The 57,671-nt window shown below is 49.2% G+C and carries 54 protein-coding genes, 8 tRNA genes and 1 pseudogene (2 of these 63 only partly in view); 31 read left to right on the forward strand and 32 right to left on the reverse strand.

The genetic code is table 11. The features are described from left to right. The 3 genes and pseudogenes from M0415_RS08725 to M0415_RS08735 form a co-directional block, all read right to left on the reverse strand. Positions 1–125, reverse strand: a pseudogene (locus M0415_RS08725) (DUF4198 domain-containing protein) (it extends 693 nt beyond the left edge of the window). Between the two features lie 30 nt (positions 126–155). Further along, positions 156–668, reverse strand: coding sequence for a DUF2271 domain-containing protein (locus M0415_RS08730; protein ID WP_249556581.1), 513 nt, complete (start codon positions 666–668; stop codon positions 156–158). Between the two features lie 16 nt (positions 669–684). Continuing rightward, positions 685–1,281 carry a PepSY-associated TM helix domain-containing protein gene (locus M0415_RS08735; RefSeq protein ID WP_249554300.1) on the reverse strand — a complete coding sequence of 199 codons (597 nt, stop codon included), beginning with the start codon at positions 1,279–1,281 and terminating at the stop codon, positions 685–687. 405 nt (positions 1,282–1,686) lie between these two features. On the opposite strand from M0415_RS08735, the gene M0415_RS08740 reads away from it, so the two are divergent. Then, positions 1,687–2,322 carry a hypothetical protein gene (locus tag M0415_RS08740; protein WP_249556580.1) on the forward strand — a complete coding sequence of 212 codons (636 nt, stop codon included), beginning with the start codon at positions 1,687–1,689 and terminating at the stop codon, positions 2,320–2,322. Between the two features lie 277 nt (positions 2,323–2,599). Here the strand turns inward: M0415_RS08740 and M0415_RS08745 are convergent. The 10 genes from M0415_RS08745 to M0415_RS08790 all read right to left on the reverse strand — a co-directional run bounded on the left by M0415_RS08745 (position 2,600) and on the right by M0415_RS08790 (position 6,794). Continuing rightward, a tRNA-Gln gene (locus M0415_RS08745) sits at positions 2,600–2,674 on the reverse strand. A gap of 20 nt (positions 2,675–2,694) precedes the next feature. Beyond that, positions 2,695–2,779 (reverse strand) — tRNA-Leu (locus M0415_RS08750). A gap of 83 nt (positions 2,780–2,862) precedes the next feature. After that, positions 2,863–2,939 (reverse strand) — tRNA-Met (locus M0415_RS08755). Between the two features lies 1 nt (position 2,940). Further along, positions 2,941–3,015, reverse strand: a tRNA-Gln gene (locus M0415_RS08760). A 22-nt stretch (positions 3,016–3,037) separates the two neighbouring features. Then, positions 3,038–3,112: transfer RNA gene (locus M0415_RS08765), tRNA-Gln, on the reverse strand. Positions 3,113–3,159: 47 nt separating this feature from the next. Further along, positions 3,160–3,244: transfer RNA gene (locus M0415_RS08770), tRNA-Leu, on the reverse strand. 54 nt (positions 3,245–3,298) lie between these two features. Beyond that, a tRNA-Met gene (locus tag M0415_RS08775) sits at positions 3,299–3,375 on the reverse strand. 207 nt (positions 3,376–3,582) lie between these two features. Beyond that, positions 3,583–4,674 carry a redox-regulated ATPase YchF gene (gene ychF / locus M0415_RS08780; RefSeq protein WP_011621800.1) on the reverse strand — a complete coding sequence of 364 codons (1,092 nt, stop codon included), beginning with the start codon at positions 4,672–4,674 and terminating at the stop codon, positions 3,583–3,585. Positions 4,675–4,812: 138 nt separating this feature from the next. Then, entirely contained in the window at positions 4,813–5,400 is a 588-nt protein-coding gene (gene pth / locus M0415_RS08785) for an aminoacyl-tRNA hydrolase (RefSeq protein ID WP_011621799.1), read from the reverse strand. Between the two features lie 167 nt (positions 5,401–5,567). Further along, on the reverse strand, positions 5,568–6,794 hold the full coding sequence (locus tag M0415_RS08790; protein ID WP_249554298.1) for an FAD-dependent monooxygenase: 1,227 nt from the start codon (positions 6,792–6,794) through the stop codon (positions 5,568–5,570). A 348-nt stretch (positions 6,795–7,142) separates the two neighbouring features. Here M0415_RS08790 and M0415_RS08795 point away from each other — a divergent pair, with 348 nt between their 5' ends. The 7 genes from M0415_RS08795 (at position 7,143) to M0415_RS08825 (ending at position 13,834) form a co-directional block, all read left to right on the forward strand. After that, the gene (locus tag M0415_RS08795; RefSeq protein ID WP_249554293.1) at positions 7,143–7,475 is read left to right on the forward strand and encodes a hypothetical protein; all 333 of its coding nucleotides are present in this window, start codon (positions 7,143–7,145) and stop codon (positions 7,473–7,475) included. A gap of 139 nt (positions 7,476–7,614) precedes the next feature. Further along, positions 7,615–9,039, forward strand: coding sequence for a tRNA (N6-isopentenyl adenosine(37)-C2)-methylthiotransferase MiaB (miaB, locus tag M0415_RS08800; protein ID WP_089068288.1), 1,425 nt, complete (start codon positions 7,615–7,617; stop codon positions 9,037–9,039). Between the two features lie 262 nt (positions 9,040–9,301). Then, on the forward strand, positions 9,302–10,366 hold the full coding sequence (locus M0415_RS08805; protein ID WP_088210888.1) for a PhoH family protein: 1,065 nt from the start codon (positions 9,302–9,304) through the stop codon (positions 10,364–10,366). Further along, positions 10,356–10,817 (forward strand): rRNA maturation RNase YbeY, encoded by a 462-nt coding sequence (ybeY, locus tag M0415_RS08810; protein ID WP_023268295.1) that lies wholly within the window; start codon positions 10,356–10,358, stop codon positions 10,815–10,817. Before M0415_RS08805 ends, ybeY begins: the two co-directional genes overlap by 11 nt. A gap of 39 nt (positions 10,818–10,856) precedes the next feature. Next, on the forward strand, positions 10,857–11,732 hold the full coding sequence (corC, locus tag M0415_RS08815) for a CNNM family magnesium/cobalt transport protein CorC (protein WP_011716122.1): 876 nt from the start codon (positions 10,857–10,859) through the stop codon (positions 11,730–11,732). 42 nt (positions 11,733–11,774) lie between these two features. After that, entirely contained in the window at positions 11,775–13,331 is a 1,557-nt protein-coding gene (gene lnt / locus M0415_RS08820) for an apolipoprotein N-acyltransferase (RefSeq protein WP_249554291.1), read from the forward strand. Positions 13,332–13,339: 8 nt separating this feature from the next. Next, positions 13,340–13,834 (forward strand): type II secretion system protein, encoded by a 495-nt coding sequence (locus M0415_RS08825; RefSeq protein WP_249554289.1) that lies wholly within the window; start codon positions 13,340–13,342, stop codon positions 13,832–13,834. Between the two features lie 56 nt (positions 13,835–13,890). Here the strand turns inward: M0415_RS08825 and M0415_RS08830 are convergent, their stop codons facing one another. Beyond that, on the reverse strand, positions 13,891–14,391 hold the full coding sequence (locus tag M0415_RS08830; protein WP_011621790.1) for a zinc ribbon-containing protein: 501 nt from the start codon (positions 14,389–14,391) through the stop codon (positions 13,891–13,893). A 121-nt stretch (positions 14,392–14,512) separates the two neighbouring features. On the opposite strand from M0415_RS08830, the gene leuS reads away from it, so the two are divergent. The 14 genes from leuS to lipA all read left to right on the forward strand — a co-directional run bounded on the left by leuS (position 14,513) and on the right by lipA (position 28,630). Beyond that, positions 14,513–17,092: a leucine--tRNA ligase gene (gene leuS, locus M0415_RS08835; RefSeq protein WP_249554287.1), complete on the forward strand. Its 2,580-nt coding sequence runs from the start codon at positions 14,513–14,515 to the stop codon at positions 17,090–17,092. A gap of 59 nt (positions 17,093–17,151) precedes the next feature. Further along, positions 17,152–17,646: an LPS-assembly lipoprotein LptE gene (locus tag M0415_RS08840; RefSeq protein WP_011621788.1), complete on the forward strand. Its 495-nt coding sequence runs from the start codon at positions 17,152–17,154 to the stop codon at positions 17,644–17,646. 52 nt (positions 17,647–17,698) lie between these two features. Beyond that, a complete protein-coding gene (gene holA, locus M0415_RS08845; RefSeq protein ID WP_249554285.1) occupies positions 17,699–18,730 on the forward strand; it encodes a DNA polymerase III subunit delta in 1,032 nt (343 codons plus the stop codon). Positions 18,731–18,742: 12 nt separating this feature from the next. Next, complete coding sequence (nadD, locus tag M0415_RS08850) at positions 18,743–19,381, forward strand: nicotinate-nucleotide adenylyltransferase (protein WP_249554283.1); 639 nt, start codon at positions 18,743–18,745, stop codon at positions 19,379–19,381. A 108-nt stretch (positions 19,382–19,489) separates the two neighbouring features. Beyond that, on the forward strand, positions 19,490–19,819 hold the full coding sequence (rsfS, locus tag M0415_RS08855; RefSeq protein WP_037430791.1) for a ribosome silencing factor: 330 nt from the start codon (positions 19,490–19,492) through the stop codon (positions 19,817–19,819). Next, the gene (rlmH, locus tag M0415_RS08860; protein WP_011621784.1) at positions 19,819–20,289 is read left to right on the forward strand and encodes a 23S rRNA (pseudouridine(1915)-N(3))-methyltransferase RlmH; all 471 of its coding nucleotides are present in this window, start codon (positions 19,819–19,821) and stop codon (positions 20,287–20,289) included. Before rsfS ends, rlmH begins: the two co-directional genes overlap by 1 nt. A 60-nt stretch (positions 20,290–20,349) precedes the next feature. Beyond that, a complete protein-coding gene (gene mrdA, locus M0415_RS08865) occupies positions 20,350–22,206 on the forward strand; it encodes a penicillin-binding protein 2 (protein WP_086903351.1) in 1,857 nt (618 codons plus the stop codon). After that, a complete protein-coding gene (gene rodA / locus M0415_RS08870) occupies positions 22,203–23,306 on the forward strand; it encodes a rod shape-determining protein RodA (protein WP_011716116.1) in 1,104 nt (367 codons plus the stop codon). Before mrdA ends, rodA begins: the two co-directional genes overlap by 4 nt. A gap of 17 nt (positions 23,307–23,323) precedes the next feature. Then, the gene (gene mltB / locus M0415_RS08875; protein WP_249554282.1) at positions 23,324–24,388 is read left to right on the forward strand and encodes a lytic murein transglycosylase B; all 1,065 of its coding nucleotides are present in this window, start codon (positions 23,324–23,326) and stop codon (positions 24,386–24,388) included. After that, a complete protein-coding gene (locus M0415_RS08880) occupies positions 24,372–25,214 on the forward strand; it encodes a septal ring lytic transglycosylase RlpA family protein (protein WP_249554280.1) in 843 nt (280 codons plus the stop codon). The genes mltB and M0415_RS08880 overlap by 17 nt, the downstream gene beginning before the upstream one ends. Before the next feature lie 144 nt (positions 25,215–25,358). Further along, a complete protein-coding gene (locus tag M0415_RS08885) occupies positions 25,359–26,534 on the forward strand; it encodes a serine hydrolase (RefSeq protein ID WP_011621779.1) in 1,176 nt (391 codons plus the stop codon). Positions 26,535–26,655: 121 nt separating this feature from the next. Continuing rightward, the gene (ybeD, locus tag M0415_RS08890; protein WP_011621778.1) at positions 26,656–26,922 is read left to right on the forward strand and encodes a DUF493 family protein YbeD; all 267 of its coding nucleotides are present in this window, start codon (positions 26,656–26,658) and stop codon (positions 26,920–26,922) included. Between the two features lie 92 nt (positions 26,923–27,014). Then, the gene (gene lipB / locus M0415_RS08895) at positions 27,015–27,668 is read left to right on the forward strand and encodes a lipoyl(octanoyl) transferase LipB (protein WP_249554278.1); all 654 of its coding nucleotides are present in this window, start codon (positions 27,015–27,017) and stop codon (positions 27,666–27,668) included. Beyond that, a complete protein-coding gene (gene lipA, locus M0415_RS08900) occupies positions 27,665–28,630 on the forward strand; it encodes a lipoyl synthase (protein ID WP_249554276.1) in 966 nt (321 codons plus the stop codon). Before lipB ends, lipA begins: the two co-directional genes overlap by 4 nt. Before the next feature lie 67 nt (positions 28,631–28,697). Here lipA and rimI read toward each other — a convergent pair whose 3' ends face one another. Both rimI and M0415_RS08910 read right to left on the reverse strand, forming a co-directional pair. Then, positions 28,698–29,150 (reverse strand): ribosomal protein S18-alanine N-acetyltransferase, encoded by a 453-nt coding sequence (gene rimI, locus M0415_RS08905; RefSeq protein ID WP_220055556.1) that lies wholly within the window; start codon positions 29,148–29,150, stop codon positions 28,698–28,700. 95 nt (positions 29,151–29,245) lie between these two features. Beyond that, positions 29,246–29,596 carry a DNA polymerase III subunit psi gene (locus M0415_RS08910; RefSeq protein ID WP_249554274.1) on the reverse strand — a complete coding sequence of 117 codons (351 nt, stop codon included), beginning with the start codon at positions 29,594–29,596 and terminating at the stop codon, positions 29,246–29,248. Positions 29,597–29,824: 228 nt separating this feature from the next. Here M0415_RS08910 and dpsA point away from each other — a divergent pair, with 228 nt between their 5' ends. Continuing rightward, positions 29,825–30,292, forward strand: a complete 468-nt coding sequence (gene dpsA / locus M0415_RS08915; RefSeq protein WP_011621773.1) for a DNA starvation/stationary phase protection protein DpsA — start codon at positions 29,825–29,827, stop codon at positions 30,290–30,292. Between the two features lie 84 nt (positions 30,293–30,376). Here dpsA and M0415_RS08920 read toward each other — a convergent pair whose 3' ends face one another. The 7 genes from M0415_RS08920 to M0415_RS08950 all read right to left on the reverse strand — a co-directional run bounded on the left by M0415_RS08920 (position 30,377) and on the right by M0415_RS08950 (position 37,557). Further along, the gene (locus tag M0415_RS08920) at positions 30,377–31,582 is read right to left on the reverse strand and encodes an acetyltransferase domain-containing protein (protein WP_249554272.1); all 1,206 of its coding nucleotides are present in this window, start codon (positions 31,580–31,582) and stop codon (positions 30,377–30,379) included. Next, positions 31,572–33,719: a TonB-dependent siderophore receptor gene (locus M0415_RS08925; RefSeq protein WP_249554270.1), complete on the reverse strand. Its 2,148-nt coding sequence runs from the start codon at positions 33,717–33,719 to the stop codon at positions 31,572–31,574. The genes M0415_RS08920 and M0415_RS08925 overlap by 11 nt, the downstream gene beginning before the upstream one ends. A gap of 85 nt (positions 33,720–33,804) precedes the next feature. Beyond that, a complete protein-coding gene (locus M0415_RS08930) occupies positions 33,805–34,095 on the reverse strand; it encodes a DUF2946 domain-containing protein (protein ID WP_220057495.1) in 291 nt (96 codons plus the stop codon). A 158-nt stretch (positions 34,096–34,253) separates the two neighbouring features. Continuing rightward, positions 34,254–34,330, reverse strand: a tRNA-Trp gene (locus M0415_RS08935). A 307-nt stretch (positions 34,331–34,637) separates the two neighbouring features. Next, entirely contained in the window at positions 34,638–35,606 is a 969-nt protein-coding gene (locus M0415_RS08940; protein WP_249554268.1) for a hypothetical protein, read from the reverse strand. Between the two features lie 43 nt (positions 35,607–35,649). Then, positions 35,650–36,537, reverse strand: coding sequence for a 3'-5' exonuclease (locus M0415_RS08945; protein WP_249554266.1), 888 nt, complete (start codon positions 36,535–36,537; stop codon positions 35,650–35,652). 93 nt (positions 36,538–36,630) lie between these two features. Then, positions 36,631–37,557 carry a DUF808 domain-containing protein gene (locus M0415_RS08950; protein WP_126512578.1) on the reverse strand — a complete coding sequence of 309 codons (927 nt, stop codon included), beginning with the start codon at positions 37,555–37,557 and terminating at the stop codon, positions 36,631–36,633. A 295-nt stretch (positions 37,558–37,852) separates the two neighbouring features. Here M0415_RS08950 and rpiA point away from each other — a divergent pair, with 295 nt between their 5' ends. After that, a complete protein-coding gene (gene rpiA, locus M0415_RS08955; RefSeq protein WP_011621766.1) occupies positions 37,853–38,512 on the forward strand; it encodes a ribose-5-phosphate isomerase RpiA in 660 nt (219 codons plus the stop codon). A 91-nt stretch (positions 38,513–38,603) separates the two neighbouring features. Here the strand turns inward: rpiA and M0415_RS08960 are convergent, their stop codons facing one another. Further along, entirely contained in the window at positions 38,604–39,794 is a 1,191-nt protein-coding gene (locus M0415_RS08960) for a class I SAM-dependent rRNA methyltransferase (RefSeq protein ID WP_126512576.1), read from the reverse strand. Positions 39,795–40,262: 468 nt separating this feature from the next. On the opposite strand from M0415_RS08960, the gene bufA2 reads away from it, so the two are divergent. From bufA2 to M0415_RS08975, 3 genes are all read left to right on the forward strand, one after another. Then, positions 40,263–40,715, forward strand: coding sequence for a BufA2 family periplasmic bufferin-type metallophore (bufA2, locus tag M0415_RS08965; RefSeq protein ID WP_249554264.1), 453 nt, complete (start codon positions 40,263–40,265; stop codon positions 40,713–40,715). A gap of 83 nt (positions 40,716–40,798) precedes the next feature. After that, positions 40,799–41,680 (forward strand): MNIO family bufferin maturase, encoded by an 882-nt coding sequence (bufB, locus tag M0415_RS08970; protein WP_249554262.1) that lies wholly within the window; start codon positions 40,799–40,801, stop codon positions 41,678–41,680. Next, positions 41,677–42,492, forward strand: coding sequence for an HvfC/BufC N-terminal domain-containing protein (locus tag M0415_RS08975; protein WP_249554260.1), 816 nt, complete (start codon positions 41,677–41,679; stop codon positions 42,490–42,492). Before bufB ends, M0415_RS08975 begins: the two co-directional genes overlap by 4 nt. Before the next feature lie 37 nt (positions 42,493–42,529). Here the strand turns inward: M0415_RS08975 and M0415_RS08980 are convergent, their stop codons facing one another. Further along, complete coding sequence (locus M0415_RS08980; RefSeq protein ID WP_249556579.1) at positions 42,530–43,663, reverse strand: endonuclease/exonuclease/phosphatase family protein; 1,134 nt, start codon at positions 43,661–43,663, stop codon at positions 42,530–42,532. A 680-nt stretch (positions 43,664–44,343) separates the two neighbouring features. On the opposite strand from M0415_RS08980, the gene M0415_RS08985 reads away from it, so the two are divergent. From M0415_RS08985 to M0415_RS09000, 4 genes are all read left to right on the forward strand, one after another. After that, positions 44,344–45,066: a hypothetical protein gene (locus M0415_RS08985; RefSeq protein WP_249554258.1), complete on the forward strand. Its 723-nt coding sequence runs from the start codon at positions 44,344–44,346 to the stop codon at positions 45,064–45,066. Positions 45,067–45,088: 22 nt separating this feature from the next. Further along, the gene (gene mgtE, locus M0415_RS08990; protein ID WP_249554256.1) at positions 45,089–46,462 is read left to right on the forward strand and encodes a magnesium transporter; all 1,374 of its coding nucleotides are present in this window, start codon (positions 45,089–45,091) and stop codon (positions 46,460–46,462) included. Positions 46,463–46,779: 317 nt separating this feature from the next. After that, a complete protein-coding gene (locus M0415_RS08995) occupies positions 46,780–47,868 on the forward strand; it encodes a methyl-accepting chemotaxis protein (RefSeq protein WP_011621760.1) in 1,089 nt (362 codons plus the stop codon). Between the two features lie 248 nt (positions 47,869–48,116). Continuing rightward, positions 48,117–48,836, forward strand: a complete 720-nt coding sequence (locus tag M0415_RS09000; protein WP_249554246.1) for a substrate-binding periplasmic protein — start codon at positions 48,117–48,119, stop codon at positions 48,834–48,836. 129 nt (positions 48,837–48,965) lie between these two features. Here M0415_RS09000 and carB read toward each other — a convergent pair whose 3' ends face one another. The 7 genes from carB to M0415_RS09035 all read right to left on the reverse strand — a co-directional run. Beyond that, positions 48,966–52,190, reverse strand: a complete 3,225-nt coding sequence (carB, locus tag M0415_RS09005; RefSeq protein WP_086903370.1) for a carbamoyl-phosphate synthase large subunit — start codon at positions 52,188–52,190, stop codon at positions 48,966–48,968. Between the two features lie 27 nt (positions 52,191–52,217). Then, positions 52,218–53,378, reverse strand: coding sequence for a glutamine-hydrolyzing carbamoyl-phosphate synthase small subunit (carA, locus tag M0415_RS09010; RefSeq protein WP_088210913.1), 1,161 nt, complete (start codon positions 53,376–53,378; stop codon positions 52,218–52,220). A gap of 168 nt (positions 53,379–53,546) precedes the next feature. After that, on the reverse strand, positions 53,547–54,359 hold the full coding sequence (dapB, locus tag M0415_RS09015; RefSeq protein WP_011716092.1) for a 4-hydroxy-tetrahydrodipicolinate reductase: 813 nt from the start codon (positions 54,357–54,359) through the stop codon (positions 53,547–53,549). A 72-nt stretch (positions 54,360–54,431) separates the two neighbouring features. Then, positions 54,432–55,049 carry a BamJ family beta-barrel-assembly machinery protein gene (gene bamJ / locus M0415_RS09020; protein ID WP_011716091.1) on the reverse strand — a complete coding sequence of 206 codons (618 nt, stop codon included), beginning with the start codon at positions 55,047–55,049 and terminating at the stop codon, positions 54,432–54,434. Positions 55,050–55,241: 192 nt separating this feature from the next. Then, a complete protein-coding gene (locus M0415_RS09025) occupies positions 55,242–56,051 on the reverse strand; it encodes a M48 family metallopeptidase (protein WP_011716090.1) in 810 nt (269 codons plus the stop codon). 141 nt (positions 56,052–56,192) lie between these two features. Beyond that, complete coding sequence (locus M0415_RS09030; protein ID WP_249554244.1) at positions 56,193–56,786, reverse strand: GNAT family N-acetyltransferase; 594 nt, start codon at positions 56,784–56,786, stop codon at positions 56,193–56,195. Positions 56,787–56,931: 145 nt separating this feature from the next. After that, on the reverse strand, positions 56,932–57,671 hold the 3' portion of the coding sequence (locus M0415_RS09035) for a DEAD/DEAH box helicase (protein ID WP_249554242.1). It continues 592 nt past the right edge of the window; only the last 740 of its 1,332 coding nucleotides appear in the window; its start codon lies beyond the right edge, outside the window; the stop codon is at positions 56,932–56,934.

Genomic DNA, 57,671 nt, shown 5'->3' on the forward strand with positions numbered 1-57,671 from the left:
GATCCACACCGCCTCTTGGCTTTCGGCCGAGACGTTATAGTGGCTAGGTAAAATCCAGCGATCTGGCTGCTCGCCAATGGGCTGATGCATAGCGCGCTAACTAAGGCAAGTAAACGTAGTTTCATCTTCATATCCTTTTCAGTAAAGTGCAGGGCTTAGCGAGTCATACCGCTCAAGCGAATATCAATCACGCCAGTTTCAGTGGTTGCTGGTAGCTGGGCGGTAAAATCCCCCGCCGTTAAATCCAGATTTTGCCTCACGAGGTCACGCCCGCCGTGCTCACGCACCACTTCGATAAACACTGTGTAGGAGGCTGGCGTCAGCGGTTTACCCGCATCATCCGTTAAGTCCCAATCAATTTTGTAATGGCCTGCGGGCTTAGTCGCCGAGGCGATACCGTCAACAAAGCTCATGTCTTCGCGCCCAGCCTTTCGCCACCAACGACGAATATCCTTGAGCCATTTATGACCCTCGTCCCATACCCATAGGCTTATGGTTTTAACGGTTTGCCCCTTGCTATCCTCAACCCACACGGCCACATAGGGTCTGTGATACTGACCCTCAGTAATTTCTGGCAAGGTCAAATCAACGGTCATTTTCGGCGCGGCAAATACCGCTGAACTCACAAACAACGCACCGATGGCGCTGGTGCGAATAAGCTGACGCATCATTAATCGGTTCTCCCTATGGAACAAAATAGACATACACAAGTGCACAGCCTGAACTGACGAGCACCATATAAAACAAGGATTTTTTAAGTCGTTTCGTTTGAGGCAGCAGCAAATAAGCGCCGGTGAGCGAAAAGAGAATAATCAGCAAGGCGCAGATATCTAACACCCAAGCCCAGACAATCCCAGTATTGCGCCCCTTGTGCAGATCGTTCAGCACCGCAATAACGCCATAATCTAAAGTCTCAACATAGGCTTTACCGTCAAGCAGATCTAAGGTGACGGTGCGATAGGTGCCTGGGCCTTTATTCACTAGGCTTATCTCATCCTCATCGATATCGGCAGTGCCAATATCCATATCCCACTGGCTTTTTAACCAATACCCCGCCGCTAAACGCCACTCATGCTCCTGCGGTGCAGCAGGTATTAAATAATTAGGAATATCAAACTGTTCACGTCGCGGTTCTTGATCCGCTGAAGAAAACCAATTTGGATGGTTTAAGGTGATCCCGGTTACGGCAAAAAACAGCATTAACAGCAGCAATGCCATAGAGACATAAACATGAATAGTCCGAGCGAAGGAAAGCGATGATTTACTGACTTTTAATTTCAATGACTGACTCTCAAGAAGGGATATTAGGCGAGCGCCTAAATCGCCACCAACCTTTAGCTAATAGCCTGTATTAACGAAAGTTAATGGGATAGAGAGTAAATGATATTTATTATCAACAAAACCCAGCTTTACATTCTTTACATCACAAGTACGGTATAACGGCAACGTTGATGGAAAATATCGCAAACTCGTAGAGCGAGAAAAGCAGCGGAGAAAATAGAAATAATTGTAAAACCGATACAAATTCAACTAGATAAAACTTAACCTTTTACCCTCTAATCTCTGTAAAAATTTACTTATTCACCCCTCTCGTTTACAGAATCGCAATCGGCTACAATCCGCCGCCGGCGACTTGCTGGTACTTCCAAAGGAAATATCATCTTGAGTACAACTCTGCTCAAAAAAATGCGTTGCCTACACATTATCTGGCTCGCACTAATACTTAATGCCTGTGTTGCCCCACTGCTATTGATGTCACCCCAAGGCCAACTCATGTGGGCACTGCTAAAACCCCTTGTCGGATTAAATCCAAATGACGTGGGGCTATTCGAACAGCCGCTGATTAAAGATCGAATGAAGGCTCTGCTCGGAGACAACTACGAGACCACAGTATCGCTGCTGAAAACCGCCGATAAAATTCAACAGGAAGGCCCACTGTTTTATATGGTATCGACCTATACACCAGTGCCGGAAATGGCCGAAAAAGCAGGCTTTGTGTGGAACTCAGAAACCAACCAAATGGCGGTGATGTTGCTTACGGGTGGCTCGCCAAAAATTATCTCTGAGCAATTTACTGATCAGGCAGAGAAACTGGTACCAAGCTGGCCTAAAGAACTGGCTGACTACACAGATCCGCAAAAACTACAGCAAAAGGCGATAGATGCAGGCACGGAAAAGCTGCAAGAACAAATCCCAGCGGCTGCGCCCCTAAAAGCGGTTGCCACTGGAGATGTAAAAGCGACACAGGAAGCGGTGCTTGAAAAGGCGGTGAGTGAAGTCGCAGCTCCCGCAGCGGTTAAAGAAGTTAAACCCGTACAATAATCACTAATCAACGCTCTGCGAGCGTTTTAGTCGCATTTCACTTTTGTCGGTGTCAGCCACAGTGCTTATTAAGCACTGTGGCTTTTTTATCTCGGTGCCCCCCCATTCCCAAAGCGTCTCTTAGCCCTTAGTCATTCGCACATAGCCAAATAAAGCCATAACACGCGAGTAATAGAGCAGAAGATTGAAAGATAACGAAGTAATAAGGGAGTGACTCGAAAAGCACATACAAAAGACAGAAAGCAAAAAGCCCGTCGTAGGACGGGCTTTTTAACTATGGCTGGGGTACTAGGATTCGAACCTAGGTATGCCGGGATCAAAACCCGGTGCCTTACCGCTTGGCGATACCCCAATTAACTTTTTTCACTTTGATGGTACGGGAAGAGAGACTTGAACTCTCACACCTCGCGGCACCAGAACCTAAATCTGGCGTGTCTACCAATTTCACCATTCCCGCATCAAAATGTACCAGATTGGCAAACAAAGGCGTCTCTGGATTTTTACCAGATAAATCAAATTGATTTAACGTGGATTTAAATATGGTAGCAATGGCGGGACTTGAACCTGCGACCCCAGCATTATGAGTGCTGTGCTCTAACCAGCTGAGCTACATTGCCATGGCTGGGGTACTAGGATTCGAACCTAGGTATGCCGGGATCAAAACCCGGTGCCTTACCGCTTGGCGATACCCCAAAAACAGAGAAACATGAAATGATGGCTGGGGTACTAGGATTCGAACCTAGGTATGCCGGGATCAAAACCCGGTGCCTTACCGCTTGGCGATACCCCATCACTAACTTGTTTCATACATCCGCTTACGCCGATGTTTAAAAATAATGGTACGGGAAGAGAGACTTGAACTCTCACACCTTTCGGCACCAGAACCTAAATCTGGCGTGTCTACCAATTTCACCATTCCCGCACTGCTTCAAGTTGACATCCTGAATTGATGCTAGCAAACGCTAGGATAACGAAATGGTAGCAATGGCGGGACTTGAACCTGCGACCCCAGCATTATGAGTGCTGTGCTCTAACCAGCTGAGCTACATTGCCACTTCGTTATTGCGCGCCCCTCGTAGCGAGGAACGGGGCGTATTATGCTTATTCGAGGTATCGAGGTCAACAGCTTTTTTTCGCTATTTCCCTCGAGACAAACCGTTCGGCTATTACTTCACCAAACTGAGCAACAGATGCGCTAAATCGACCTCTGTTGCCCGTATTTTGCCTTACTTTCTAAAGCTTAGCCCTTTATCAAAGCTGTTAGACGTTAAACAGGAAGTGCATAACATCGCCGTCTTGAACAATGTATGTCTTGCCTTCTACACGTAACTTACCCGCTTCTTTGGCGCCCGCTTCACCTTTATAGGTAATAAAGTCGTCAAATGCCATCACTTGAGCACGAATAAAGCCACGTTCGAAGTCAGTGTGGATAACACCTGCCGCTTGTGGTGCAGTCGCGCCGACTGAAACGGTCCAAGCGCGCACTTCTTTCACACCTGCGGTGAAGTAAGTTTGCAGGCTCAGCAATTGGTAACCGGCGCGGATCACGCGGTCTAAACCTGGCTCTTCTAAACCGAGGTCAGCCATAAACTCATCACGCTCTTCGGCCTCCATTTCAGCCAGTTCTGACTCAATGGCGGCACACACAGACACAACAATGGCATTTTCTTTTTCAGCAATGGCACGCACTGCATCTAAGTGTGGGTTGTTTTCGAAACCATCTTCAGCCACGTTAGCGATATACATGGTTGGCTTTAAGGTTAAGAAGTTTAAGTAAGCAACCGCTTCTAATTCTTCCTTAGACAGCTCCATAGAACGCAGCATATGGCCTTCATCGAGGATGGGGCGCATCTTCTCGAGTACATCCACTTCAAATTTAGCGTCTTTATCGCCGCCCTTAGCGCGTTTTTGTTGGCGGATCACCGCACGCTCTAAGCTGTCTAAGTCGGCTAATGCCAATTCAGTGTTGATGACTTCGATATCGCGCGCAGGGTCAACACGGTTAGCTACGTGGACAATGTTGTCATCTTCAAAGCAGCGCACCACATGACCGATAGCATCGGTTTCACGGATGTTGGCAAGGAACTTGTTACCTAAACCTTCACCTTTAGACGCGCCCGCTACTAGACCTGCAATATCTACGAATTCCATGGTGGTTGGCAGTACACGTTGCGGATTTACAATCGCCGCCAGCGCGTCTAAACGTGGATCCGGCACAGGTACTACGCCAGTGTTTGGCTCGATGGTACAAAACGGGAAGTTTGCCGCTTCGATGCCAGCCTTAGTTAACGCATTAAAAAGCGTTGATTTACCTACGTTAGGAAGACCAACAATGCCGCATTTAAAACCCATATTCTTACCTTTCTCTCGATGATAGGCTGGCGAGTCACACTCACCAGCAAGTTTATAGTCAGCCTGCCCTTAGGCAGTACATTGATTAATTCTATTGTCCTGTGTTCGCCGTCCTTTCGCGGGCCGCGAGCACTGGGCTTACTCTGCTTTAAAGGAGTGTAAGCGAGTCATGGCTTTCACCATGTCCTCTTTAAATAGCACTTCTGTGGAACGTACGGCTTCATCCACGGCGGCGTTGATCAGCTCTTGTTCTTTGGCTGGCGCTTTACCCAGTACGTAACCACTTACTTTATTCTTATCGCCAGGATGGCCAATCCCAATCCGTAAACGGTAGAAGTTTTTATCATTAGCCAGTTTAGCAATAATGTCTTTTAAACCGTTATGGCCACCATGACCGCCACCGAGTTTAAATTTAGCCACACCTGGCGGCATATCCAACTCATCGTGGGCCACTAGAATTTCTTCAGGCGTAATACGGAAGAAATTCGCTAAGGCCCCCACGGCTTTGCCACTTAAGTTCATATAGGTGGTTGGGATCAGCAAACGCACATCTTTGCCATGCAATACGGCTCTGGCGGTGAGGCCAAAATACTTGCTATCCGGCACTAAGCTGACGCCACAGATGCGGGCCAATTCTTCCACATACCAAGCGCCCGCATTATGGCGAGTCTGCGCATATTCGGCGCCAGGATTGGCAAGACCTACGATTAATTTAATTTCGCTCATGACACTCACTAATGGCACTCAATACTGCGTTAATTGGTCGATGGCAAAGCGCACATGGACGACCATCTTGAGTTAATAATGCCGCTTATGCTCGTTAAAAACGCGGCATTTTAGCACTCAATGCGTAAGTCAACAAATGCCGAGTGAGTCAGCACTCACGATGTGGCCTAATTGAGCCCCATCGCATACTTCAGCACGGTTCGCTTGATGGGGGAGTTAATATTGGCCAGTTTTAACGCGCCGTTACGCAGTAATTTAAGTGGCAGAATGTCGTTACTAAAGCCTGCGTAAAACACATCCATGGTCGTCATCATCAATTGATTATCGCGATAACGTTTAGCTTGATAGGCTTTTAATACCTCGGTGGACCACCAAGGTTTATCCTCGGTTAATGCAGACCTGATGACCGCCAGTAAGGCCTCGACATCTTTAAAGCCGAGGTTAACCCCTTGGCCCGCCAACGGATTAATGGTGTGCGCCGCATCCCCTAAAATCACCACATTCGGCTTAAAATAGGCATTCGCGTGGCGGCGTGTCAGCGCAAAACTGCCTTTGGCTTCGACAGTAAAGTCACTGTCTAAGCGAGCGGGAAAATGCTGGCGGATTTGGTCGGCAAGCTGCTTATGATTCAGCTGCATTAACTGTTTAATGCGATTGGCATCATCATACCAGACTAACGACGCATGATTGCCGGGTAGAGGTAATAACGAGCGCGGGCCGTTAGGGGTAAATTGTTGCCAAGTGACATCTTGCTGGCCTTGGGCGGTTTGGATATTAATCAGCATCGCCGATTGGGCATAGTCCCACCCCGAAATGCCAATCCCCGCCCATTGGCGTACTTGAGAGTTCGCACCATCGGCCCCGATGAGCAGCTTTGCCTCAAGCTTGATACCGGATTGTAAGTGTACGCTCACCCCGCCTGAGAGGCGCGAAAATGTCGCCACTCGCTCGGGGCAAAACAATTTAATCGCATCCCATTGCTGCATTTGCTCCCACAGGGCAAGTTGCACCAAGCGGTTTTCTACAATATGCCCTAAATGGCTCGCACCAATTTGTGAGCTATGGAATTGAGTAATGCAGCCATCAAGCTCCCAGGTTTCTAAGCCCAGATAAGGCACATTACGCATTTTAAGCAGACTCTCGAGCGCGCCTAGCTGCTCGAGTAACTGTTCAGAGGCCACGCTTATCGCCGACACGCGCACATCTAATGGCTGCTCGGGGGAATAAGCCTCGGGGGCGAATGATTCAATCACCGCCACCTGTAACCCTTGCTTCGCCAGCCCGATAGCCGTTGCCGCGCCCACCATACCGCCACCGACAAGGATCACATCAAATTGTTGAGTATCTGTGGTTGTCTGGCTTGGTTGCTGTGTTTGGCTTATCGCTTGGCTCATCTTAGTTACCACTCTTTAGAATTCTTTCCATTTATCTGACGCACTTTACTCTTAGCAGAGCTCGAACTTAAGCCTCAAGCTTAAAGCGCATCACTCTGATCACGGGCATTGTATCAAAAGCATGTCAATTTCAGCTCAAAGGTGAGCAAATGTTGCTAGGGGCGCATTTGCTCACAGTTGCTTACAAAGGCAAGTTTTCAGCCTTGGCAAAGCCACTACACTCTAAGGCAACCCCGCGGGGATCTCAGGCGGTCTGCGGGATAAGCCGATTAGCTTCTCACTTAGCGAGCCCTAGCCGTTCGGGACGAGTTACCAGTGAATCCACTTAACAGAGTTAGTGAGGATGTCATGAAAACACTCATCCACTTGCAGATAGCCAGTAGTCTACTGATTTGCAGCGCAATCCCATTTAGTCATGCCTTGGCGGCAACACCCGTGATGGAAACCATCACAGTCAGTTACCGCGACCCGCTCGATTATGCCCTATATCTACATACCACGGAAATGTTGAGCGTATTTCGACTCGAAATCCGTGAAGACATTAGCATTCAAGCCCGTAATAGCTTGTTAGAAATGGCAAATGCGGCCCAATTTAGCCAACCATCCCTCGCACAAAACTCATCAGCTGGGATAAACCTAGCTTCTTTGTGGGTATCACAATCTCAAGGGATTAGCGAGTAAAAATGTGGACAAAGCTGGTCAGCGGCCATAACTGCGGGTAAAATGTCGCGCTATTTTTACTGGGCGGCCGGATTTGTCTGTAACAGGGCAAAGGCAGCTTGGGCACATATTTACTGGGCAGCGTAGGGCAACACAACTGATGAGCAAAAAACTCCATATTAAAACTTGGGGCTGTCAAATGAATGAGTATGACTCATCCAAGATGGCGGATCTTTTAGGCGAATACCAAGGTTACACCTTGACTGAAGAAGCAGAAGAAGCGGACATTCTACTGCTAAACACTTGTTCTATCCGCGAAAAAGCGCAGGAAAAAGTGTTCCATCAGTTAGGTCGTTGGAAAACCCTTAAAGATAAAAATCCCGATCTGATCATTGGTGTGGGTGGTTGTGTTGCATCGCAGGAAGGTAAGGCGATCAAAGACCGTGCTCAATGCGTCGACATCATTTTTGGACCACAGACACTGCACCGTCTGCCGGATATGATCGACCAAGTACGTCGTGGCGAAAAGGCCGTGATCGACGTGAGCTTCCCTGAAATCGAAAAATTTGACCGTCTACCAGAACCGCGCGCCGAAGGCCCAACGGCGTTTGTGTCTATCATGGAAGGTTGCAGCAAGTACTGTTCATTCTGCGTGGTGCCTTATACCCGTGGTGAAGAAGTCAGCCGTCCATCGGACGACATCATCCTCGAGATTGCCCAACTGGCAGAACAAGGTGTGCGCGAAGTCAACCTGCTCGGTCAAAACGTTAACGCCTACCGTGGTGCAACCCACGACGGCGGCATTTGTACCTTTGCCGAGCTATTACGCTATGTTGCCGCAATCGACGGTATCGACCGTATTCGCTTCACCACCAGTCACCCGATTGAATTTACGCAGGACATTATTGACGTTTACGAAGATACCCCTGAATTAGTCAGCTTCCTGCACTTACCTGTGCAATCCGGTTCTGACCGCATTCTGACTGCAATGAAGCGTGGCCATATGGCGATTGAGTACAAGTCAATCATCCGCCGTCTGCGCAAAGCCCGTCCTGATATCCAAATCAGCTCTGACTTTATCATTGGCTTCCCCGGCGAAACCAAAGAAGACTTCGCCGATACCATGAAGTTGATTGAAGATGTGGCGTTCGACCACAGCTTTAGCTTTATCTACAGTGCGCGCCCAGGTACTCCTGCGGCAGATTTACCCGATGACGTTGATATGGAAGAGAAAAAACAACGTCTGGCGATTCTGCAAGACCGTATCACTCAACAAGCCATGCGTTACAGCCGCCATATGATGGGCACAGTACAACGTATTCTGGTTGAAGGCCCATCGGTGAAAAATCCTATGGAGCTGCGCGGCCGCACCGAAAACAACCGTGTCGTCAACTTCGAAGGCCTGCCAAAGCACATTGGTAGCTTTGTGGATGTCGAAATTGTTGACGTTTACACTAACTCACTGCGCGGTAAATTTATCCGCGGTGAAGATGAAATGGATCTGCGCCGCAACCTGCGCCCATCGGATATTCTGGCGAAACACAAACAGGATGACGATCTCGGTGTGACACAATTTAAGCCTTAAGGGTTTAAAATTTAGCGAGTAGCACCTATATCAGGGCGACATGGTTAGTTAACCTCAGTGTCGCCCTTTTTGTTTTGTGTCCTTTTGCCTTCTATAGAGCAGCTATTCAAAACCCTTGGGCTTAACGATTTTCCGTTAGCAATTATCCGCTATGGCTCGTAAACTGAGATTATCTTCTGATTAGAGACTGCGATAGCAAACAGGCATCGCACTAGGCTTTTTACTCAGCACTTTGCTTGGTATTTGACAATAGGAGTACTATTTGTCCAGTAAATTAACCACAATGAATCTGTATCTCGAACCCGCAGAAACCCGCCGTTTGGCCTCGCTGTGCGGTCCCTTCGATGACAATATCAAACAGATTGAGCGTCGCGTTGGCGTTGAGATAGTCCGTAAAAACAACCATTTTCAAATTACCGGACTGCCACGTAACTGTTTAAGTGCTAATAACTTACTTAAGCAGCTCTATATCGAAACCCAAACGGTCAAGGGCAGCACGCCGGATCTCGATCCAGAACAAGTGCACTTGGCAATCCAAGAAGCCATCGCCTTAGAGCAGGACGACAGCGGTGACGATAAAGCCTTATTTATCAAAACCCGCCGTGGTGTGATTAAACCGCGTAACCCCAACCAAAGCACCTATGTGGCCAATATTGTTCGCCACGATATTACCTTTGGTATTGGCCCTGCGGGAACGGGTAAAACCTATTTAGCAGTGGCCGCCGCCGTTGATGCATTAGAGCGTCAAGAAGTGCGCCGGATTCTGCTCACCCGCCCCGCGGTTGAAGCAGGGGAAAAACTCGGCTTCTTACCCGGCGATTTAAGCCAGAAAGTCGACCCTTACCTGCGCCCACTTTATGATGCCTTGTTCGAAATGCTCGGCTTTGAAAAGGTGGAACGCTTAATAGAGAAAAACGTCATCGAAGTGGCGCCACTCGCCTATATGCGTGGTCGCACCCTAAACGATGCCTTTATTATTCTCGATGAGAGCCAAAACACCACGGTCGAACAGATGAAGATGTTCTTAACCCGTATTGGCTTTAACTCACGCGCGGTGATCACGGGCGACATCACCCAGACAGACTTACCCAAACATGTTAAGTCGGGTCTGCGCCACGCTATTGAAGTCCTGAGCCAAGTTGAGGAAATCAGCTTTAACTTCTTCGTGTCCCAAGACGTAGTGCGTCACCCAGTGGTTGCTCGGATTGTCGAAGCCTATGATGCTTACGATCGTAAAGAGCAGGCATTAAAGGCCGAAAAAGAGCGCCGCGACTATCAACAAGCGCACCCACAAACGCAACCGGAAGTTTTAAAGCATGAGTCTTGATTTAGCCTTAGATGTGCAATACGCCACGGCGAGTGACTATCTGCCGAGCGAAGAGCAGTTTGCCCTCTGGGTAAAAACCGCCATTGGTAACAGCATGGAACAGGCGGAGCTGACCATCCGCATCGTCGATGCCCGTGAAAGCCAAATGCTAAACAGCACCTACAGAGGCAAAGACAAACCCACCAATGTGTTGTCGTTTCCCTTTGAAGCACCGCCAGAAATTGAACTTCCACTGCTTGGAGATCTTGTCATTTGTGCCGCAGTCGTTGAAAATGAAGCGCGTGAACAAGATAAAACCCTAGAAGCCCATTGGGCACACATGGTTGTACATGGTTGCCTGCATCTGCTAGGTTATGATCACATTGAAGACGAAGAAGCCGAAGAGATGGAGTCGTTAGAGACTCAACTCATTGAAAGCTTAGGTTTTACTGACCCATATAAGGAACAATAATTAACCGCGGTGCCAAGCATCAAAGTTAATGAGAAAACTATGAGTGACGATATCCCCCCGAGTACGAGCGCCCAAAAGAAAGGCTGGTTTGACAGAGTAAGTCAGTTATTTCAGGGCGAACCTCAAAATCGCGAAGACTTAGTCGATGTGATTGATGGCGCAGAGCAGCGCGAGTTAATCACCGAAGACACCCGCGAAATGATCAAAGGTGTATTAGAAGTTTCTGATATGCGTGTTCGGGATATTATGATCCCACGAGCTCAAATTGTCGCGATTCAAATCGACAATACAGTCGAAGAATTGCTCGCAACGGTTATAGGTTCAGGCCATTCTCGCTTCCCTGTGGTAAACGAAGATAAGGACCATATCGAAGGCATTTTACTGGCTAAAGATTTGATCCCTTATGGTTTCTCAAACAGTGAAGAACCCTTCTCCCTTGAGCGCGTGATCCGCCCCGCCGTCGTTGTGCCTGAGAGCAAACGCGTCGACGTGCTACTCAAAGAATTCCGCTCCCAGCGTTACCATATGGCGATTGTCGTCGACGAATACGGCGGAGTATCGGGTCTGGTAACCATTGAAGATATTCTCGAAGAAATCGTCGGTGAGATTGAAGACGAATTCGACCACGATAGCCCTGAAGACACAGAGATCCGCAAGGTCGGTAACACTGTCTACATGGTGAAAGCGTTGACGCCTATCGAGGATTTTAACGAAGAGTTTAATACTCACTTCAGCGATGAAGAGTTTGATACCGTCGGTGGTTTAGTGTCCCATGCCTTTGGTCATCTGCCGGAGCGTAATGAGAGCATTATGATCGAAGGTATTGAATTTAAAGTCATCAATGCCGATACCAGACGCTTAATCCAACTCAGAGTTAAACTCCCCGACCCCAATGTCGGTGAAGACGTAGAATAACCCTCTGCGTAAGAATAACGCTCAGTGTAAGAAGAATTATCCGTGCTAACTAAGATTCGGGCTTTTGCCCAACAAAAGTCCCGACTGAGCGCGTTACGGCTCGTGCTGGCGTTTATTTTAGGCGCCAGTACGGCGCTTTCCTTTGCCCCCTATTCCTTGTGGATTATCTATCCCGTCGCCATGGCCTTAGCCCTGTGGCTGAGTGGCTCCTTGGGTCCTAAAGTCAGCTTCTTCCATTGGTTAAGCTTTGGTTTTGGCTGTTTTGCCGTTGGGATCAGTTGGGTGCATGTCAGTATGGACACCTTCGGTGGCCTCCCCTTAGCCGCCTCAGTGGGGCTAATGGCGCTGTTAGCCCTCTATTTAGCCCTCTATCCGGCCTTAACGGGCCTCGGTTTAGCGTGGTTGACTCGCACTAATACGCCCTCGTTATGGCGTAATCTATTACTCTTCCCCGCGCTTTGGGTCTTAACCGAATGGGCCAGAGGCTGGGTGATGACGGGATTTCCTTGGATCTGGGCCGGCTACTCCCAAACCCAAGGTCCATTAAAGGAACTCGCAAGTATCATTGGCGCCTTGGGACTCAGTTGCTTAATTGCGATGCTCGCTGGCGCCTTGGCTCTGTGTTTTAGCAAGCGCTACAAAAGCCTGTTGATTTTACTGCCGATCATCGCAGTCGCGGCCTGGGTTGCCCCAAAGCTAACGCAAATTAAGCCAACAGGCGAGTCAGTCAAAGTTGCCCTTGTTCAGGGTAATATCCCCCAGAGTATGAAATGGGAACCCGAGGCGCTCTGGCCAACCCTATTGAAATACATGGATTTATCCCGTGAGCACTTTGACGCCGACATTATCGTCTGGCCAGAAGCTGCGATCCCTGCACCAGACTACCAAGTGCAAGACTTTTTGGATAATGCCAACAAGGTCGCCAACCTTAATCACACTTCAATCATTACGGGGATTATTAGCCGTCAACAGGACGAGTTTTATAACTCTTTGATAGTGCTGGGTAACCATAATCAGAAGCAGCAAGACACGCCCGATTATGAGAGGGATGGCAGCAACCAGTTTAAGAAACACCATCTACTGCCTATCGGCGAATTTGTGCCCTTTCAAGCTTTACTGCGCCCGATTGCGCCTTTCTTCAATCTGCCCATGTCTTCCTTCGCGCGGGGCGATTATCAACAGCCTAATTTGAGCGCCGTAGGTCATAAAATTGCTCCAGCAATTTGTTATGAAATCGCCTTCCCAGAGCAACTGCGTGACAGTGTTAACCTCGGTACGGATCTGCTATTAACCGTATCGAATGATGCGTGGTTTGGTAGCTCAAATGGCCCGTTGCAGCATATGGAAATTGCCCAAATGCGCGCCATCGAATTGGGCCGTCCTCTAGTGCGCGCCACCAATAACGGCGTGACCGCGGTTGTCGATGAGAATGGCAATATCACAGCTGCACTGCCGCAATTTGAAACGGGCGTGCTGAGCGCGACGATTCCACTGGTCACAGGCCAAACCTGGTTTGCGAAAATCGGCCAAACGCCGCTGCTACTGCTCTGTGGTGCGCTCCTGTTACTCGGTTTTATTCGTCGTAAAAAACAGCAATAGAATTTGAAATGATTAATCAAAAACACACTCAAGGCTTTACCTTAATCGAACTCGTGGTCGTTATTATCGTGCTGGGGATTTTAGCGGTTATCGCGGCACCGAAATTTATCGGCATGAGTAAAGAGGCGCGAGAAAAAAGCCTACTGCAACTCCAAGCCAGCGTTAAAACCGCCAATACCTTAGCCTATTCCAAGACCCAAATGCCGAGCTTACAGAGCCAAGCCGTTGTGGGCCGTGACGATATTATCGACATCGACCTCGATGGCAATGGCGAGGCAGAAACCCGCCTGAAGTGGGGATATCTAGACAATACCGATATCGAAAAATGGATTGTGAAAGACGATAAACTCGTCATTCAATATCAAGGTATTGATATCACTTACATTGGTTACGACTTGAATGACGATACCTTAGTCGACGACGATCAGTGTTATTTCCGTTACACCCAAGCCGCCGATGCCAGCACACCACCGCTTTACGATATCAATGTCCAAGGCTGTTGATGATGCATAAAAAACGACGCTAAGCGTCGTTTTTTATTTCTAGCACAACCGCAAGACTAAGGCGTTAACGCCTCGCGGGTAAACTCTTCATGGTCACACTCGGGGCAATCTGGGATCACTCCCGGGAACTCGATACTCATTTCATGGCCGCAGTTAGTGCACACCATCACCCCTTGGCTGACGATATCGCCGCTCTGGTAATAACCATGGTGTTTAAAATCTTGCGTCAACTCGTGCCACTCCACTTGGCTACGGTCAGTGATTTCACTTAACCAATGCCATAGAGTATTTTCTAGGGTGATCACCGTTGGGCTGTGACTTAAGCTATCGGCGTTTTGCTCACGCAAAAAGCTGGCAATATCACGCTTTAAGAATTGCTCCACTAAGGCGAGCTCATCTTCCCCCGCTTGTTCTTTGAGGCGTAAAAACTCCTTCCCTTGAGTGACAGACTTAAATAAATTCTTTGCAGTCAGCGAGTTATCTTCCGCAAATTGCGCTTTCACTTCGTTAATTAAGGCTTGATACAGTCCTAGTAGCGCACTACTTCTATCATTCATAACCAATACTCCTTCATAGAACCTTTTTAATGCATCGCTTCTAGTTTATTCTATGCAGATCTTATTCGCGTCGATATGGCGTTAGATCAAATAAATAGGCGGCACTGCCGGAAATAGCGTGATGCAAGAGCAATATAATCCCTCAGAAATTGAAGCCTTAGTGCAAAAGCACTGGCACGACAACAAAACCTTTGAAGTTACTGAAGATGCGAACAAAGAAAAGTTTTATTGCCTTTCGATGTTCCCCTATCCTTCAGGTCGACTCCACATGGGACACGTTCGCAACTATACCATAGGCGATGTGGTTGCCCGCTTCCAGCGTCTTCAAGGCAAAAACGTGCTACAACCTATCGGTTGGGACTCTTTCGGTTTGCCTGCAGAAAACGCCGCAATCAACAACAAAACCGCTCCAGCACCATGGACTTATCAAAACATTGAGTACATGAAAAACCAGCTAAAACTGCTGGGTTTTGGCTACGACTGGAGCCGTGAAATCGCCACTTGTACCCCAGAATATTACCGCTGGGAACAATGGTTCTTCACTAAACTGTACGAAAAAGGCTTAGTTTACAAGAAAACCGCTTCTGTTAACTGGTGCCCTAACGATGAAACCGTACTGGCTAACGAGCAAGTACAAGACGGTTGCTGCTGGCGTTGTGATACCCCTGTAGAACAAAAAGAAATTCCACAGTGGTTCATTAAGATCACCGCCTACGCCGAAGAACTGTTAAACGACATCGACACTTTAGACGGCTGGCCTGAACAAGTTAAGACCATGCAGCGCAACTGGATTGGTCGCAGCGAAGGCGTGGAAATGACCTTCGGTGTAGCGGGTAGCGACAAGTCATTCGACATTTACACTACCCGTCCAGATACCCTGATGGGCGTAACCTATGTGGCGATTGCTGCGGGTCACCCATTAGCGGAATTAGCGGCTCAAAATAACCCTGAGCTTGCGCAGTTCGTTGAAGAGTGCAAAAACAGCACCACGTCTGAAGCCGATTTAGCCACCATGGAAAAACGTGGTGTCGCGACTGGCCTATACGCCATTCACCCAATCACTGGCAAACAAGTGCCCATTTGGGCAGCTAACTTCGTACTGATGAACTATGGCACCGGCGCTGTGATGTCTGTTCCAGGTCACGACCAACGTGATTACGAATTTGCGAAAAAGTACAACTTAGCCATTGAAGCGGTTATCAAACCTGTTGACGGCGAGTTAGACATTAGCGAAGCAGCTTACACCGAAAAAGGCGTACTGTTTAACTCTGGCGAGTTCGACGGTTTAGACTTCGACGGCGCATTCAATGCCATCGCCGACAAGTTAGTGGCTGAAGGTAAAGGCAAGCGCCAAGTGAACTATCGCCTACGCGACTGGGGCGTATCACGCCAGCGTTACTGGGGCGCACCAATTCCTATGGTGACCTTAGCCGACGGTACTGTTATTCCAACACCAGAAGATCAACTGCCAGTTATTCTGCCAGAAGATGTAGTGATGGACGGTATCCAAAGCCCTATCAAGGCCGATAAAGAATGGGCAAAAACCCAAGTTAATGGCCAAGACGCACTGCGCGAAACCGATACCTTCGATACCTTTATGGAATCTTCTTGGTATTACGCCCGTTACTGCAGCCCGCAGGCTGACCAAATGTTAGATCCAACCAAGGCTAACTACTGGTTACCCGTGGATCAGTACATTGGTGGTATCGAACACGCCTGTATGCACTTGTTATACTTCCGTTTCTTCCACAAGTTGCTGCGTGACGCGGGTCTAGTAAACACTAACGAGCCAGCAAAACAACTGCTGACTCAGGGTATGGTATTGGCCGATGCTTTCTACTACACCAACGAAAAAGGTGCCCGTGTATGGGTGTCGCCGCTGGATGTAGTGACCACAGAAAAAGACGACAAGGGCCGTATCACTAAGGCTATCGACAAAGACGGTAACGAACTGGTTTACACCGGTATGAGCAAGATGTCTAAGTCGAAAAACAACGGTATCGACCCTCAGGTGATGGTAGAGAAATACGGCGCCGACACAGTACGTCTGTTTATGATGTTCGCCTCTCCACCAGAATTAACGCTGGAATGGCAAGAGTCAGGCGTTGAGGGCGCGCACCGCTTTATCAAACGTCTGTGGAAACTGGCCAGCGATTATGTGGCGCAGGACAACAGCGAAGCGTTAGACGTTAGCAAATTAACTAGCGAGCAAAAAGCACTGCGCCGTGAAGTACACAAGACTATCGCTAAGGTGACCGATGATATCGGCCGTCGTCAAATGTTCAACACTGCGGTTGCCGCCGTGATGGAACTGATGAACCACCTGCAAAAAGCGCCACAAACCACAGGTCAAGACCGAGCCATTATCGGCGAAGCCTTAACTGCGGTAGTGCGTTTACTGTACCCAATCATCCCACACGTGAGCTTTACCCTGTGGAATGAGTTGGGCAACACCAACAGCATCGAAGACAGCCAATGGCCAGTTGTCGATGAATCTGCACTGGTAGAAGACAGCAAACTCATCGTGGTACAAGTGAACGGTAAAGTGCGCGCTAAGATCACAGTCGCAGCCGATGCTGACCAAGCATCAGTTGAAGCCTTGGGTATGGCGGACGAGCAAGTCATCAAGTACTTAGATGGTGTTACGGTTCGTAAAGTTATCTATGTACCCGGTAAACTGCTCAGCATCGTTGCCAACTAACATCGTTGCTGTGATAAACGGATGCTGTCCACAAGACAAACAGGAAACCGCGAAAACTTATGCTAATTAAACGCTTAGCTTTCGCAATCATGGCGCTGGTCATTATGACCAGCGCAGGTTGCGGTTTTAAGCTTCAACGTAGCTATCAAATCCCCGAGCAGCTCAATCAACTCAGTTTGAGTAGCTCGGACGAATACAGCGAACTCACCCGTTTGGTGCGTGAGCGGTTACGTTTGAACAACGTCAAGATTGTCGATGCCGCCAATGATGTGCCAGTGTTAAGGCTCATCACCGACTCCTTAGAGCGTTCGACCCTGTCGCTTTACCCTACGGGCAATGTGGCCGAGTATGAGCTTATCTATTTCGTCGAGTTTGCCGTGGCCTTGCCGGGCAAAGAGGCACAGCCTTTCAAGATTGAAATTCGCCGTGATTACTTAGACGATCCTCGCACTGCACTGGCTAAAAGCCGTGAGATGGAACTGTTAGTCAAAGAAATGCGTATCCAAGCGGCCGACCGGATCCTGCAATCCATGGCCAGCACAGAGGTGAATTAATGCAGGGTCCAAATTAATGTGGCACTGCAATAAAATGTGGAGAGTGGTTTAAATGCGCGTTTATCCTGATCAACTCTCCCGTCATCTCAATCCGCTTCACGCTTGCTACCTGATTTTTGGTGATGATCCTTGGTTGCTCGAAACCTCCAAGGATCAGATCCGCCAAGCGGCCAAACGCCAAGGATTTGAAGAGCGCGTTCAGTTAATTCAAGAAACGGGTTTTAACTGGGGTGACTTGACCCAAGAATGGCAATCCATGAGCCTGTTTTCTAGCCGGCGCATTATTGAGCTAACACTCCCCAACGCAAAACCCGGTGCAGACGGTTCGGCGGCGCTACAAGCGTTACTGCAAACGCCTAATCCCGATGTACTGCTGATCCTCGAAGGTCCAAAACTCGCCAGCGAGCAAACCAATAGCAAGTGGTTCAAAACCTTAGATAGCTTAGGGATTTATTTGCCCTGCACCACGCCAGAGGGCGACCAATTCAGACGTTGGCTCGACTCACGTATCGCGCACTTTAAGCTGAATTTACAGCCCGATGCGCGCGCTATGCTGTACTCCCTCTATGAAGGGAATTTACTCGCCGCCGATCAGGCCATGCAGTTGCTACAACTGTTAAGCCCAAGCCAGCCTATCGGTGCCGACGAATTAAGCCATTACTTTGAAGATCAATCCCGCTTTACCGTGTTTCAGCTCACCGATGCACTGCTGAATAATCGTCAAGACAGTGCCCAGCATATGCTGGCCCAGCTCAACGGTGAAGGTACGGCCATGCCGATTTTACTCTGGGCTTTGTTTAAAGAGCTGCAGTTACTGCTCAGCCTCAAGAGTGAACAGGCCCAAGGCGCGCCCTTAAATAGCCTCTTTGGCAAACATCGAATTTGGGATAAACGCAAACCCTTGTATCAAACCGCGTTGCAGCGCTTAAGCCTCACCCAAATCGAACATATGCTTTCCTTCGCGTCTAAGCTAGAGCTGAACCTTAAGCAATTAGGCCATGAAGATTGGACAGGGCTCAGCCACCTGTGCTTATTATTCGATCCCAAGGCCCACGGCCATTTGGCCCATATCAGCTTAGATTAAGGCACGGATTGAATGCGTATCGGTATTTTAGGCGGCACCTTCGACCCCATACATTACGGCCATATTCGCCCCGCGATGGAAGTCAAAGCCAGTCTCAAGCTGGATAAAATCCTGCTGATGCCCAACCATATTCCGCCCCATAAAAACACTACCCACTCGAGCACAGCGCAGCGGCTCGAAATGGTCGCGCAGGTATGTGCGAGCTTACCCGGCTTCGAGCTGTGTGATATCGAAGCTAAACGCGACAGCCCATCCTATACGGTTGTTACCCTTAAGCAGTTAAGTCGGCTTTATCCCGATGACGAACTGTTTTTTATCATGGGGATGGATTCGTTTATTCATCTGCAAAGCTGGCATAAATGGCAGCAACTGTTTGAATTAGCCAATATTGTGGTATGTCAGCGCCCGGGCTGGCATTTAGCCGAAGGGCATCCAATGCAGCATGAGCTAAGCGCCCGTCAGGCAACGCTTGAAACCTTAAGTCACTCAAGCGCGCCGCAACATGGACGCATCTTTACCGTCGATATCAGCCCACAGGATATTTCGTCCACCCAAATTCGCTCACAACTGGCGATGGGTGAAATTCCACAGGATGCCCTCCTGCCTGTCACTTTAAATTACATTCAAAAACAACGGCTTTATTTTTCTTAGGCCCAAAATCCCGCGCCAATAATACAAACTCGGCCGCTAAGATAATGTATTCCACCGCTTAAGACTGATATACTAGCGCGCTATTTAAAATAAATGAGGTACATCAGCGTGCAGAGCGCCGAATTAAAGCAGTTTGTTGTCGACAAAATCGACGATTTAAAAGCCCGTGACGTCGTGGTTATCGATGTCAGCAACCAATCTAACATCACCGATTACATGGTGATTTGTTCAGGTACATCTAAAACTCACGTGAAAGCGATCGCCGAAAACCTCGTGCTCGAAGCGAAAGCCGCTGGCATTCCACCAATCGGTATCGAAGGCCGCGACAGCAGCGAATGGGTATTGGTGGATATGGGCAACGTGATCCTGCATGTTATGCAAGACCAAACCCGCGATTTCTACCAGCTTGAAAAGCTCTGGTCAGAAAAGCAAGCCTAATGAAGTTGCAACTTATCGCAGTAGGGACACGGATGCCCGATTGGGTCACCCGCGGCTTTGAAGAGTACCAACGCCGCTTCCCCCGAGATATGGCGCTGGAACTGATCGAAATCCCTGCCGGCAAGCGCGGAAAAAACGCTGATATCGTTCGTATTCTGCAAAAGGAAGGCGAACAAATGTTAGCGGCTATCCCTAAGGGCAATCACATTGTTACCTTAGATCTTCCTGGCAAAAACTGGACTACGCCAGAATTGGCGACCGCCATGAACAAATGGCAACTCGATGGCCGTGATGTGAGCTTACTGGTTGGCGGCCCCGAAGGCTTAGCGCCCGCCTGTAAGGAAGCCGCCCATCAGAGTTGGTGCCTGTCGGCATTGACCCTGCCCCATCCTCTGGTGCGGATTGTGGTTGCCGAAAGCTTATACCGCGCGTGGAGCGTGAACACCAATCACCCTTATCACAGAGAATAGCGGGATCTTGATGTTAACGAGTGTCAACCACCCGGATGGGATCAGCTGGAGATAGCCTAAGTGTCGCCAAAAAAGCGGATAACCATGCACGACCACGCCGCCGAGGCGTCACTGTTTAAGCGCCGTGCGCTGTTCACTTTTTTTTGTGTTGTCGCCCTCTTGAGCGTGTTGGTGACTAATCTTTATCACCTTCAGGTTGAATCCTATAAAGATTACGCAACACGTTCTAATGACAACCGTATTCGCGTCGTGCCCATCGCCCCAAGCCGTGGCCTGATTTACGACAGAAACGGCGTACTCCTCGCCGAAAACCAACCCTTTTATTCTCTCGATCTGGTGCCAGAGAAAATTGCCAATATGTCCGAAACCTTGGACGAACTGGGCAAGTTAATCGAGATCACCCCAGATGAGCGTGAAACCTTTACCGACGCCTTAAAGTTTCACCGCCGATTTAAACCGCTTACCCTTAAAAATCAGCTGACTGAAGAGCAAGTCGCGATTTTTAGCGTGAACCAGCATCGCTTTCCCGGGATATCCGTCGAGGCGGGTTTAAAGCGTAACTACCCCTATGCTAGCCAGCTCACCCATGTGCTGGGCTATGTGGGCAAAATCAACACCCGCGATCGCGCTCAATTGGAGCGTAACGATCAATGGAAGAACTATGCCGCAACCAAGGATATTGGTAAGCAAGGCATTGAAAAGTTTTATGAATCTCTGCTGCACGGTACACCGGGTCACCTCGAAGAAGAAGTGAACAACCGCGGCCGGACTATCCGTACCCTTAAAATCGTGCCGCCGGAGCCGGGGCAAGATATTTACTTGACCCTAGATTTGCAATTGCAGCAAAAGGCCGTGGAATTACTTCAAGGTCACCGTGGTTCGATTGTCGCTATCGATCCAAGGGACGGCGGTATCTTGGCCCTAGTCTCGAGCCCAAGTTACGACCCTAACCAGTTCGTTCAAGGGATTAACAGCAAAGATTACAGCGATTTATTGAACGATAAATCCCGCCCACTGATTAACCGCGCCACCCAAGGCCAATATGCACCGGCCTCGACGGTCAAACCCATTATTGCCCTACTCGGGTTAGATGAAAAAGCCGTCACCGAGCACACCCGTATTTGGGACCCAGGCTTTTGGCAAATCCCCGGCGTTGAGCGTAAATATCGCGACTGGAAACGTTGGGGCCATGGATGGGTGAACGTCTACAGCGCTATCGTCGAATCCTGTGATACCTACTTCTATGAATTGGCTTATAAAATCGGTGTCGACCCTATCGCCCGCTTTATGGAGCAATTCGGCTTTGGACAAAATACCGGTGTCGATATTTTCGAAGAGTCGGCGGGCAATATGCCATCGAAGGACTGGAAACGCTTAAAATACAATCAGGCTTGGTACATTGGTGACACGATTTCCGTCGGTATCGGCCAAGGCTACTGGACCGCAACGCCATTGCAATTGGCCAGCGCCACCGCCATCCTCGCCAATGATGGCCGCCGCTTCCCGCCACATTTGCTGAAGTCGATTAAAGATAATACGGCCAAAATTGACTCGCCAATTAACGAGTTACCTCCAATTGAACTTAAAAACCCGCGCAACTGGAAAATCATCAACGAAGCCATGCGCCAGACTGCTCATAAGTCGCGTTTTACCGACGCCAGCTACACGGCCGCGATGAAAACCGGTACGGCGCAGGTCATTGGCGTAGCCGAAAACACTAAGTACGATGCCAATAAGATTGCCGAGCATTTCCGCGATAACGCCCTCGTTGTCGCCTACGCGCCCTTTGAAGATCCGAAAATCGTCCTCGCGGTGGTAATGGAAAACGCCGGCTGGGGTGGCGCAAACGCAGGGCCAGTCGCCCGCGCCATGCTCGATGAATACATGCTAAGAGACACTTGGAAACCAACGCCATGAGTGCCCAACCACGTCAAAATATCTGGCAACGAATGCATATCGACTTGCCCTTACTGCTCGGTCTGTTTGCCGTTATGGGCTTTGGCCTGTTTGTTATTTACTCCGCCAGCGGTGAAGATCTTGGCATGATGGAGCGCCAACTGTTTAGGATGTTTTTATCCCTAGGCATTATGTTTACCATGGCGCAGATCAATCCCGAGGCGCTAAAGCGCTGGGCCCTACCGATTTACCTTGCGGGGATTGTACTGCTGCTTGGGGTGCATTTTTTTGGCGAAATCAATAAAGGCGCGCAGCGCTGGTTGAACTTAGGCTTTATGGAGTTCCAGCCATCGGAACTGATTAAACTCGCCTTCCCTATCACTATGGCGTGGTATATCAGTAAGTTCCCTCTTCCGCCGAAGAAACGCTACCTTGCTGGTGCAGCGGTAATTTTGTTAGTCCCGACGCTGTTAATTGCCAAACAACCTGACTTAGGTACCTCGATTTTGGTTGCGGCATCGGGCATTTTCGTGCTGTTTTTATCGGGCATGAGCTGGGCGATTGTGGGTGGTTTTATTGCCGCCGTATTAGCCTTCTTGCCGATCCTCTGGTACTTCCTGATGCACGATTACCAAAGAACCCGCGTGATGACCCTACTCGATCCTGAAAAGGATCCACTAGGCGCCGGTTACCACATCATTCAATCGAAAATCGCCATTGGCTCCGGCGGCCTCTGGGGCAAAGGTTGGCTCGATGGCACCCAATCCCAATTAGAATTTATCCCCGAACGTCACACCGACTTCATCTTTGCGGTGATCGGTGAAGAGTTTGGCCTGATAGGCAGTATTATCCTGCTCCTGATGTATCTGTATATCATCGGACGCGGCTTAGTCATCGCCTCTCGCGCGCAAACCAGCTTCGCCCGGCTCCTTGCAGGCAGTATCACATTGACTTTCTTCGTTTATGTTTTTGTGAATATTGGTATGGTTTCAGGTATCCTGCCTGTGGTTGGTGTACCTTTACCCCTTGTCAGTTATGGTGGTACTTCCATGCTGACATTGATGACAGGGTTTGGCATTCTTATGAGCATTCATACCCATAGACGTTTTGTAGATAGATAATTTTTAGGGACTTTTTAATGCCTATTCTTCGAGCTTGTTTGGCTCCACTGGCAGTACTTTGCCTCAGTTCATATCTCCTTGGCTGCTCGACGGCAAACGAGCCTGCTGCCCCCACACCGCCACCAAGTGCGGCCGTGACCACACAGGCCCCTGCGCCAGTATTACCCGAAGCCTTAAAGGCAGAATTTATTAAAACCCAAATGGCACAAGGCTTTACCCAAACCGAAGTTGAAAGTTTTTTAGCTAAAGCCAACTACAACCAAGCCGTTATCGATGCCATTTCTCGCCCTTGGGAAGCCAAGCCTTGGCATCAGTATTATCCGATTTTCCTCACCGAGAAACGCCTCAATGCAGGTCTAGCCTTCTGGAAAAAACACGAAGCGACGATTGCCAAGGCCGCGACAAAGTACCAAGTCGAGCCACAAGTTATTGTCGCCATTATTGGTATTGAAACCTTCTATGGCCAGTACACAGGTAATTATCCGGTAATCGATGCGCTCTATACCTTAGGGTTTTATTACGAGCCAAGAGCCACCTTCTTTCGCAAGGAATTTGGTGAGCTGATGAAGTTGGTAAAAGAAGAACACTTAGATATCAATAGCCTCAAGGGTTCCTACGCCGGCGCCATGGGCTTTGGTCAGTTTATTCCTTCAAGCTACCGCCACTATGCCGTGGATTTTGATGGCAGCGGCAACCGTGATTTACTCCAGAGTCCAGAGGATGCCATTGGCAGTGTCGCCAATTACTTCCATGAACACGGCTGGCAGTTGCATGCCCCCGTTGCGCTCCCTTTAGTGAATAGCAGTGCCAATCCGCCTAAAGCCAAAGTGTGGGCTGGAGAGAAGTTACACTACAAGGTCTCTGATATTCTCAGCCCAAGCTTATCGCTGGCCAATGCCCGCGATTTAGATGCCTCGCAAAAGGCCATGCTCATCGAGCTGGAACAAGTGGATAGCAAGGACTACTGGTTAGGACTCAATAACTTTTATGTGATCACCCGTTATAACCGTAGCCCTTTGTATTCCATGGCCGTTTATCAATTTAGCCAACAACTGAAGCAACAACATGACGCTAAAAAATAACCTTTTACCGCTCTTGATGCTCGGCTGCTGTTTTGCGCTCGCGGCCTGCTCGAGTTCTAATTCTGGCTCTGCCAGCGAGAAGAACAAGAACATGGATCCCAACAAGGGCCGCTACGCGCTTAAAAACGATAAGATGCCCATCAATCCACCCAATGTGGACCATGTGCCAAACGCGACCCCAAAATACGAGCCTTACAGCCGTCGCGGTAATAAACCTTACACGGTTTATGGTGAGTCCTATACGGTGTTAGATTCGGGCCAAGGCTTTTCCGAAACGGGCCGTGCCTCGTGGTACGGCGAGAAATTCCATGGCTATGAGACATCGAACGGCGAACCCTACGACATGTATGGCATGTCAGGTGCCCACAAGACCTTGCCCCTGCCAAGCTATGCCCGCGTCACTAACTTAGATAACAATAAGCAGGTGATTATTCGGATTAACGATCGCGGCCCTTTCCATTCGGACCGGATTTTAGACTTATCCTACGCCGCCGCTTATAAGCTGGGCATGCTAGGCACTGGCACCGCACGGATTAAGCTAGATGTGATCTATATTGGCACTCAGGCTGCGACACAGTCCGCCATCGCCAATATCCAATCCTCAGGCAATCACTACATACAATTGGTGGCTTCTAAGGATCAGCATAGGCTGAACAAAATGGCGAAGGATCTGGAGAAGAAATATCAGGTCAAGACCCGTGTACAACCGGCAAACAATATGTATAGACTACAGCTCGGTCCAATTGGTCAAACCGAACTAGCCGACCGATTACTCAATAAAGTGAGACAAAACGGTTACCCCGAAGGCTATATGGTTTTAGAGTAGTGACCGCTCACTATAAGATATAGATTTAGCTTAAAAATACCCCAGATGAAGGAACCTTCACTGAAAACCTTTGTCGAAGGGTGGTATACTCGCGAAACTATTTTGCCTTTTCTTTCAATACAACCAAAAAGACGTGCTAAGTTAATGATGAATTTTGTAAAAAGTCCCATTAAAACATTGCTGCTAATTTCGAGTGTTTCTCTTCCTGTTTATGCTGCGCAGCCGATTGTTACCCCTGATGCACCTACAGTTGCCGCCAAGGCTTACGTCTTGATGGATTATTACTCGGGCCAAATCATTGCCGAAGAAAATGCCTACGAAAGCTTAAACCCAGCCAGCTTAACGAAGATGATGACCAGTTATGTGATTGGTCAAGAAATCAAAGCCGGTAACGTATCCCCAGATGATGATGTGACCATCAGTAAAAATGCGTGGTCGAAGAACTTCTCTGACTCATCAAAAATGTTCATCGAAGTGGGTAAAACCGTTAAGGTTTCCGACTTAAACCGCGGCATCATCATCCAATCGGGTAACGATGCCTGTGTGGCCATGGCCGAACACATTGCTGGCACCGAAGGCGCCTTTGTCGACATGATGAACTCATGGGCGAAGCAGCTTGGCATGCGTGACAGCTACTTCGAAAACTCCCACGGTTTAGACTCAGAAAACCACAAATCCACTGCCTACGATATGGCGTTATTAGGTGCAGCGCTTATCCGTGACGTGCCTGAAGAATATCGTGTTTACAGCGAAAAATATTATACCTTCAACGGTATCAAGCAATATAACCGCAACGGCCTGCTGTGGGATAACAGCATGAATGTCGACGGTATCAAAACCGGCCACACCTCTGGCGCGGGTTATAACTTAGTTGCATCTGCCACCAAAGACGGCATGCGTTTAATTTCAGTGGTAATGGGCACCCAGAGTGAAGCCGCCCGTAAAGCCGAAAGTAAAAAGCTGCTGACCTATGGTTTCCGCTTCTTCGAAACCGTCACCCCTTACAAGGCAGGCGACAGCTTCGTGACCCAACAAATTTGGTACGGCGATAAGAGCACTGTCGATTTAGGTGTCGCAACTGATACCCCAATCACCATCAGCCGTGGTCGTGCGAAAGATTTAAAAGCCAACTTCGAACTGACTAAGCCACTGGACGCACCACTGAAAAAAGGTGAAACCGTTGGCCGCTTATACTTCCAGTTAGATGGCAAAGATATTGCGCAATTCCCATTGGTTACCCTGCAAGAAGTCAACGAAGGCAGCTGGTTCAGCAAATTAGTTGATTACTTTAAGCAACTGTTTTCTGGTTGGTTTAGCTAATCGAAATCACAAAAACTAAGCCACCTTCGGGTGGCTTAGTTGTTTTTGGGGGAGTATCGCCCTTGAATCGGGTATAATCGTCACCATATAGTTCCCATTAAAATGGTTATAGAGCACGACTATGTTAAACACGAAATTTGATGAACTCATGGAGTTCCCCTGCGCCTTCCCCTTCAAAGTGGTTGGCGATGCCCACGAAGCCCTGACCGACAGAGTCGTTGCCGTAGTGCAAAGACACGCCCCAGGTGATTATTCACCTACGGTTAAGGCCTCCAGCAAAGGTAGCTACTACTCAGTGACCATCCGCGTCACAGTGACCAGCAAAGATCATATTGAGACACTGTACACTGAGCTTGCCGGTATCGAAGGCGTACGCCGCGTACTATAAGTATTCCTCAAGGCCATGAAATGTGATCTGTCTTACATTTATGGTCAAGAGGCGTATAATAGCGCCACTCAATTCTAGGGGAGAGGTTGCCCTTGCAAGACACCACTTTGCATATTCGGCATCTGGGACAACAGGATTACGAGTCAGTGTGGCATGCGATGCAGCATTACACCGACACTCGTAACGGCGATAGCCCAGACGAGCTGTGGATCGTTGAACATCCACCCGTATTTACCCAAGGCCAAGCAGGTAAAAGCGAACATATTTTGAATCCGGGTGATATTCCCGTGATTCAAGTGGATCGTGGCGGCCAAGTGACTTACCACGGGCCGGGACAATTAGTTGTCTATCCTCTCCTCGATATTAAACGCAGCAAGATTGGCGTCCGTCAGCTAGTGACCCATATCGAGCAAAGCATTATCGATATGCTCGCCAAATACGATATCAATGCCTACGCCAAGGCCGATGCGCCGGGCGTGTATGTGGATGAGCGCAAAGTCGCCTCTTTAGGGCTTCGCATTCGTAAAGGCTGCTCCTTCCACGGCTTAGCACTGAATGTCGATATGGATCTGGCGCCGTTTCGCCGCATTAACCCTTGCGGTTATGCTGGGCTTGAAATGGTGCAATGCAAGGAACTGGGCGGCCCACAAACCGTGATAGAAGCAGGCGACCAACTCATAATTACCCTTAGCCAACTATTGGGCTACCAACAACTAGTTCATCATCAAGGATTAGCAGCGTCATGAATAGGCCTGAACGTTTACAACCCGGAGTCAAATTAAGAGATGCCGATAAGGTCTCTCGCATTCCGGTTAAAATCGTGCCCTCTGAGCGCGAAACCATGTTACGCAAACCCGATTGGTTAAGGGTCAAGCTGCCCGCTTCTAACCAACGCATTCTCGAGATCAAGCAAGCATTACGTTCGAACGGTCTGCACTCGGTCTGTGAAGAAGCTTCTTGCCCTAACTTGGCAGAATGCTTTAACCACGGCACCGCGACCTTTATGATTTTGGGTGCAATTTGTACTCGCCGCTGCCCATTCTGCGACGTGGCCCATGGCCGTCCATTGAAACCTGATTCAGAAGAGCCAGTCAAACTGGCACAAACCATTCGCGATATGAAGCTGAAATACGTGGTTATCACCTCGGTTGACCGCGATGACCTGCGTGATGGCGGTGCCCAGCACTTTGCCGACTGTATCCGTGAGATCCGTAAACTCAATCCTGAGATTAAGATTGAGATCTTAGTGCCCGATTTCCGTGGTCGTATCGATGCCGCCCTCGACATTCTGTCGACCGAGCCGCCTGATGTGTTCAACCACAACCTCGAAACTGCGCCTATGCATTACCGCAAAGCGCGTCCAGGTGCGAACTATCAGTGGTCACTCGACCTACTGAAGCGCTTTAAAGAGCGTCACCCCAACGTGCCGACAAAATCGGGACTGATGATGGGTCTAGGTGAAACCAACGATGAAATCGCTCAAGTGCTGCGCGACTTACGTGAGCACAAGGTTGAAATGTTGACCTTAGGTCAATATCTGCAACCGTCTAAGTTCCACCTGCCGGTTGAGCGTTACGTCTCACCTGCCGAGTTCGATGAGCTTAAAGTCCTTGCTGATGAGCTGGGCTTTACTCACGCCGCCTGTGGTCCATTAGTGCGTTCAAGCTACCATGCCGACCTGCAAGCTCAAGGTAAAGAAGTGAAGTAATCTTCGCTTTATTAATCCCATAAAAAAACAGCGCTAAAGCGCTGTTTTTTTATCCGCCTCTAAAACCTTAAGCCGTTTCGCTTAAGGCTAAATCCATCAAAATTGCATCTTCTTTGCCATCAGCCAAAGGGTAATAGCCTTTGCGACGACCGGTTTCGACAAAGCCCCGCTTCTGATAGAGCGCGCGCGCCGCAAGGTTTGATTCGCGAACCTCCAGCATCAGCACCACCGCCTTGGCAGCCTTAGCGCAGTCGATAACCGCCGTGAGTAGCAGATGCCCATAACCTCGCCCTTGTTGCGCTGGCGGCAAACAAATATCCAGCAGCGTTGCCTCATCGACAATCTGCTGCACAATCGCAAAGCCGAGTAACTCGCCATCGCGTTGCATTAATCCAAGGACGCGGTACAAGTGGCCAAAACAATCGGCAAGATTATTCTCACTCATAGGATGGGAATGGGCACTCGCTTCAATGCGTGCTATTTGGCTTACATCCGTTGGCGTCAGGAGCACAATTTGCAACGATTCACTAAGGGTCTTAAGAACTTGATGACTCACGGGAAAATCCAAATTAAAAGGTAACTCACGATAATGTACAGGGCACAACCAATAGAGGCTTAGGCCGTTAATTGCTGCTCACGCCACTGGCAGATCTGGGCCCATAAGGCACGCTTTGCCTCACTGCGTGACAGCAAGTCCGCTAAGGGATCCGACACTAACCAAGCCACTCTGGGCCTAACCCTGTGGCGGCGTAAATCCCAGACTATGGTTTTGCCCTTATGTGGCTCAGTGTTGAACTCACAGTCGTCCTTACTGATGCCGATTAATCCGAGCACGGTATCGAGTAAAGGCTCGGCGGCGGGCGTCATCTCGTCTGCATCCCAAACCACTTGATAAGGTCGCACTTGAGTATCACGAAGCTGCCAGGGAGTAATCTCCATTGCGGCTAAATAGGCTGATTTATTCATGGGGTTATTGGGGTTTCATTAGACACTGACACCGCATAAGGATACCAGCTAAATAGGCCGAATGTTATTGTCACGACGCAGGTCTCCATGTAAATCCATCCCAAAATCCCAATTAAGCTGTAATGATTAATCTGTAAATTCGATTCATAGAATCTATTTTAACCGCTTTAGATGTTTATCTCATTTGGTAAGCTATCCCCATTGAGTAGGACAATAGGAGGTATTTCCATGATTAACATCGGCATCAACCAGAGTCACAGAGAAGAAATCGCCGCTGGGTTAAATCAGTTATTGGCCGACAGCTACAGCCTTTACCTTAAGACCCACAGCTTCCACTGGAACGTCACAGGCCCCATGTTCACTAGCTTGCACTTGTTGTTTGAACAGCAATATACCGAGCTTGCCTTAGCGGTCGATTTAATCGCCGAGCGAGTGCGCGCATTAGGCGCAAGGGCATTAGGTTCCTATTCGGCCTATGCCAAGTTGACCGAAATCCGTGAAGATCAAGGTGTCACTAAAGCAGAAACCATGATCCGTGAACTGTTAAGCGACCAAGAAGTAGTGATCAGAAACGCTCGTGCGCTCTATCCCTTGGTTAGCCAAGCCAACGATGAAGCAACGGCAGATTTACTCACCCAGCGTATTCAACTCCATGAGAAAAATGCGTGGATGTTACGTAGCTTATTAAGCGAATAACCCTTTCATCATCCCCAAGCCAAATGGCCGAGCAGTCACGCGCTCGGCCATTTTTATTGGACATTTATCAATGCTAAATTCTATTTAGAGATATTTAAGCCAAGCCTGCGGGCTCTGTCCTTTGTAACGGCTAAACCAGCGCACGGGGTAATAGAGTAAGGGGACCAAGACTAAGCTTATTAGCCATACCCACCCCATATGCGCTACGCCAAAAAGCTCGCCATGGTTTGCGCCAAATCCCCATTTAGCCAGCGAATACAGCAACAGCAGCACATATAAGTGCAAAATATAGAAGAACATAGGCACTGAGCCAAACACTGCTAACCTCTGCCCTATCCAACCTAATACACTGCCTGCGGCAAAATAGCGCTCAAACATCACTAAGCCATAGAACATTCCGCCCAAGGTCACCAACAAAAAACTCAGTGATGGCGGATACTTAGTGAGGTTAAATACCGACATTAAGGTTTGACCTAGGGTATCGCCAAACTGCCAAGGTAGCGTCTCGCCGTAGAGATTGAATCCGCGCAGCAAGCCAAACAGCAGAGTGCAGCCAAGCCCTAGTAATATTAATTTTTGCTGACGCTGCCACGCATCCATCCCTCGGCCAAATACGGGGCCTGCCACATAGCCCAATAAAATCACGCCAATCCAAGGTAGCGCTGGGTAACTTATCTTCAGCTTAAGCTCGCCCTCGGCAATCAAATAACCTCGGTCGTGCAATATCGTCCACAGACTATAGCCCCACTCATCCGGCGTAAAATGGATAGGCGACAATAGGTTATGGCCAAAGACAATCAATAGCCCGAGTAATGCCATCCACAACCTTGGGAGGTTGATTAATGCCGCAAGGGCTAACATGCTCAGCCCTATCACCCAAATCACCTGCAACCACAGGGTGTGATAATTGCCCATCCATGAGAAATTAATCACCAGCACTTCGAGAGCGATTAAGAATAGTCCGCGCTTGATTAAAAACTCGCGCGCAGAGCGCGGTTCGCCATAGCCACGATTGGCGTAAAGCCAGGCCGAGACCCCTGTTAAAAAGACGAAGACTGGCGCACAAAAGTGCGCCGCAAAACGGCTGACAAACAGCGCCCAGTTTGTTGTGCTCAAATCCATAGGATCGCTCACCTGCATATGCAGGAAAAACCGCTCCCGCACATGGTCGAGCAACATAATCAGCATCACTAAGCCGCGCATCATGTCGATGCTATTGATCCGCTGACGCCCTTGCAGTTTAGACGCAACAATCGAAGCGGCGGAGGTCACTGTGGTATTAGAACTCATAGCTGACACTCACTTTAACGTTACGTGGCTCACCCGGTACAGCCCACAGCGCCGAGTAACTGCTGGCAATATAGTGCTCATCCAGCAGGTTATCGACATTGAGCGCGAGACTGAGGTTTTCGCCAAGCCGAGTAGTGAAGAACATTCCAAGCAACTGATAACTCGGTAATTGAAAACTTGGGTCGGCCGAATCGCCCAAGCGTGAGTCCACATATCGCCAACTCAACCCTAAATGACCGTCGATAGAAAGATCATTTAAGTCCTGCTTGAGGATGACACTGCCCGTATGTTTGGGCACATTGACCAGTGGACTGCCCGCCGGAATTAACACGCCCCAATCCAGATTCAGGCTGTCGTTCGCCGTGCGGGTATTCAGGTAGGCATAGGACAAGGTTGCTTGTAAGCTCTCGGTCAACTCGGCCGCGACATCCAATTCAATCCCCGTGCTCTTGGCTTCGCCAAGGGTCGCCGAAAAGCCGACATTAACGGGATCTGAGGTCAAAATATTGCTCTTTTGCGCATCAAACCAAGCCACACTGCCATTGACGGGTAACTCAAACCAAGTGCTGTTGAACTTAACCCCCAACTCGACGGATTTGCTTTCCTCGGGCTCGAAGGGATTACCCGCATAATCAGTGCCTGAAAGCGGTAAAAAGCCTTCCGAATAGGAGCCGTAAACACTTAACGCCTCAGACCATTGATAAACTAATCCGACTTTCGGGCTGACTCTGTGATCGTTTTGTTTCGACAGACTTGCGTTCACCTGCTCTGCGATTTCTTGGGAATAGCGGTCAAACCTTAACCCTAAATGCAGTTTCCAGTGCTCGGTTAACTCTAATTGATCCTGTAAATAGGCGCCCCAGGCATCTTGAGTCTCTCGGTTTTCATACAGCAGACTGACCTCAGGCTGCGCCGCGCCATATTGAGGCGCAAAAATATCGATAGCATAGGCGCCCTTCTGACCTCGATAACGGTAAAGCCCCGTTTTCAGTCGATAATGATAGGCATCCGTCCCAAGCAGCAGATTGTGTCTTAGGCTGCCAGTATCAAACTGACCGCTGAGTTCGGCCCGCACGGAATGGTCTTCAGAGGCGTAATCTCGATAGCGATGCTGCCGCGTCAGAGTACGGCCATCGTCATATAAGGATTGACGTCCCTTTGCTAATTCAGCATCCGAAGAGTAGCCATTTAAACTCGAATCGCGATAGTTATAACCCGCGGTAAGCGACCAATCCTCATTTAATTCATACTCATAGGTAAGCTGATGTCCAGTCGCATCCACTTTAGTTGGCCCATCGTTGGGCTCACCCAAGTAACGCGAACGGGGCACGGTATTAAAGTCGTTATCGAGCACTACTACGCCACGGTCAAATAACTGTACTTGCTTAAGATATTCAACCTCATACAGGAGCGATGACTTATCCGACAGTTGCCAGCGCAGCGATGGTGTGACTATCTTTTTATCGCTAAATACATGATCGCGAAAACTGTCATGCTCCTGCCAAGCACCATTGATCCTAAAGGCCAAGGTATCGGTCAGCCTCGAAGTAAAATCCCCTTCTAACCGATATTGATCAAAACTCCCCGCGGACGCTTTTAAATAGCCCTGCGCCTCGTACTGCGGTTTTTTAGTCACAATATTCACAGTACCGCCGGGCTCCGAGCGTCCATAAAGCGCCGAACCCGGGCCTTTGAGGATTTCCACATAGGCCACATTCGATAGATCTCTGTGACCACTAAAACCTCGGCCACCATTAAAACCATTAATTAAATAGCCCGATGGCATGTTTTCATTCCCAGGAAAGCCCCGTAACGAAAAACTATCCCACAGCCCACCGCCATTGTTTTGCCGCGCGACACTGGCGGAATAATCCAATAAGTCTTGAAAACGCGTCAGCCCAGTATCTTTAATCAGTTGCTCATCCAGCACAGTGATCGCTTGGGGCAACTCAGTCGCCGGCACATTGCCGCGGTATGCCTGACGATAATGAATGCTTAAACGTTCGATATCGCCATTAAGTCCAGCGGTATCAGTTGGCATAGCCTCGGCGGCCAATAGGGGAACACTCGCATCCAACGCCAATAACGCCACGCCCAGCACGAATGCCGTGTGCTTGTGGCTCATATAAATAGCCATTTTTTACTCCAAAAATAAACAGCATCGGGCACCTTAGTTAAGCCAAGGCGCTCGAAAAATAAGAGAAATAGATAAAAAGCAGGAGTTAGGCTGTTAGCGGCGGCGCGCGGCTATGGAAGTGGCGCCTAAATGGTGTCTTAAAGGAAATAACATCAAACTCAACCGAGATAACGCCCTGTTGAGTAACTTGAAAATCTAGCGGAGAGTATGAGATGGCATGCTGCAATTGGTGCTGATGCAAACACAGCGCGCAATGGGCCTTGGTATCATCATTGAGGTGGGAAACACTGTGCACCGCAAACGCTACAGACAGCAACACTAAGATGGCTGCAAGCCATAGTGCTAATCTGCGCCTTGTTTGCATCACAGAGCTCAAACCATACATCCTCAAACCAAAGGGCTTGCGATTGTATGTTAGACACTACGAAAGTTGCAAATACCTTTACTTAACAAATGTAAGCAAATGCGCAGGGAAATTTTATCGCGCGCAAAATAAAACGGCTCGCATATTTCTATGCAAGCCGTTGTTTTATTTGGCAGGGGTGGCAGGACTCGAACCCGCAACCATCGGTTTTGGAGACCGCTGTTCTACCAATTGGAACTACACCCCTGTTGACGTGGGGCATTATGCTAAAAGCACTCTCAAAGGTAAAGGACTTTTTATGACAAACTTAATTAACTGAGGAATTTTCAAACAAGTTTGCCATCTACTGTTGATTTAATTGGCATAAAGCTGAAAAAGTCGGCATTTACGCTTAGTACCGTATGTGCAAAACCTACTAACTATGAAGTAAATATTGAAACCTAATACCCTGCCTATGGCACAGAAACTCACAAAAGAGTCGTGAAAATGCCTTAAAAGATGAATTTAAGCGCCGTGAGTACCACGCATTCACTGGCAAGTCCCATAGCTGAAAGTTAATCATCAAGGGTTGAGATAAAAATCCGCCGTAAATCATTGTCCCAAAGCTGGATAATTTTGCGGGTCTTATCCTTATTCCAAAAACACTTGCCAAACAGGATAAGCCCAGCGCCTTCTAAATCCCGTTTATCTTCGATATTAAAGCGCTTAAACAGTTTAGTTTTGACGGCCTCAATTGGAATGCCGATGTCTTTACTGTCGGCGGGATTGAGCCAAGATAACGTCGGGTCGCTATGGGAGATAGTGCCCCAGTACATATGGGGTTTGTTATCTGTCGGAGCCGCATCGGCAAAATTCACAAACAAATTCTTCGCCCGCCAGCGGTACTTACGTTCATCATCGGTGTAAACCCAAAGATCCGAAGTCGCCAGTTCGGAGCCGCGCAGCAGGCTATGGAGTAACTTTTCTAGCCCTTGGCTCGGAGTACGCTTTGCCGTGATACCTATCTCAGGCTTATCGGCCGCCACTTGATAGCCAGCTTTGGGCTCCTGTACTGACGCTAATTGCTCGGTATCATTTTCAATTTCACTTTTGGCTCCCACCTCTTGATCCTGGAGAGCCTTGATTTTGTGCGCTGAGTTAGAGAGTTTCTTATTACTGGGATTAAGCGAAAAATCGATAACCAAGGCATCGGAGTCGAGCAGTTGTTGCTGCACTTCGAGGGCATCTTGTTCTTCACGGGACTTTTGCGCCGACGGATTAAATTCGATGCAATCGAGCTCATGGTAACGAGAGCCAAAACAGGCGGCCCTACCATCCTTAGATGCTTTACGAAAATAGGCTTTGCCGTAGCAGGCGGGGCAATATAAATGCTGGCGCAAACGCTCAATCTCAGCCTCGGGTAACTGCTGAAACTTGAACACACTGTAGGTGACACCAGCCTGAGCATGAGGATTGAGTCGTAATGGCGACGAAGCGTGCTCTGCCGCAGCCTCGGTTGTGAGTACACAAATCGCATCCAACATCTCTTGCCCCCTAATCCTTATCGTTACGACCTTATCTCAAGTCTTAAGCTGGATGAAAATAGCTCGCGAGTCGTGCGGCTAAACTCGGCGGCAATAAGGGTTTATTACCGACAGTCGTTTTGCCATAAAAACCTTGTAGCTTGTCGATTAACTGCCAAAAACAGAGGTTCGCCGCCAATGCATCGAGGGCGGCGTACTGAATTTGCGCTTGGGATAAAGGCACCTGTTGCCAATTCGAGAGGGTAATTTTTTTAGGTTTATCGATGCGTTTATGCAGTAATGCCGCCACCAATTGCCGCGTACCCATTTCCTTCCCAGCGCCGAGCTGCGCCATCGCCCAATTCAAATCGAGTCTAGGGGAGACCTGAATATCCCAATCCCGTTTCAGTGCTTGGCCATCGCCCCTTAATCCAATCCCCACTTTGAGGATCTGTTCATTTTCGAGCAAAGGTTTGAGCTCGGCGAGCCTCTCACCCAATACCGCCCGCTGAAATAAATAGCAGGTATCTGAGGTCGCCAATTGCACTAAGCTCAAGGGATGTTGAACACCCGGCTCAAAGCTTGCCCGCGTTTCGGTATCAAACCCCAGCACAGACTCACTGCTAAGTTGTTGTAATGCGGTGGCAAGCGTATCGGGCGTGACTAACTCAACCCGCATTTCGCCCTTTATATCCACCAGCGACAGTGGTTCGAGGTTTGCCAGCTCAGCATCGGTTAATCGCGTCGTTAGGGCGAGTTTTTGCTGAAACCATTGGAACTTAAGTTGCGAATCGCCTGCCGATAAGTCCCCCGCTTGTGACTCGGCTAACCCTGCAAGATATTGACTCCCCGCAGCATCCATCGCCGCGATAAGCTCGTCGGCATGTTCGCCTAATTCCTGACGCAGCCAAGCCAACTTATTGGGAGAAAGGCAATAACGCATTAATTGCATACTTCGTCCTTGAGCGTTGAAATAATCGCCGCGAGCACATTCGCACTCGCGCAACTCGGGTTAGCTGATCAGCAATAAAGGAGCAAAAACGCATCAGTTACGCAGCTTTTGGAATCCAGTCATCAGCAGTACCGCCACCGCGCCCGCCGCGATGCCAAAGAGCGCGTTAAGAATGCTTGGCGTCAGTAATCCAAGCACTGGGCCGACAACGGCAATGGTTTCCACAAATTGCTCGGCATGGTGGATTTGCTCGCCGACCCAATGTAATCCATGGGTTAGAATGCCGCCGCCCACCATAAACATGGCGGCAGTACCGATAATGGTTAAGCTCTTCATCAACACGGGCGCCGCGCTCAGTAAGCCAAACCCCAACTTACGATTAAAGCGAGTAAAACTCGACTCGCCCTGACGCTGGCTCAGATACAGACCCGCATCGTCCATTTTGACTATCGCCGCCACCAAACCATAAACGCCTATGGTCATCACAATACCGATAATCGCGAGGGTAAAAAATTGCGTCGTCAGCGACTTATCCGCAACTATGCCTAAAGTGATGGCAATAATTTCTGCCGACAACACAAAGTCGGTACGAATTGCGCCCTTCACTTTTTCCTTCTCATAGGCCGCCAGATCGCTTATCTCGGGTAAGTCAGATTCGGCCTGCTCCGCGTGTTTGTCTTTGCGATGACTATAGCTGTGGTGTAATTTCTCAAAGCCTTCAAAACATAAAAACAAGCCGCCGAACATCAATAAGGGCGTCACAGCCCAAGGAATAAAGGCGCTGATCAACATAGCCGCCGGCACTAAAATCAATTTATTGCGAAACGAACCTAAAGCGACCGCCCAGACCACGGGTAATTCACGGTCGGCACTCACGCCTGTCACTTGCTGGGCGTTTAAGGCCAAATCGTCCCCTAATACCCCGGCGGTTTTCTTGGCCGCGACCTTACTCATCACCGCCACGTCATCCAAAATGGATGCAATATCGTCGAGTAAGGTTAATAAACTCGCCCCTGCCATACATGCTCCCTTAAACAAATAATGCTGTTTTTATCAATTCTGCTTTCGCAATAGTAACTTAGTTAGATTAAGCCCGCCTAGCGAATCGTCAATAGCGAAATGGGCTTTATCTTAGGCACATCACTTATTTTAACGAGTTCGCTTAGTGATTAAATCCTTAAGCACATTAAGCCGAACACGGCATAAGATCACCGCCCAAGATCACAGCTACAGTGCAATAGCACCACACACTTTGATGGAAAAGAGTATACTAAGCCCAGAATTTTTTACTCATTTGCCATTACAGGATGTCAACATGACTCAAGATGAAATGAAAAAAGCCGCTGGCTGGGCTGCTCTCAAATACGTTGAGAAAGACAGTATTGTGGGTGTAGGCACAGGCTCAACCGTCAATCACTTTATCGATGCCCTCGCCACCATGAAGGCTGATATTGAAGGTGCGGTATCAAGCTCAGAAGCCTCAACCCAAAAAATGAAAGCCCTTGGCATCCCAGTTTATGACTTAAACAGCGTCGATAAATTATCTGTGTATGTCGATGGTGCCGATGAAATCAACGGCCATATGGACATGATCAAAGGTGGCGGCGCGGCATTAACCCGCGAGAAAATCGTTGCGGCAGTGGCTGAAAAGTTTGTCTGTATCGTGGATAACACTAAACAAGTGGATATTTTGGGTGAATTCCCTCTGCCCGTTGAAGTGATCCCAATGGCGCGTTCTTACGTGGCCCGTGAACTCGTCAAACTCGGCGGCGACCCAGTGTACCGTGAAGGCGTTGTGACTGATAACGGCAACGTAATCCTCGACGTTTACAACCTTAAGATCATCAATCCTAAGGAATTAGAAGAAAAGATCAACGCCATCGTCGGCGTAGTGACTAACGGTTTGTTCGCGAAACGCGGCGCCGATGTGTTATTGGTTGGCACACCTGAAGGCGTGAAAACCTTTACCGCTTAAGGCAAGGTGAGTCGAAAGACTCCCATGCGAGAAACAAAAATGCCGATGCAACTGCATCGGCATTTTTTATTACTCTAAAACGATGAAGCGATTACCACACTCGAGCCACTAAGCCCTTGAGGTAAAAACCTTCTGGGAAGGCACTACCAATCGGATGATCGCTCGCCTGGCTTAAACGCTCGATAAATTGGATCTCACGCTTAGCATCCAGTGCCGCATCGGCAACGATTTTTTGGAACAGATCCGCAGGCATTAATCCCGAGCAAGAGAAGGTCAACAGCACCCCGCCCGGATTTAATAATTGTAGCGCAATCATATTGATATCTTTATAGCCACGACAGGCGCCATTGAGCTGCGACTTATTGTCGGCAAACTTTGGCGGGTCGAGTACGATCACATCGAAGGTTTTACCCTCATCGCGGTACTGACGTAACAGCTTAAATACATCGGCTTCGTTGTAATGCACATTGTCATCATTTAAACCATTGACTCGCATGTTCAAACGCGCAGTATCGAGGGCAAGTGCCGACACGTCGACGTTTTCAATGCTGGCGGCGCCCGCCTTAGCGGCATACAGGCCAAAGGTGCCCGTGTAGCAAAAACAGTTCAGCACAGATTTGCCCTTCACAAACCGCGCGGCCATGGCACGGTTGTCGCGCTGGTCGAGATAAAAACCAGTCTTATGACCCTTAGTCACATCGACGGCAATCTTGATACCGTTTTCTTCAATAATGACGGGCATTTCAGGCAGCGTGCCATGGAGTAAACCCATGGTAGAGGCTAAGCCTTCTTTCTTACGGGAATCAACGTCTGAGCGCTCGTAAATCGCGCAATCGGGATACAGCTCGGCGAGCACATCGACAATAGTGTCACGCCATACATCGGCGCCCATGCTCAGCAGTTGGCAGACCAACACATTGGCGTATTTATCAATGGTGATACCGGGCAGACCATCGGACTCGGCGGCAATTAAGCGGTAACCAGTTAAGCCTTGCTCACGAATGAGATCGTCGCGTCCCGCTTGGGCACGCAGAATACGGCGCTTAAAAAACTCACGGTCAATTTCTTCTTCGCGATCAAAAGTCCAAATCCGCACTTGGATTTGAGACTCAGGAGACCAGGCACCACGGCCCAACCAATGACCATCATGGGCAACCACATCGACGGTATCGCCCGCTTCGGGCTTACCTTTTACGTTGTGGATCCCGTTGGAAAAGACCCAAGGATGACGACGCTCAAGGGACTTTTCGCGACCGGGTTTAAGTTTGATTCTGACTGCCATAGTACCGCCTTAAAAAAGTACCGCCTTGCTAAATTGAACCGCCACAACAAACTGCGTTAAGTTCGTCAGGCGCCGTCTTCAAAAAATGGAAGCGGATAATATACCTAATATCGTTTGAGCGCGAGCCATCCACAGTAAACAACGCGTGTCCACCGTCAACAACGCGCAATAGTGCCGCGCTAAGTGATGGCGATCATAGCTTAGTTTTCGCCGCAAAACCCACTTACCACAGCCGATTTTTGGCAAACCAGCACGATTTTCGACGAGAGAAACAGGATTTTGCTGAAAGATATTCTCGCCCCTTAAGGTCTTATCCCAGTAACAGGACTTAAGCAAAAGCTGCACAAGCAACTAGGCTTATTCCTGTGTTTATCCATCCGCTTTATATGCTGCCTATTGGTGCTGTCGTTATAAAAGCAAGCTAATCAACAAGATGACTCATGTAGTCAGAATGCAAAGGAAGAGACCATGAATAAGAAAGCCCAAACCGCACTTTCAGGTGCAGCACTTGCTATGGCCATGGCCGGTATGGCAAGCCAAGTAAGTGCAGCAGAACCGCTGACCAGCGCCGACAGTAGCGACCTCGTCCACTGTTATGGCGTGAATACCTGTAAAGGCCATAACGACTGTAAAACCGCAGATAACGCCTGCGCCGGACACGCCAGCTGTAAAGGCAGTGGTTTTGTGGCTATGCCATCCAAGAGTTGTGGCGATGTCGGTGGCAAAGTCGCCGATGATTGGGTGGGCAAAATCGCCAATACCGAGCTAGTGCACTGCTATGGCATCAATACCTGTAAAGGCCATAACGACTGTAAAACTGCTGACAATGCCTGCGCCGGACACGCCAGCTGTAAAGGCAGTGGTTTTGTTGCCACCCCAGCCAAAGCCTGTGGCGACTTAGGCGGTAAAGTCGGCGCCTAAGGCTCATCCGCAAGCTTGGCACAGAGGAAGAAGCGGTCGGAATCTGGACCGCTTCAGCTACTCAGTCATCATGAGGTTGATACATGGATAAACAGCGTCTCACTCACCCCACCCTAGGTTTTGGTTTAGGGCTGCGAACCCAGCACTTCGACCATGTGCTTAGGCATCAGCCCGAAGTCGACTGGTTCGAGATACTCTCGGAAAACTTTATGGTCGCAGGCGGAAAACCCCGCTATTACCTGAGTGAGATTGCCGAGCGTTATCCACTGGTGATGCACGGCGTTTCTTTATCCATCGGCAGCACAGATCCACTGAATATGGATTATCTTAAGGCGCTCAAACAACTCGCGAATGAAGTACAACCCCAATGGATTTCGGATCATATTTGCTGGACCTCCATCCACGGCATCAATAGCCATGACTTATTGCCCCTACCCTACACCGAAGAAACCGTGAGACACGTGGCCGAGCGCATCGGCATAGTGCAGGACTTTTTAGGCCGCCGCATTCTGATGGAAAACGTCTCCAGCTATTTGTCCTACCAAGGCTCCACCATGAATGAGTGGCAATTTGTTAACGCAGTAGCCGAGGAGGCCGATTGCCTATTGCTGTTAGACATCAACAACATCTATGTCAGCGCCCGTAACCATCAGTTCCCCCCCGAGGATTATCTGCTGCAAATCGCGCCTAACCGGGTGCAACAATTTCACTTAGCGGGTCACTCGGATTACGGCGACTATGTTATCGACACCCATGATCACGACGTTTGCCCCAGTGTCTGGGAGCTGTATCGGCAGGCATTAACCCGCTTTGGTGGTGTCAGCACTATGATTGAGCGCGATGCCAATATCCCCGAATTTAATGCATTGGAAGCCGAGTTGGCGATTGCCCGTAACATCGCCCGCACCACGTTAGGCGAGTCACATCCTCTGGTTTACAGACCGCGGCAGGAGATGGTGGTATGAGTCAACTTCGCGAGATCCAACAGCAATTTATAGATTATCTGCTGGCAAGCGCCGCCCAAACGCCGATACCAGAAACCATAGAAAAATCCTTTAGTGACAAAGTTGCCGAGCAAGGCGGCGTAGGCCGTGATATCCGCATGCAGATTTACGCCAATGCCTATCGCATTCGCTTAACCGAAGTCCTCGATACCGACCATGAAATACTCGGCCAGTATTTGGGCGATGACTTATTCGCGCGCATGGCCAATGGCTATATCGCCCACCAGCCCTCACGTTTTACTTCGTTACGCCAATTTGCCGATGCCCTGCCCGACTACTTAGCCAGCGACGCTTTTTTTAGCCAGTATCCGATTATCAGCGATATTGCGAGATTCGAGCGCAGACTACTCAACACCTTCGATGCCAAAGATGAACAGCGCGCAAGCTTTGCGGCGCTGCAATCCTTACCCGCCGACGCTTGGCCCTATTGCCAACTGCGTTTTCACCCAAGCGTGCAGCTTTTTGAATGTGCCAGCAATGCGGTCGAAATCTGGCAAGCCTTAAAGCATCAACAAGTCCCGCCCACGCCCGATTATCAAGGTAAACGCGCTTGGTTACTTTGGCGCGGTGAAAGCCGTTTAACGGAATTTATCTCCCTCGCAGAATACCAATTAGCCTTGATTCAAGGATTTATTCACGGCGCCAATATTGCCGAGCAATGCGAATTGATGCTGAACTTTTTTGCGCCAGAAGAGGCCATGCAGCAGCTGTTGCAAGCGCTGCAAGCTTGGTTTCAGTTAGGCTTGATATTGAGTGTTCAGCCGAACGATTAAATCATCAGTCTCTATACACAAGCAGCGGCTCGAACCGCTAACGCCGCAGTGCCAACTCCACCATCACGGGCGCATGGTCGGTACTATAGGCATCTCGCTCATATTCGGGCCTGACTAAATGTCTATCACAGGTCTGATAATCCACCACCTGCGCCAAACTGCGGCTATCGCTGGCATCAAACTCATTGGAGAGCAACACATAATCCAGCACTGATCCTTTAGGGCCATAGTAATGGGTGGGCGCCCTATGCTCACGGTAATGGACGGCGTTATCGGCTACATTGGCTTCGATAAATAGCTCATAGGCATCTTGTAATCGATAGTGGGCAAACACTTGCGCTAACATCGCATCGGATAAATGCCCAAGCCCAGCAGCTTTTATATCGTTACTGTGCAGCGCTTCGCCTTGGAGGGTTAACGCATCCAGCGCGCCTAAGGACAAACTATCGTTAAAATCCCCCATCAGGATCATCGGATATTTGGCACTCTGCCTTCTGGCGAGTATGGCATGGAACAGCAATGCCGCCTCGGCGCCCCGCTGCATGGTCGACGCCCAGCGCCCGAGGGCCTGTTCGGTTAATAGCTTAGTCTCGGTGTGTAACTTAAGATCCAACGGGGCATTTAACGACAAGCCCAAAGGATGCGGCTCTAAAGCCAATCCCGGCCGCTTAGATTTAAAATGCACCACATAGCAATCACAGGGGCCAATCTGCGGCACAGCCACCGTCGCCCGTAACACTTTACGACTAAAGCTAAATTCGCTCGACAGCCCCATCGCCGCCACTAAGTGCGCCTCTGGTTCGATAGCGTGTACCTCTAAGATAGGGAAGCGAGACGCCAACGCCACCACAGGGCTTTGGTAGATATAGTCACTGACCAAGGTCGCACTATCGACCACCGCAAAGTGAGTGAGTCCCTGCTGAAACGCAAGCTGGCGTAACGGTTCAGGGCTAAACACCTCCTGAAACCCAACAATATCCGGATGGTGTTGATTCAATAACTCGCTAAACCACTGGCACTTTTTCTGCCATTGGCCGTGGCTATAGATATTCTCAAAATCATAAAAGGCTGAGGGCGGCTCGATAAAGTTAAATAGATTCACGGTCACAATTTTAATATTCGATTGCGTCGCCTCGGTCGAACTCGACAATTCTGGGGAATGCTGCGCCACGGTATTATTCCTCTTTAGCCAAATCATGCTATCAACAGCGCCTATAACGGATTTACGCATCAAAATGGCCTATTTCCCCAATGACTTAGGCAAGAGATGCCATCTTAAGGCGTGATACCCAAGGTTATACCTAAATCGATTTGATCATCAATCACAGCACATTCATTGCCACCAGCGACCTAGGCAAGAAAGCCCATAAAACCAACAAGCAACCCACTCACTGAGAACACTTAACCACCAAGGCGCAACAAGATTAAAACCAACCAACTCAATTCACTCAAGAATAAAAACCAAATTCAAACATAAACATAGTGAATTGGCACTCAGGTTTGACTTTGCGTTTTCGCGGTTTAGAATCTAGCCACTTTTATCATTGCGGAGACCCACTGTGGGCACACACATAAGTGACAGTAGATGCCCTGTCCAAGTGACAGGATTAAACACCTAGCACTAGCCCGCAATGTTTTTGCTGCTACCTGCTAGGCAGGGTAGTAGCGTGACGCTTCCTCACTCCACTCCCATATATTCAATTTAAGCCTTTCCCCATGGCCAATCAGCTTATGCTTGCGCTCGGCTATTGGTTTTATCCGGCCTTTGGCTGGAGGGAAAGTGCTGACCATTGAATACATCTTCACCCATGTTTTGCCCCAGTAGGCCTCCCTTACTTTGGGAGTTTACCTATGGCTTATATCAAGCATACATCCACCTTAGCCCGGCAACCTTTGGCCCTCTTTGGGCTATGCCTTAGCGTCACGGCGAACGCTTCTTTACTGGACGTTGATGATCCTGGCATCGCCGAGCGCTGCGAGCTGCAACTCGGCTGGCAACAACCTAGATCGGATCACTCTGCCTCAGCACTCAAAACGGCGGCGACCTGCAACCAAGGACAATGGGAATGGCACTTAGGGTTTGAACATCAACATCTAAGCTTTGAACATCAACATCTAAGCGTTGAAGAACAAGCAGACAGCAGCAATAACCAACAGCAAACCGAGTTGGGCATTAAGTTGCCTTTGCCTATCGACACTGGCCCTTGGCAGAGCGCGCTGGCCATTAATCTGCAACACCATCATCAAGATCCTCACCCCATAGCCACAGAAGTGCTCAGCATTATGGGATATCAGATGGCGGAGCGGGATTTACGCCTCTATAGCAATTTGGGCTTTTATCAACACGCGGCTCAGTCGCCACAACTGATCGCAGGCATCGCCATTGCCTTAGCGCAGAGCGAAGATCAGCAATGGATCGGCGAAATTTATCGCAAAGCACCCGAGGCACACGCCTACCGTCTTGCCTATCAATGGTTACTCAAAAGACAGTTGCAACTCGAGTTCAGCCTAGGCAATGACCTTAAGGGAAACGCCCAGCAATTCGGTGCTGATATCACTTTTTTCTTTGGCTAATAGCTCGTTGGGAGAATGACCTATGAACATGAACAACAACCAAAAAAACACTAAGCAAATCATCTTAGCCCTGCAAATCATCCTAGAACAACGCGACAGCGAGAGCATGGTCGCCTTGGCCAAAGAGCGCCATCCCGCGGACATTGCCACCGCGCTCAGCACCTTTAGTCAGTCGCAGCAATTAGTGTTTTTGCAACTGGCACCGGCAAAAGTTGCCGCCGATTTACTGCGCTATTTAAGCGATGAGCAGCAAGCCGCATTAGTGCAACAGCTTGATAAAGCGACACTATCGTCGCTATTACTGACGATGGCGGCGGATGAGCGCGCCGATCTCTACAATCTGCTTGAACCCGAGCAGCAAAAACTCTTCTTGCCAGTGTTAGCGCAGGCTAAACGGGAAGATCTGCGTACCTTAGCCGCCTACGATAAAACCAAGGTCGGTGCGGCGATGACATCGGATTACACCTTACTCAATAGTCGACATACCGCCGCCCAGGCGATTGATATGCTTCGCACGGAAACCGCCGACAAAGAAACCATATATCAAGCCTATGTGGTTGATATGTTGGGACGCTTAATTGGTACAGTCTCGCTACGGCAATTACTGCTGGCTCAGCCAGAAGAACGGGTGGTCGATTTTATGAAGCCCAACCCTATTGCCTTGGATGCCAACGCCCAATGCCAAGAAGCGGTGCAGATGATCGCCCATTACGATCTGCTGGCCCTGCCCATCATCAATGGTAAGGGGCAATTGGTCGGGATTGTGACCTATGACGATGCGATGGATATTGCCAGCTCACAGGCCGATCTCGAGTTCACCAAAACCGCGGCCATCGGCAATATCGAACACAATTTAAAGACCGCAAGCATAGGGCTACTCTACCGTAAGCGCGTGGTCTGGTTGGTGATTTTGGTCTTTGGCAATATCTTCTCCGGGGCGGGCATCGCCTTTTTCGAAGATACGATTTCGAGCTATGTGTCTTTAGTGTTCTTTCTGCCCTTACTTATCGACAGCGGCGGTAATGCTGGCTCGCAATCCGCTACCTTAATGGTGCGGGGATTAGCCACGGGCGAAGTGATACTCAAGGATTGGCTCACACTGCTAGCGCGCGAGTTAGGGGTTGCGGGATTACTCGGTGCCAGCATGGCACTGGCGGTCTCCTTGCTCGGTTTCTGGCGCGGCGGCCCTGAAATTGCCCTCGTCGTCGCACTGACCATGCAAATTGTGGTGATCATTGGCAGCCTGATTGGTATGTCACTGCCCTTTTTACTCAGCAAGTTAAAAATGGATCCAGCTTCAGCCAGCGCGCCACTTATCACCTCAATAGCCGATATCATTGGTGTGCTGGTTTACTTTAGTATTGCCACTCTGATACTCGACTTACCAACGGCATAGGTCGATTGTCATCTAACAAATCGTCACAGCGTTTGCAGTCAAATGACGCTGTGACGCACAGATTGGTGTCATAGCTTAAAACCACCATGGGAAGGCAAAGGCATTTATCGCTCTGTCTTCCCCTCTGGTTGAGGTCCGTTATTTGCGCCAGTTCATAAATTTGTTGTTTATTAAGAAAATGATAAGAATAAAATGCTGGGGTAGATTACGCTTTTACTAGCCGCATTTTGATTTAACACCTGCCTCACAGGAATCGCCCATTAATCGGCGAACAAGCTGCTGCCATAACAATATCGACAAAGGTTTAGAGGTTTTTTATGTGGTTTCATTCCAAACTCAAAGCAGAAAACGAAGCGCTTAAACAGCGGCTGATGGATCAACAACACAGACACGAATTGGAAATTGAAGAGTTAAAAAACATGGCCAGAGAAAACGAGGCCATGCAGCAACAGTCCCGTCAGCATATTGATCTGTATAGCGAAGTCATCGCCTGCCAAAACCAAGGCGGCGAGATGCTAAATGCAGTGAGAGAAGGCCTAGCCAGCAGCGCTGAATTACTCACAGAAGAACAGGCTGCGCTGTCTGAATTAGATAAAATATTTGATCAAACACGGGTAGCTATTGCCAATTTAGGTAGCCGCGCGACTGACATCAACGAGCAAGCCACCAACAGTATGGATGCCGTAACCGAGCTGAATAACACTACCTCATCAATTAATCAGTTTGTCTCCGCCATTCAAGGCATTTCAGAGCAAACCAACTTACTCGCCCTCAATGCCGCCATCGAAGCGGCTCGTGCGGGAGAAGCTGGCCGAGGCTTTGCTGTTGTCGCCGACGAGGTAAGACAACTCGCCAGTAAGGCCCACGAGGCAAGTAGCCAAATTGAAAAACTGGTAAAACAGATTGTGGCACAGGCGTCGAATATCAAAGAAATTGTGCACAACAATCAAAACAGCGCCCTCGATGTCGCCTCTTCTTCGACTCAAATCGGCCAAGTGGTTGAAGATGTACTCCAACGCTCCCACAAAATGCAGCAGGTGATCCACAATGCGGCGACCGCTTCTTTTTTAAATACCACTAAACTCGACCACGCAGTATGGAAGAGCCATGTGTATCAATTAATTGAGAAGAATCAACATAACCACAGTGTGAACTCCCATACAGAGTGCCGTTTGGGGCAATGGTATTTCAAAGGATTTGGCGCGGAAAATTATCAGCATTTAAGCAACTTTAAAGCTCTCGACGCTCCCCATAAAGCAGTGCACGATGCGGGTAAAGCGGCGCTGGCAGCAAAACAGAAAGGCAACTTAGCAGACATGGTAAAGCAGTTACATGCTATGGAAGACTCGAGTATGCGGGTTGTGGCTTGCCTCGATAATCTACTGCGAGATGTGTATCGCCAGTAACTCGCGACTGTCAGCAGATATGAGCGCCCTTGGGCGCTCTTTTTATTGCTAAGTCTCTTTTCCCTTCCCGCTCCTGCACTCGTAGCAGGGGAAATTCACTATCTATGTGCCGCTGACTAGAAGCCATCGCGCCATCACAACCTACAAATACCCTAGAGCCGCCTTGATAGCCTAGGGCTTATCAACTTTACTTCATTGAGAGCATGCAGTGAGACTTGCCGATAACCGTTTCATTTTTAGGGTGATTAATGAAGTTTGTCACACACTTACTACTTGCAGTGTGCCTGTGTATTCTTCCGTACCGAGCGCTTGCCGCCCTCAGTATTTATACCGAAGAATGGGCTCCCATTAGCTTTTCCGTCGACGGCAAACCCGATGGTTTAGCGGTACAAGTGGTGCAAGAAATTCAAAAGCGCGTGAATAATCAGGATCCCATCAAGGTCGTTCCCTGGGCTCGCGGCTGGAAGATTATGACGGAGCAACCTAATACAGTGCTGTTTGCCATGACCAGAACGCCAGCACGGGAACAACTGTTCAGCATGATTGGCCCTATCGCCACGGGGACCATCAACTTCTACGCCTTAAAAGATAGCCAACTCAAGATCAGCTCGATTGATGATGCCAAGCAGGCTAAAGCCGTGGGTGTATATCGCTCTTCCGTGGAAGATCAATTATTAATGGAGCATCAGTTTACCAATATTGCCCCTTCTACCACGCCGTTACTGAGCGCGAAGCAACTGATGAAAAAGCGTATCGATTTATGGTGCAATACTAATCTCACCGCACCGAGTATTCTCGCCGAAGCTGGCGCAAGTATGGATGACGTAAAATCCCTCTACACGATCAGCGAAAATCATCTGTACATTTCATTTTCGAAGGGAACCCCCAACAAAGAAATAGAACAATGGAAAGAGGCGCTTATCGACATCAAGGCCGATGGCACCTTTGCACAAATTTATCACCGCTGACTGCCCAATGATGCGCCGCCAATGGAAACCGAGCGCGTTGGACAATAAATCTTTAGTACAAGGTATTGAGTGCAAAAAGAAAGGCCGGATAACTAGGTTATCCGGCCTTTGGTTACAGAGGCTTATGGCTTATTTTGCCAATACGCGCTGATGCAGCTCTTGCACTGACGTCACGTTAGTGCGGTCGTCCGCAGCGTGTGCCATACAAGTGGCGAATGCTGCGTTCATGGTCGTGGTGTAGTTCACTTTGTAACGCAGTGCACCGCGACGTAATTGACGAGAGTCTTCAATCGCTTGACGGCCTTCAGTGGTGTTCACTATATAGGTGTACTCACCGTTCTTGATGCGGTCAAGAATGTGTGGACGGCCTTCGTGCACCTTGTTCACTAAGCGTGGGTTGATACCCGCTTCACCTAGGATTACCGCAGTACCGTGGGTGGCATCGATTTGATAACCCAGCTCAATCAACTTAGCGGCTAAGTCGGCAACACGTTTCTTGTCGCTGTTACGCACAGACAACAGCGCACGACCAGACTTAGGCACTTCAGAAGTCGCACCTAACTGCGCCTTAGCATAGGCTTCGGCGAAGGTATCGCCCACGCCCATCACCTCACCTGTTGAGCGCATTTCAGGGCCTAACAGTGGGTCAACGCCAGGGAACTTGTTAAATGGCAGTACCACTTCTTTCACTGAGTAGAAAGGTGGGATAACTTCTTGAGTGAAGTTTTGCGCCTTCAAGCTTTGACCCGCCATCACACGGGCGGCAATCTTAGCTAACGGCACACCAGTCGCTTTCGATACGAATGGCACGGTACGCGCTGCACGTGGGTTAACTTCAATCATGTAGATTTCGTTATTCTTCACGGCAAACTGTACGTTCATCAGACCGACAACACCCAGCTCCATCGCAAGCTTTCGTACTTGCACGCGCATTTCGTCTTGGATTGCTTGGCTTAAGGTGTAAGGAGGCAGTGAACAGCCTGAGTCACCTGAGTGAACACCCGCCTGCTCGATATGCTCCATAATCGCGCCGATAACCACGGTTTCACCGTCACATACTGCGTCGATATCCACTTCGATAGCATCGTCTAAGAAGTGGTCTAACAGGACTGGCGAAGCGTTAGATACGCTCACCGCTTCGTTGAAGTAGCGCAGTAAATCCTGTTGGTCGTAAACGATTTCCATCGCGCGGCCGCCCAGTACGTAGGATGGACGAACAACTAATGGATAACCGATACGCTCGGCCGCAATCACAGCACCTTCAACGGTCGTGACTGTATCGTTTTCAGGCTGCTTCATTTCCAGACGTTGAATCGCTTGCTGGAAACGCTCACGGTCTTCTGCACGGTCAATCGCATCTGGGCTAGTACCAATAATTGGCACACCCGCCGCCTCAAGGGCGCGAGCCAGTTTCAGCGGAGTTTGACCTCCGTACTGTACGATAACGCCCTTTGGCTTCTCGATACGGACGATTTCTAACACGTCTTCTAGGGTAACAGGCTCGAAGTACAGACGATCTGAAGTGTCGTAGTCGGTAGAAACGGTTTCAGGGTTACAGTTAACCATGATAGTTTCATAACCGTCTTCACGCAGTGCTAATGCCGCGTGCACACAGCAGTAATCGAATTCGATACCTTGACCGATACGGTTTGGACCACCACCTAACACCATGATTTTCTCACGGTCAGATGGGTTCGCTTCACACTCTTCCTCATAGGTTGAGTACATGTAAGCGGTGTCGGTGGCAAATTCAGCCGCACAGGTATCTACGCGCTTGTAAACTGGGTGGATGTCGAAACGGTCACGCAGTTTACGAACTTCAGTCTCGTTTACGCCAAGGACCGCCGCCAGACGCGCATCGGCAAAACCTTTACGCTTAAGCTTACGCAGCAGTTCTTCGTTAAGACCGGCTAAACCACCTTCGGCCACTTGGCCTTCCAGCTTAATCAGCTCTTCAATCTGGACTAAGAACCATGGGTCGATGTTGGTTAAACGGAAGATTTCATCCAGGGTTAAACCCGCACGCATAGCGTCGGCAATGTACCAAATACGGTCACAGCCTGGCTCTTTCAGCTCGAGGCGAATGCGCGCTAAGGCATCGGGTTTGGTTAAGTCAGTGATTGGGTCAAAGCCGTGACGGCTTACTTCTAAACCGCGCAGGGCTTTTTGCAGTGACTCTTGGAAAGTACGGCCAATCGCCATCACTTCGCCCACTGATTTCATCTGAGTGGTTAAGCGATCGTTTGAGCCGGCAAACTTTTCAAAGTTAAAGCGAGGTACCTTAGTCACGACGTAGTCGATGGCTGGCTCGAATGACGCTGGCGTACGGCCGCCAGTGATGTCGTTCATCAGCTCATCGAGGGTGAAACCGACCGCTAACTTGGCGGCGATTTTCGCGATTGGGAAGCCCGTTGCTTTAGACGCCAATGCTGATGAACGTGATACACGTGGGTTCATCTCGATGATAACCATACGGCCATCTTTCGGGTTGATACCAAACTGTACGTTCGAACCACCGGTTTCAACACCAATCTCACGCAGTACCGCCATAGAGGCGTTACGCATCAGTTGGTATTCTTTGTCTGTCAGGGTTTGTGCTGGGGCAACGGTAATAGAGTCACCAGTGTGCACGCCCATTGGGTCGAAGTTTTCGATAGAACACACGATGATACAGTTGTCGTTACGGTCACGAACCACTTCCATCTCGTATTCTTTCCAACCGATTAAGCTCTCGTCGATGAGCAGCTCTTTGGTTGGCGATAAATCTAAACCTTGAGAACAGATTTCTTCGAACTCTTCCTTGTTGTAGGCGATACCACCGCCTGAGCCACCCATAGTGAATGATGGACGGATAATACAAGGGAAACCAACGAGGTCGAGTACACCATAGGCTTCTTCCATGCTGTGGGCGATGCCCGCACGTGGACACTCTAAGCCAATGCTCTTCATGGCTTTGTCGAAGCGGCTACGGTCTTCTGCTTTGTCAATCGCATCGGCGGTTGCACCGATCATTTCAACGTTGAATTCAGCCAGTACGCCTTTAGCTTCAAGCTCAAGGGCGCAGTTCAGCGCGGTTTGGCCGCCCATGGTTGGCAGAATCGCATCAGGACGTTCTTTGGCGATAATGTTACGTACCACTTCCCATTGGATTGGCTCGATGTAAGTGGCATCGGCCATTTCAGGGTCGGTCATAATGGTGGCAGGGTTAGAGTTCACCAGAATGACGCGGTAACCTTCTTCACGCAGGGCTTTACAGGCTTGAGCGCCTGAATAGTCGAATTCACACGCCTGACCAATAACAATTGGGCCTGCACCTAGGATAAGAATACTCTTTATATCTGTACGTTTTGGCATTGCTTCTCTCTTCTCCTAGCTTGCGTATTACTTAGCGTTCTGACGGTATTGTTCAATAAGCTCGATAAAGTGATCGAACAGTGGGGCCGCATCGTTCGGACCAGGGCTCGCTTCAGGGTGACCTTGGAAGCTGAACGCAGGTTTGTCCGTCAGATGGATACCTTGCAGTGAACCATCGAACAGTGACTTGTGAGTCACTTTGATATTGGCAGGTAATGTGGCTTCATCGGCAGCAAAACCGTGGTTTTGGCTGGTGATCATCACGTTACCTTTTTCGATATTGCTCACTGGGTGGTTAGCACCGTGGTGACCAAACTTCATCTTTAAGGTTTTCGCGCCTGATGCCAATGCCAGTAACTGGTGGCCTAAACAGATACCGAAAATTGGCGTATCGGTTTTCAGGATTTGTTGAATCGCTTCAATTGCGTAGTCGCATGGCTCTGGGTCGCCAGGGCCGTTAGAGAGGAACACACCGTCTGGGTTCATCGCTAACACTTCAGCTGCCGATGTTTTTGCAGGAACAACGGTGACGTCACAGCCACGGTCAACCAACATGCGCAGGATGTTTTGCTTAACGCCGTAGTCGTAGGCAACGACTTTGTACTTCAGCGCTTCGGCTGGCGTATCTTCAGGCAAGCCGCCCACTAAACGCCAGCTACCCTTGCGCCATGGGTAGGCTTTGTCAGTCGTCACTTCTTTTGCTAAATCCATGCCCTTTAAACCCGGGAAGGCTTTAGCCGCAGCCAGTGCTTTCGCTTCATCTAAGTCAGCACCCGCCATGATGCAACCCGCTTGGGCACCTTTTTCACGGAGGATTCGAGTTAATTTACGAGTATCGATATCTGCGATGCCAACAACATTGTTTGCTTTGAGATAATCACTGAGGGTTTGCTGATTGCGGAAACTACTTGCTACGAGTGGAAGATCGCGAATGATTAAACCACAAGCATGAACCCCATTGGATTCGACGTCTTCATTATTGGTACCAGTGTTACCAATGTGGGGGTAGGTTAAAGTTACTATTTGGCGTGAATAAGAGGGATCAGTTAAAATTTCTTGGTATCCTGTCATGGAAGTGTTAAAAACAACTTCACCAACAGAGAGACCATCGGCACCAATTGCTGTGCCAGTGAATACGGTTCCATCTTCGAGTACGAGTAAGGCAGACTTTGTCAACGCGACCTCCATAAAGAGCCAAGCCACTGAAATGTAATGTTTTTATGCTATGTTAAGATACCAATTTCCGCTTATTTACGAAATTTTAACAAATTCCAGCGAGTTTACAGGATAAACCCGAACTCGTCTACACCTTGGTATCTGAGTGCAAAAAAAAACGCCAATATGGCGTTTTTTCTGTTAATTCAAACCTAATACCTGCTGCATGTCATACAGACCCGGTTTTTGCTCCACTAACCAATGGGCGGCACGCATAGCGCCATTAGCAAAGGTCATACGACTAGAGGCTTTATGGGTGATCTCTAAACGCTCACCGATATCGGCAAACATGGCGGTATGCTCACCGACTAAGTCGCCTGCACGCACAGTCGCAAAACCGATAGTTTCACGGTCGCGCTCGCCAGTGATCCCTTCGCGGCCATAGACGGCGCATTTTTCAAGATCACGACCTAAGGTCTTGGCAATCACTTCACCCATTTTTAGTGCCGTGCCAGATGGCGCGTCTTTCTTATATCTGTGGTGACCTTCGATAATTTCGATATCGGTGTAATCGCCCATGACCTCAGCGGCCAACTCGAGCAATTTCCACATCAGATTGACACCCACAGACATATTCGGCGCCATCACCACCGGCGTTTGCTCGGCAAAGGCATTGATCTGTTCTTTTTGAGCATGATTGAAACCAGTTGTGCCGATCACCATGGCTTTCTTATGGCGCACACACCAGTCTAAATGGACAATACTGGCCTCTGGCGCAGTAAAATCAATCAGCACATCAAAGTCATCGGTCGCATAGTCGAGCGAATCCATGATAATGACATTTAACTTCCCCACACCCACGAGTTCGCCCGCATCCACGCCGACTAAGCTTGAACCGGGACGCTCGATAGCCGCGCCTAAGCGAATGTGCTCTTGATGATAAGCCGATTCAATAAGAGTCCGTCCCATGCGCCCACCCGCACCGACAATTGCAACTCTCACTTGTCCACCCATTTCAATCTCCTCAAACCTGTTCATCACTTCCATACAAAAACGCCTAAGACTGGCTTAGGCGTTTCAATCACATTAGACGATGTCTAACAACTCGACTTCGAATACTAACGTTGAGTATGGAGGAATAGAAGCACCCGCACCACGCTCACCGTATGCTAAGTGATGTGGAACGAATAACTTTAACTTAGTACCTACTGGCATCAGTTGCAGGGCTTCAGTCCAGCCAGCGATAACGCCAGATACTGGGAATTCAGCTGGTTGACCACGTACTACAGAGCTGTCGAACACGTCACCATTGATGAAAGAACCATGGTAGTGAGTACGTACTGTGTCTTCGTAGGTTGGTTTTGCACCGCTACCTTGAACTAATACTTCGTATTGCAGACCAGAATCAGTCACGATCACGCCTGCACGCTTAGCGTTTTCAGCTAAAAAGGCTTCGCCTTCGGCAGAAGCTTCTGCAGCAGCTTGCTCTTGAGCCGCTTGAATGCGACGGCTGATCTCAGTGAATGCAACTTGCATATCTTGCATAGATACAGCGCTTTCCACGCCAGCAAATGCATCGGCTAAACCTGCTTGAACGGCAGCAATATCCACACCTTCAAAAGAATTAGCAGCCAGTTGCTCGCCCATTTGACGACCTACACCATAGCTTGCTTGCTGTTCAACAGTACTGAATTTATCAGACATAATTAACGACTCTCAATGTTCAATGGAATTTTGCGCGCCAGTTTATCATAGTTCCACGCCCTATGCTGATAAACTGACTGCTTATTTAACTTTGGCGGCGATTTTACGTAACCGATGCTTATTTATCCAGCATTCGCGCCTAATTGCGGCACGATAAGGCCAGCATCTAAGCGAAGGCCACGCCCTAAATCGCTATTTCGGCAACACGCATTGGTTTTTAACACTTGCCTTTGCGCTCTGATACAAAGGCTGCATTTGCCCCTGTAATTGCTCGAGTTGGGCGATGCGGTTGCTGTTGGATGGATGGGTTGATAACAGCTCTGGCCCTTGGCTACCGCCCGCTTTCGACATATTGTGCCAGAGCACCACGCTCTGCGCTGGGTCGAACCCTGCCCTCGCCATCAACTCCAGCCCCATCACATCCGCCTCACTCTCTTGAGCGCGACCAAAGGGTAAAATCACCCCGACCTGCGCACCTAGTCCTAAGGCCGACATATATAAGTCACGGTTTGAGACGCCGCTCGCGCCAAGGGCGGCATCGGCGATTTGCATCCCCATGCCCGTCATCTGCGCCCGAGAGACCTGCTCATTACCGTGCTGGGCTAATACGTGGGCCACTTCATGGCCTAATACGGTCGCCAGTTGGTCCGGAGTACTCGCGACGTTAAGTAAGCCGGTATACACGCCAATGTGTCCGCCCGGCAATGCAAAGGCGTTAACTTGTTCGGAGTTGAACAAGACGACATCCCACTTCTGGCTTTGATCGGGCAGCACAGCGGTGACGCGATTCGCCACGCAATTTACATACTGAGTCAGCTTTTTATCGCTACTGATCTTTTGCTGCTTTTTCATTTCTTCAAAAGAAGCATCCCCCATTTGCTGCATCTGCGATGCCGAATACAGCAAGGTTTGACCCCGCCCCGTGGGCGATTTCGTGGTCGCGCAGCCCGATAATCCTAACGTGAGTCCAACCGCCACTAAGGCGAGTGTTGTTGCTTTCATAGGGAACTCCTTAATCCGAACGAGGCCGAACCTAGCAGCCAAGTGACTCAACTAATCATGATTAAGATTTTACTGAGATAGCAAGCAGAAGCCAAACGACATTCAGAACTTGCTTTACAGCACGAGGAAGCTTCGAGCCAGTTAAGGTGCAATATAGTCTTCCCTTAACATGGCATAGAGGTATTCATCGCCCCATGCGCCCTTAAAGAAGATATTTTTGACATAATGGGCTTCGCGCCGAAAACCGAGTTTTTCGAGTAATCGACAGCTGGCAAGATTTTGAGTATCGGTTATCGCAATAACACGATGCTTATCTAATTCCACAAAGAGATAATCCAGCAATGCGCTGATGGCCTCAAATGCTACCTGCTGACCTTGATACTCAGGCGCAATCGTAAAGCCGATTTCCATTTGCTGCTCATCGATAAAATGCAGCGCCAGATCGCCCACTAAGGTGGCAGGCGTCTTTGCTGATGCAGCGCTGACAATCGCCAATTGAAACCAAGTGTCCGCCGCGCCAAATTGTGCGTAATCCATGTTCTCAAATAACGCGACAGCATCGCTATAACAGTAATCCGTCCAGCTTTGATATTTAGCGACCTTAGGCTCGGCTCGATAGGCGGTAAAAGCCTCGAGATCCGCTCGCTGAAATCGCCGAAGCGTAAAACGTTGGGTAGTTAACCCGTGAGTTACCATGTGGTGAAGTGCGTTACTTCTCGCTAATGTCGACGCCATGCCGGATCCTTTAATCTGAGTAAGCCTCTAATATGAGCAAGCACCTAATCCCAGTTCCGAGGCGAACTATATAGTTCACCCAGCGGAAACAGGTAAACAGCAGCCAATAAGTGCTAGCAATTTATGGATAGCAGCGTAGGCTCTCTCAACGCTTGCTTTTAAAGGCTTTGATGCTGTGCTTATTAAGACTGCGACGATTTGCCTGTTTGTCCCGAGGTGGGCGCTTAGGTGCCACTTTATTATCAGTACCGTTTTCTCTAACTCTTTCGCTCGGCTGATCGGTCACTGGAAAGTCCGCCAATGATGCTAACGGTAACTCACGCGCCGTCAAGTTGCGGATCGCGGTCAAGCTTGGCATTTCACCATGGCACACCAAAGAGATGGCAAGCCCATTAGCGCCTGCCCTTGCGGTGCGGCCAATGCGGTGCACATATACAGGAGCACTCATGGGTAAATCTAAGTTGATCACCACAGGCAAGGCATCGACATGAATGCCACGGGCCATCAAATCTGTTGCCACCACCACTTGAATGCGATGGGCTTTAAAGTCGGCCAAGGTTTGACTGCGAACGGTTTGATCTTTTTCGCCGTGCAGCGCAGCAGCATTTATCCCCGCCTTAAGTAGTCGTTTCGCTATCGCATCCGCATCGTCGCGGGCACTGATAAACACCAGTACCTGCGGCCATTGATATTGTTTGAGTAACGCAATCAATGCCTGCGCTTTGCTGCCCTTATTGACTAAATACAGTCGCTCTTCGATTTCGGCGGCGACAGCATTGCGCGTACTGGCCTCAACCCGAAGGGGATTATTGGTCAGCAATTTACCCGCCAAGGAATCTAAAGCCTCTGGCAAGGTGGCGGAAAACAGTAAGGTTTGCTTACGCT

This window comes from Shewanella sp. 10B (genome assembly GCF_023475885.1).
GTDB lineage: Bacteria > Pseudomonadota > Gammaproteobacteria > Enterobacterales > Shewanellaceae > Shewanella > Shewanella mangrovisoli.

Coding starts and splice junctions, on each gene's coding strand:
- M0415_RS08730 (WP_249556581.1), bottom strand. CDS start 668: ATGCGTCAGCTTATTCGCACCAGCGCCATCGGTGCGTTGTTTGTGAGT.
- M0415_RS08740 (WP_249556580.1), top strand. CDS start 1,687: ATGCGTTGCCTACACATTATCTGGCTCGCACTAATACTTAATGCCTGT.
- ychF (WP_011621800.1), bottom strand. CDS start 4,674: ATGGGTTTTAAATGCGGCATTGTTGGTCTTCCTAACGTAGGTAAATCA.
- pth (WP_011621799.1), bottom strand. CDS start 5,400: ATGAGCGAAATTAAATTAATCGTAGGTCTTGCCAATCCTGGCGCCGAA.
- M0415_RS08790 (WP_249554298.1), bottom strand. CDS start 6,794: ATGAGCCAAGCGATAAGCCAAACACAGCAACCAAGCCAGACAACCACA.
- M0415_RS08795 (WP_249554293.1), top strand. CDS start 7,143: ATGAAAACACTCATCCACTTGCAGATAGCCAGTAGTCTACTGATTTGC.
- miaB (WP_089068288.1), top strand. CDS start 7,615: ATGAGCAAAAAACTCCATATTAAAACTTGGGGCTGTCAAATGAATGAG.
- ybeY (WP_023268295.1), top strand. CDS start 10,356: ATGAGTCTTGATTTAGCCTTAGATGTGCAATACGCCACGGCGAGTGAC.
- corC (WP_011716122.1), top strand. CDS start 10,857: ATGAGTGACGATATCCCCCCGAGTACGAGCGCCCAAAAGAAAGGCTGG.
- M0415_RS08825 (WP_249554289.1), top strand. CDS start 13,340: ATGATTAATCAAAAACACACTCAAGGCTTTACCTTAATCGAACTCGTG.
- M0415_RS08830 (WP_011621790.1), bottom strand. CDS start 14,391: ATGAATGATAGAAGTAGTGCGCTACTAGGACTGTATCAAGCCTTAATT.
- leuS (WP_249554287.1), top strand. CDS start 14,513: ATGCAAGAGCAATATAATCCCTCAGAAATTGAAGCCTTAGTGCAAAAG.
- M0415_RS08840 (WP_011621788.1), top strand. CDS start 17,152: ATGCTAATTAAACGCTTAGCTTTCGCAATCATGGCGCTGGTCATTATG.
- holA (WP_249554285.1), top strand. CDS start 17,699: ATGCGCGTTTATCCTGATCAACTCTCCCGTCATCTCAATCCGCTTCAC.
- nadD (WP_249554283.1), top strand. CDS start 18,743: ATGCGTATCGGTATTTTAGGCGGCACCTTCGACCCCATACATTACGGC.
- rlmH (WP_011621784.1), top strand. CDS start 19,819: ATGAAGTTGCAACTTATCGCAGTAGGGACACGGATGCCCGATTGGGTC.
- rodA (WP_011716116.1), top strand. CDS start 22,203: ATGAGTGCCCAACCACGTCAAAATATCTGGCAACGAATGCATATCGAC.
- mltB (WP_249554282.1), top strand. CDS start 23,324: ATGCCTATTCTTCGAGCTTGTTTGGCTCCACTGGCAGTACTTTGCCTC.
- M0415_RS08880 (WP_249554280.1), top strand. CDS start 24,372: ATGACGCTAAAAAATAACCTTTTACCGCTCTTGATGCTCGGCTGCTGT.
- M0415_RS08885 (WP_011621779.1), top strand. CDS start 25,359: ATGATGAATTTTGTAAAAAGTCCCATTAAAACATTGCTGCTAATTTCG.
- ybeD (WP_011621778.1), top strand. CDS start 26,656: ATGTTAAACACGAAATTTGATGAACTCATGGAGTTCCCCTGCGCCTTC.
- lipA (WP_249554276.1), top strand. CDS start 27,665: ATGAATAGGCCTGAACGTTTACAACCCGGAGTCAAATTAAGAGATGCC.
- M0415_RS08910 (WP_249554274.1), bottom strand. CDS start 29,596: ATGAATAAATCAGCCTATTTAGCCGCAATGGAGATTACTCCCTGGCAG.
- dpsA (WP_011621773.1), top strand. CDS start 29,825: ATGATTAACATCGGCATCAACCAGAGTCACAGAGAAGAAATCGCCGCT.
- M0415_RS08920 (WP_249554272.1), bottom strand. CDS start 31,582: ATGAGTTCTAATACCACAGTGACCTCCGCCGCTTCGATTGTTGCGTCT.
- M0415_RS08925 (WP_249554270.1), bottom strand. CDS start 33,719: ATGGCTATTTATATGAGCCACAAGCACACGGCATTCGTGCTGGGCGTG.
- M0415_RS08940 (WP_249554268.1), bottom strand. CDS start 35,606: ATGTTGGATGCGATTTGTGTACTCACAACCGAGGCTGCGGCAGAGCAC.
- M0415_RS08945 (WP_249554266.1), bottom strand. CDS start 36,537: ATGCAATTAATGCGTTATTGCCTTTCTCCCAATAAGTTGGCTTGGCTG.
- M0415_RS08950 (WP_126512578.1), bottom strand. CDS start 37,557: ATGGCAGGGGCGAGTTTATTAACCTTACTCGACGATATTGCATCCATT.
- rpiA (WP_011621766.1), top strand. CDS start 37,853: ATGACTCAAGATGAAATGAAAAAAGCCGCTGGCTGGGCTGCTCTCAAA.
- M0415_RS08960 (WP_126512576.1), bottom strand. CDS start 39,794: ATGGCAGTCAGAATCAAACTTAAACCCGGTCGCGAAAAGTCCCTTGAG.
- bufA2 (WP_249554264.1), top strand. CDS start 40,263: ATGAATAAGAAAGCCCAAACCGCACTTTCAGGTGCAGCACTTGCTATG.
- bufB (WP_249554262.1), top strand. CDS start 40,799: ATGGATAAACAGCGTCTCACTCACCCCACCCTAGGTTTTGGTTTAGGG.
- M0415_RS08975 (WP_249554260.1), top strand. CDS start 41,677: ATGAGTCAACTTCGCGAGATCCAACAGCAATTTATAGATTATCTGCTG.
- M0415_RS08985 (WP_249554258.1), top strand. CDS start 44,344: ATGGCTTATATCAAGCATACATCCACCTTAGCCCGGCAACCTTTGGCC.
- mgtE (WP_249554256.1), top strand. CDS start 45,089: ATGAACATGAACAACAACCAAAAAAACACTAAGCAAATCATCTTAGCC.
- M0415_RS08995 (WP_011621760.1), top strand. CDS start 46,780: ATGTGGTTTCATTCCAAACTCAAAGCAGAAAACGAAGCGCTTAAACAG.
- M0415_RS09000 (WP_249554246.1), top strand. CDS start 48,117: ATGAAGTTTGTCACACACTTACTACTTGCAGTGTGCCTGTGTATTCTT.
- carB (WP_086903370.1), bottom strand. CDS start 52,190: ATGCCAAAACGTACAGATATAAAGAGTATTCTTATCCTAGGTGCAGGC.
- carA (WP_088210913.1), bottom strand. CDS start 53,378: ATGGAGGTCGCGTTGACAAAGTCTGCCTTACTCGTACTCGAAGATGGA.
- dapB (WP_011716092.1), bottom strand. CDS start 54,359: ATGGGTGGACAAGTGAGAGTTGCAATTGTCGGTGCGGGTGGGCGCATG.
- bamJ (WP_011716091.1), bottom strand. CDS start 55,049: ATGTCTGATAAATTCAGTACTGTTGAACAGCAAGCAAGCTATGGTGTA.
- M0415_RS09025 (WP_011716090.1), bottom strand. CDS start 56,051: ATGAAAGCAACAACACTCGCCTTAGTGGCGGTTGGACTCACGTTAGGA.
- M0415_RS09030 (WP_249554244.1), bottom strand. CDS start 56,786: ATGGCGTCGACATTAGCGAGAAGTAACGCACTTCACCACATGGTAACT.